The organism is Vogesella sp. LIG4 (genome assembly GCF_900090205.1).
Taxonomy (GTDB): Bacteria; Pseudomonadota; Gammaproteobacteria; order Burkholderiales; family Chromobacteriaceae; genus Vogesella.
Window position 1 is genome coordinate 3,467,341 of sequence record NZ_LT607802.1, and the last position, 55,382, is coordinate 3,522,722.

The 55,382-nt window shown below is 63.3% G+C and carries 56 protein-coding genes and 1 other RNA gene (2 of these 57 only partly in view); 29 read left to right on the plus strand and 28 right to left on the minus strand.

Annotation, left to right across the window (positions count from 1 at the left end; translation table 11 throughout):
* Positions 1-1,080, minus strand: partial view of a patatin-like phospholipase family protein gene (locus PSELUDRAFT_RS16070; protein WP_088967791.1) — the 5' portion only. The gene continues 54 nt to the left of window position 1, outside the view; the window shows 1,080 of its 1,134 coding nt (coding positions 1-1,080); its start codon is at positions 1,078-1,080; its stop codon lies beyond the left edge, outside the window.
* Positions 1,081-1,159: 79 nt separating this feature from the next.
* Positions 1,160-2,512, minus strand: a complete 1,353-nt coding sequence (gene pmbA / locus PSELUDRAFT_RS16075) for a metalloprotease PmbA (protein WP_088967792.1) — start codon at positions 2,510-2,512, stop codon at positions 1,160-1,162.
* Between the two features lie 102 nt (positions 2,513-2,614).
* Between pmbA and yjgA the strand changes: the two genes are divergently transcribed.
* From yjgA to PSELUDRAFT_RS16100, 5 genes are all read left to right on the plus strand, one after another.
* Entirely contained in the window at positions 2,615-3,181 is a 567-nt protein-coding gene (yjgA, locus tag PSELUDRAFT_RS16080; RefSeq protein WP_088967793.1) for a ribosome biogenesis factor YjgA, read from the plus strand.
* The gene (gene mog / locus PSELUDRAFT_RS16085; RefSeq protein ID WP_088967794.1) at positions 3,178-3,756 is read left to right on the plus strand and encodes a molybdopterin adenylyltransferase; all 579 of its coding nucleotides are present in this window, start codon (positions 3,178-3,180) and stop codon (positions 3,754-3,756) included. The genes yjgA and mog overlap by 4 nt, the downstream gene beginning before the upstream one ends.
* The gene (locus PSELUDRAFT_RS16090; RefSeq protein ID WP_088967795.1) at positions 3,756-4,733 is read left to right on the plus strand and encodes a YheT family hydrolase; all 978 of its coding nucleotides are present in this window, start codon (positions 3,756-3,758) and stop codon (positions 4,731-4,733) included. Before mog ends, PSELUDRAFT_RS16090 begins: the two co-directional genes overlap by 1 nt.
* Before the next feature lie 10 nt (positions 4,734-4,743).
* Positions 4,744-5,535 carry an indole-3-glycerol phosphate synthase TrpC gene (trpC, locus tag PSELUDRAFT_RS16095; RefSeq protein ID WP_088967796.1) on the plus strand — a complete coding sequence of 264 codons (792 nt, stop codon included), beginning with the start codon at positions 4,744-4,746 and terminating at the stop codon, positions 5,533-5,535.
* Positions 5,536-5,624: 89 nt separating this feature from the next.
* Positions 5,625-7,145, plus strand: coding sequence for a PilZ domain-containing protein (locus PSELUDRAFT_RS16100; protein WP_088967797.1), 1,521 nt, complete (start codon positions 5,625-5,627; stop codon positions 7,143-7,145).
* 84 nt (positions 7,146-7,229) lie between these two features.
* Here PSELUDRAFT_RS16100 and PSELUDRAFT_RS16105 read toward each other — a convergent pair whose 3' ends face one another.
* From PSELUDRAFT_RS16105 to PSELUDRAFT_RS16165, 13 genes are all read right to left on the minus strand, one after another.
* Positions 7,230-8,432, minus strand: a complete 1,203-nt coding sequence (locus PSELUDRAFT_RS16105) for an acetyl-CoA C-acyltransferase (RefSeq protein WP_088967798.1) — start codon at positions 8,430-8,432, stop codon at positions 7,230-7,232.
* A 188-nt stretch (positions 8,433-8,620) separates the two neighbouring features.
* Complete coding sequence (locus PSELUDRAFT_RS16110; RefSeq protein ID WP_088968538.1) at positions 8,621-10,996, minus strand: 3-hydroxyacyl-CoA dehydrogenase/enoyl-CoA hydratase family protein; 2,376 nt, start codon at positions 10,994-10,996, stop codon at positions 8,621-8,623.
* 206 nt (positions 10,997-11,202) lie between these two features.
* Positions 11,203-12,606, minus strand: coding sequence for an OmpP1/FadL family transporter (locus tag PSELUDRAFT_RS16115; protein WP_088967799.1), 1,404 nt, complete (start codon positions 12,604-12,606; stop codon positions 11,203-11,205).
* A gap of 179 nt (positions 12,607-12,785) precedes the next feature.
* The gene (locus PSELUDRAFT_RS16120) at positions 12,786-13,166 is read right to left on the minus strand and encodes an acyl-CoA thioesterase (RefSeq protein ID WP_088967800.1); all 381 of its coding nucleotides are present in this window, start codon (positions 13,164-13,166) and stop codon (positions 12,786-12,788) included.
* A gap of 118 nt (positions 13,167-13,284) precedes the next feature.
* On the minus strand, positions 13,285-15,738 hold the full coding sequence (locus PSELUDRAFT_RS16125; protein ID WP_088967801.1) for an acyl-CoA dehydrogenase: 2,454 nt from the start codon (positions 15,736-15,738) through the stop codon (positions 13,285-13,287).
* A 34-nt stretch (positions 15,739-15,772) separates the two neighbouring features.
* A complete protein-coding gene (locus tag PSELUDRAFT_RS16130) occupies positions 15,773-16,408 on the minus strand; it encodes a TetR/AcrR family transcriptional regulator (RefSeq protein WP_088968539.1) in 636 nt (211 codons plus the stop codon).
* Positions 16,409-16,602: 194 nt separating this feature from the next.
* On the minus strand, positions 16,603-17,784 hold the full coding sequence (locus tag PSELUDRAFT_RS16135; protein WP_088967802.1) for an O-succinylhomoserine sulfhydrylase: 1,182 nt from the start codon (positions 17,782-17,784) through the stop codon (positions 16,603-16,605).
* An 89-nt stretch (positions 17,785-17,873) separates the two neighbouring features.
* Positions 17,874-19,415: an amidophosphoribosyltransferase gene (gene purF, locus PSELUDRAFT_RS16140; protein ID WP_088967803.1), complete on the minus strand. Its 1,542-nt coding sequence runs from the start codon at positions 19,413-19,415 to the stop codon at positions 17,874-17,876.
* Between the two features lie 74 nt (positions 19,416-19,489).
* Positions 19,490-19,975, minus strand: coding sequence for a CvpA family protein (locus tag PSELUDRAFT_RS16145; RefSeq protein WP_088967804.1), 486 nt, complete (start codon positions 19,973-19,975; stop codon positions 19,490-19,492).
* Between the two features lie 9 nt (positions 19,976-19,984).
* Positions 19,985-20,851: an SPOR domain-containing protein gene (locus PSELUDRAFT_RS16150; RefSeq protein WP_088967805.1), complete on the minus strand. Its 867-nt coding sequence runs from the start codon at positions 20,849-20,851 to the stop codon at positions 19,985-19,987.
* Between the two features lie 8 nt (positions 20,852-20,859).
* Positions 20,860-22,113, minus strand: a complete 1,254-nt coding sequence (gene folC / locus PSELUDRAFT_RS16155) for a bifunctional tetrahydrofolate synthase/dihydrofolate synthase (protein ID WP_231895383.1) — start codon at positions 22,111-22,113, stop codon at positions 20,860-20,862.
* A 73-nt stretch (positions 22,114-22,186) separates the two neighbouring features.
* A complete protein-coding gene (locus PSELUDRAFT_RS16160; protein ID WP_088967807.1) occupies positions 22,187-22,636 on the minus strand; it encodes a protein YgfX in 450 nt (149 codons plus the stop codon).
* The gene (locus tag PSELUDRAFT_RS16165) at positions 22,637-22,993 is read right to left on the minus strand and encodes a hypothetical protein (protein ID WP_088967808.1); all 357 of its coding nucleotides are present in this window, start codon (positions 22,991-22,993) and stop codon (positions 22,637-22,639) included. It lies immediately after the preceding gene.
* Between the two features lie 147 nt (positions 22,994-23,140).
* Here PSELUDRAFT_RS16165 and PSELUDRAFT_RS16170 point away from each other — a divergent pair, with 147 nt between their 5' ends.
* The 4 genes from PSELUDRAFT_RS16170 (at position 23,141) to PSELUDRAFT_RS16185 (ending at position 26,724) form a co-directional block, all read left to right on the plus strand.
* Complete coding sequence (locus PSELUDRAFT_RS16170) at positions 23,141-25,057, plus strand: ATP-binding cassette domain-containing protein (protein WP_088967809.1); 1,917 nt, start codon at positions 23,141-23,143, stop codon at positions 25,055-25,057.
* On the plus strand, positions 25,054-25,557 hold the full coding sequence (locus PSELUDRAFT_RS16175) for a C40 family peptidase (protein ID WP_088967810.1): 504 nt from the start codon (positions 25,054-25,056) through the stop codon (positions 25,555-25,557). Before PSELUDRAFT_RS16170 ends, PSELUDRAFT_RS16175 begins: the two co-directional genes overlap by 4 nt.
* A gap of 158 nt (positions 25,558-25,715) precedes the next feature.
* Complete coding sequence (locus PSELUDRAFT_RS16180) at positions 25,716-26,321, plus strand: hypothetical protein (RefSeq protein WP_088967811.1); 606 nt, start codon at positions 25,716-25,718, stop codon at positions 26,319-26,321.
* 118 nt (positions 26,322-26,439) lie between these two features.
* Entirely contained in the window at positions 26,440-26,724 is a 285-nt protein-coding gene (locus PSELUDRAFT_RS16185) for a hypothetical protein (RefSeq protein WP_231895243.1), read from the plus strand.
* A 61-nt stretch (positions 26,725-26,785) separates the two neighbouring features.
* Here PSELUDRAFT_RS16185 and PSELUDRAFT_RS16190 read toward each other — a convergent pair whose 3' ends face one another.
* From PSELUDRAFT_RS16190 to argE, 3 genes are all read right to left on the minus strand, one after another.
* Positions 26,786-27,148, minus strand: coding sequence for a cupin domain-containing protein (locus tag PSELUDRAFT_RS16190; RefSeq protein ID WP_179947554.1), 363 nt, complete (start codon positions 27,146-27,148; stop codon positions 26,786-26,788).
* A gap of 161 nt (positions 27,149-27,309) precedes the next feature.
* Positions 27,310-28,698 (minus strand): sodium-dependent transporter, encoded by a 1,389-nt coding sequence (locus tag PSELUDRAFT_RS16195; protein WP_088967813.1) that lies wholly within the window; start codon positions 28,696-28,698, stop codon positions 27,310-27,312.
* A gap of 136 nt (positions 28,699-28,834) precedes the next feature.
* Positions 28,835-30,007 (minus strand): acetylornithine deacetylase, encoded by a 1,173-nt coding sequence (gene argE / locus PSELUDRAFT_RS16200; protein WP_088968541.1) that lies wholly within the window; start codon positions 30,005-30,007, stop codon positions 28,835-28,837.
* A gap of 148 nt (positions 30,008-30,155) precedes the next feature.
* Here argE and ffs point away from each other — a divergent pair.
* An RNA gene (ffs, locus tag PSELUDRAFT_RS16205) (signal recognition particle sRNA small type) lies at positions 30,156-30,254 on the plus strand.
* A gap of 241 nt (positions 30,255-30,495) precedes the next feature.
* On the plus strand, positions 30,496-30,822 hold the full coding sequence (locus PSELUDRAFT_RS16210; protein ID WP_088967814.1) for a DNA-binding transcriptional regulator: 327 nt from the start codon (positions 30,496-30,498) through the stop codon (positions 30,820-30,822).
* 70 nt (positions 30,823-30,892) lie between these two features.
* On the opposite strand, the gene PSELUDRAFT_RS16215 is transcribed toward PSELUDRAFT_RS16210, so the two are convergent.
* Positions 30,893-31,345 carry a universal stress protein gene (locus PSELUDRAFT_RS16215; protein ID WP_088967815.1) on the minus strand — a complete coding sequence of 151 codons (453 nt, stop codon included), beginning with the start codon at positions 31,343-31,345 and terminating at the stop codon, positions 30,893-30,895.
* A 126-nt stretch (positions 31,346-31,471) separates the two neighbouring features.
* Here PSELUDRAFT_RS16215 and PSELUDRAFT_RS16220 point away from each other — a divergent pair, with 126 nt between their 5' ends.
* The 4 genes from PSELUDRAFT_RS16220 (at position 31,472) to xerC (ending at position 34,265) form a co-directional block, all read left to right on the plus strand.
* Positions 31,472-31,918, plus strand: coding sequence for a thioesterase family protein (locus PSELUDRAFT_RS16220; RefSeq protein WP_088967816.1), 447 nt, complete (start codon positions 31,472-31,474; stop codon positions 31,916-31,918).
* Positions 31,915-32,331, plus strand: coding sequence for a hypothetical protein (locus PSELUDRAFT_RS16225; protein ID WP_088967817.1), 417 nt, complete (start codon positions 31,915-31,917; stop codon positions 32,329-32,331). Before PSELUDRAFT_RS16220 ends, PSELUDRAFT_RS16225 begins: the two co-directional genes overlap by 4 nt.
* 186 nt (positions 32,332-32,517) lie before the next feature.
* Positions 32,518-33,369: a MoxR family ATPase gene (locus PSELUDRAFT_RS16230; protein ID WP_088967818.1), complete on the plus strand. Its 852-nt coding sequence runs from the start codon at positions 32,518-32,520 to the stop codon at positions 33,367-33,369.
* On the plus strand, positions 33,369-34,265 hold the full coding sequence (gene xerC, locus PSELUDRAFT_RS16235; RefSeq protein WP_088967819.1) for a tyrosine recombinase XerC: 897 nt from the start codon (positions 33,369-33,371) through the stop codon (positions 34,263-34,265). Before PSELUDRAFT_RS16230 ends, xerC begins: the two co-directional genes overlap by 1 nt.
* A 58-nt stretch (positions 34,266-34,323) precedes the next feature.
* Here the strand turns inward: xerC and PSELUDRAFT_RS16240 are convergent, their stop codons facing one another.
* From PSELUDRAFT_RS16240 to orn, 7 genes are all read right to left on the minus strand, one after another.
* Positions 34,324-35,271, minus strand: a complete 948-nt coding sequence (locus PSELUDRAFT_RS16240; RefSeq protein ID WP_088967820.1) for an ABC transporter permease — start codon at positions 35,269-35,271, stop codon at positions 34,324-34,326.
* 1 nt (position 35,272) lies between these two features.
* Entirely contained in the window at positions 35,273-36,376 is a 1,104-nt protein-coding gene (locus PSELUDRAFT_RS16245) for an ABC transporter permease (RefSeq protein WP_164497434.1), read from the minus strand.
* Positions 36,373-37,896, minus strand: coding sequence for an ABC transporter ATP-binding protein (locus PSELUDRAFT_RS16250; protein WP_088967821.1), 1,524 nt, complete (start codon positions 37,894-37,896; stop codon positions 36,373-36,375). The genes PSELUDRAFT_RS16245 and PSELUDRAFT_RS16250 overlap by 4 nt, the downstream gene beginning before the upstream one ends.
* A gap of 129 nt (positions 37,897-38,025) precedes the next feature.
* Positions 38,026-39,030: a BMP family protein gene (locus PSELUDRAFT_RS16255; protein WP_088967822.1), complete on the minus strand. Its 1,005-nt coding sequence runs from the start codon at positions 39,028-39,030 to the stop codon at positions 38,026-38,028.
* Between the two features lie 246 nt (positions 39,031-39,276).
* Positions 39,277-39,765: a CinA family protein gene (locus PSELUDRAFT_RS16260; RefSeq protein ID WP_088967823.1), complete on the minus strand. Its 489-nt coding sequence runs from the start codon at positions 39,763-39,765 to the stop codon at positions 39,277-39,279.
* A gap of 13 nt (positions 39,766-39,778) precedes the next feature.
* Positions 39,779-41,428 carry a glucose-6-phosphate isomerase gene (pgi, locus tag PSELUDRAFT_RS16265; RefSeq protein WP_088967824.1) on the minus strand — a complete coding sequence of 550 codons (1,650 nt, stop codon included), beginning with the start codon at positions 41,426-41,428 and terminating at the stop codon, positions 39,779-39,781.
* A 217-nt stretch (positions 41,429-41,645) separates the two neighbouring features.
* Positions 41,646-42,191: an oligoribonuclease gene (gene orn, locus PSELUDRAFT_RS16270; protein WP_088967825.1), complete on the minus strand. Its 546-nt coding sequence runs from the start codon at positions 42,189-42,191 to the stop codon at positions 41,646-41,648.
* A gap of 64 nt (positions 42,192-42,255) precedes the next feature.
* On the opposite strand from orn, the gene PSELUDRAFT_RS16275 reads away from it, so the two are divergent.
* The 5 genes from PSELUDRAFT_RS16275 (at position 42,256) to PSELUDRAFT_RS16295 (ending at position 46,122) form a co-directional block, all read left to right on the plus strand.
* Complete coding sequence (locus PSELUDRAFT_RS16275; RefSeq protein WP_179947555.1) at positions 42,256-43,500, plus strand: M48 family metallopeptidase; 1,245 nt, start codon at positions 42,256-42,258, stop codon at positions 43,498-43,500.
* Positions 43,497-43,823, plus strand: coding sequence for a 4a-hydroxytetrahydrobiopterin dehydratase (locus PSELUDRAFT_RS16280; RefSeq protein ID WP_088967827.1), 327 nt, complete (start codon positions 43,497-43,499; stop codon positions 43,821-43,823). Before PSELUDRAFT_RS16275 ends, PSELUDRAFT_RS16280 begins: the two co-directional genes overlap by 4 nt.
* Positions 43,820-44,689, plus strand: coding sequence for a ribosome small subunit-dependent GTPase A (gene rsgA, locus PSELUDRAFT_RS16285; protein WP_088967828.1), 870 nt, complete (start codon positions 43,820-43,822; stop codon positions 44,687-44,689). Before PSELUDRAFT_RS16280 ends, rsgA begins: the two co-directional genes overlap by 4 nt.
* Positions 44,690-44,811: 122 nt before the next feature.
* The gene (locus tag PSELUDRAFT_RS16290) at positions 44,812-45,549 is read left to right on the plus strand and encodes a beta-ketoacyl-ACP reductase (RefSeq protein ID WP_088967829.1); all 738 of its coding nucleotides are present in this window, start codon (positions 44,812-44,814) and stop codon (positions 45,547-45,549) included.
* An 87-nt stretch (positions 45,550-45,636) separates the two neighbouring features.
* Entirely contained in the window at positions 45,637-46,122 is a 486-nt protein-coding gene (locus PSELUDRAFT_RS16295) for a GAF domain-containing protein (protein WP_088967830.1), read from the plus strand.
* On the opposite strand, the gene PSELUDRAFT_RS16300 is transcribed toward PSELUDRAFT_RS16295, so the two are convergent.
* Positions 46,102-47,166: a DNA-binding protein gene (locus tag PSELUDRAFT_RS16300; protein ID WP_088967831.1), complete on the minus strand. Its 1,065-nt coding sequence runs from the start codon at positions 47,164-47,166 to the stop codon at positions 46,102-46,104. The two genes, PSELUDRAFT_RS16295 and PSELUDRAFT_RS16300, sit on opposite strands and share 21 nt — an antisense overlap.
* 139 nt (positions 47,167-47,305) lie before the next feature.
* Between PSELUDRAFT_RS16300 and PSELUDRAFT_RS16305 the strand changes: the two genes are divergently transcribed.
* Positions 47,306-48,385, plus strand: a complete 1,080-nt coding sequence (locus PSELUDRAFT_RS16305) for a site-specific integrase (RefSeq protein WP_088967832.1) — start codon at positions 47,306-47,308, stop codon at positions 48,383-48,385.
* A gap of 11 nt (positions 48,386-48,396) precedes the next feature.
* Here PSELUDRAFT_RS16305 and PSELUDRAFT_RS19515 read toward each other — a convergent pair whose 3' ends face one another.
* Entirely contained in the window at positions 48,397-48,534 is a 138-nt protein-coding gene (locus PSELUDRAFT_RS19515; RefSeq protein WP_157725162.1) for a hypothetical protein, read from the minus strand.
* Positions 48,535-48,825: 291 nt separating this feature from the next.
* Between PSELUDRAFT_RS19515 and PSELUDRAFT_RS16310 the strand changes: the two genes are divergently transcribed.
* The 8 genes from PSELUDRAFT_RS16310 to PSELUDRAFT_RS16345 all read left to right on the plus strand — a co-directional run.
* On the plus strand, positions 48,826-49,485 hold the full coding sequence (locus PSELUDRAFT_RS16310; protein ID WP_088967833.1) for a hypothetical protein: 660 nt from the start codon (positions 48,826-48,828) through the stop codon (positions 49,483-49,485).
* A 19-nt stretch (positions 49,486-49,504) separates the two neighbouring features.
* Positions 49,505-49,999, plus strand: a complete 495-nt coding sequence (locus PSELUDRAFT_RS16315) for an Lrp/AsnC family transcriptional regulator (protein WP_088967834.1) — start codon at positions 49,505-49,507, stop codon at positions 49,997-49,999.
* Positions 50,000-50,104: 105 nt separating this feature from the next.
* On the plus strand, positions 50,105-51,178 hold the full coding sequence (locus PSELUDRAFT_RS16320; RefSeq protein ID WP_088967835.1) for a homoserine dehydrogenase: 1,074 nt from the start codon (positions 50,105-50,107) through the stop codon (positions 51,176-51,178).
* Entirely contained in the window at positions 51,169-52,590 is a 1,422-nt protein-coding gene (locus tag PSELUDRAFT_RS16325) for an aldehyde dehydrogenase family protein (RefSeq protein WP_197693892.1), read from the plus strand. The genes PSELUDRAFT_RS16320 and PSELUDRAFT_RS16325 overlap by 10 nt, the downstream gene beginning before the upstream one ends.
* Before the next feature lie 88 nt (positions 52,591-52,678).
* Positions 52,679-53,473 carry an ABC transporter ATP-binding protein gene (locus tag PSELUDRAFT_RS16330; RefSeq protein ID WP_088967836.1) on the plus strand — a complete coding sequence of 265 codons (795 nt, stop codon included), beginning with the start codon at positions 52,679-52,681 and terminating at the stop codon, positions 53,471-53,473.
* 25 nt (positions 53,474-53,498) lie between these two features.
* A complete protein-coding gene (locus tag PSELUDRAFT_RS16335; RefSeq protein ID WP_088967837.1) occupies positions 53,499-54,278 on the plus strand; it encodes a transporter substrate-binding domain-containing protein in 780 nt (259 codons plus the stop codon).
* A gap of 51 nt (positions 54,279-54,329) precedes the next feature.
* A complete protein-coding gene (locus PSELUDRAFT_RS16340) occupies positions 54,330-55,007 on the plus strand; it encodes an ABC transporter permease (protein ID WP_088967838.1) in 678 nt (225 codons plus the stop codon).
* A 10-nt stretch (positions 55,008-55,017) separates the two neighbouring features.
* Positions 55,018-55,382, plus strand: partial view of an ABC transporter permease gene (locus tag PSELUDRAFT_RS16345; protein WP_088967839.1) — the 5' portion only. It continues 319 nt past the right edge of the window; only the first 365 of its 684 coding nucleotides appear in the window; it begins with the start codon at positions 55,018-55,020; its stop codon lies beyond the right edge, outside the window.

The following is a 55,382-nucleotide window of genomic DNA, read 5'->3' on the forward strand; positions in this document are numbered from 1 at the left end:
GCCCAGCTCGATCAGCTCCTTGCAGTAACCCGGCTCGAACAACAAATAACTTGCCAGCACCGAACCCCGCTGCCGCATGGCGCCGGCACCGCGCAGCAGGAAGCGCATGGCAGGCGGGAAGCTGCGCACATGCTTGTAGGCAATGGCCTCCAGCGACATGCTGGGGGAGATATTCAATACCTCCACCCGCTTCAGCGGCGTGCGGCCACTGCTGCGCACATGCTCGTCGATCAGCGAGATGGTGTGATTCACCCGCGTCAGCCGCTCCATGTCGGCCGCCATGCTGTCAAAGAAGATGCTGTTGAGCAAGTGGCCAAAGATCATCGCCAGCGTCGGCCGGTCGGCGCGCAGGCGTCGCTCGCCGCTTGGCCGCGCCGAATTCAGCCCCACAACGAACAGCTTTTCCGCCCCCAGGTGCAAGGCCGGCGACAGCGGCGCCATCTGGCGGATGGCGCCATCGCAATAGAAACGCCCGGCAATGGTAGCGGCCGGGAAGATCAGTGGAATCGCCGACGTGGCCATCAGGTGATCCAGCCCGATGCGCTCGCGCATGCCGTGACGCTGGTGGCGATCCCACTCGTCAATGCTATCGGCCCCTTCAAAAAAGCTGACCGACTGCCCGGTGGTATAGCAGGAGGCAGTCAACGCCAGTGCGTGCAGGTCGCCACGGGAAATGGATTGCGCTATGCCTTCGAACTGCACCGAGCGCGACAGCAGCCCGCGCAGCGGCGCATTGTCGAGAAAGCTTGGCGGGTTGTGCACCAGCTTGCCGCCGGTGAATACCGAGCCGCCCCACTGCAGGAAAGCGTTGACAAAGAACGGCCAGTCCGCGCGGTAGACATCCTCCACGTGCAGGCCCTTCCACATCTTGGCCAGAAACGCGGTGGCACGGCGAAAATGCATTGCCCCGGCCGCCAGCCCCACCGCATTGATGGCACCGGCGGACGTGCCGCTGATGATGGGAAACGGATTGCCACTGCTGCGCGGCAGCATGTGTGCCACCGCCATCAGCACCCCCACTTGATAGGCGGCACGCGCGCCGCCACCGGCCAGCACCAGGCCCACTGCAGGCTTGTCCATGACCCCTCCCTGTTTTTCTTCATTATGGGACAGCATCACGATAGAAAACGGCCCGCTGCAAGCGGGCCGTCGGGGCGGATCAGGCTTCGCCCGCCACCATCATTCTTTCCAGCAGCACCGAACCCATGTAGCGGCTGCCGCGGCGGTCGATGTCATCGCCGATGGCCGTGATGTGCTGCAGCATCTCGCGCAGGTTGCCGGCAATGGTGAACTCCTCCACCGGGTAGGCGATCACGCCGTTTTCCACCCAGAAACCGCTGGCGCCGCGCGAGTAGTCGCCGGTCACCATATTGATGCCATGACCCATCAGTTCGGTTACCAGCAAGCCGCTGCCCATCTGCCGCAGCAGTGCCTGCAGGCCACCGCTCAAGGTTGGCCGCACCAGCAGGTTATGCGCGCCACCGGCATGGCCGGTGCTCTGCATGCCGAGCTTGCGTGCCGAGTAACTGCCCAGGAAGTAGCCCTGCAGCACGCCGTCCTTCACCAGCTCGCGCTCGCGGGTGGCCACACCCTCCTCGTCGTAGCAGCCGCTGGCCAGGCCGCGCACCAGGAACGGGTCCTCATGCACGTTCAGCAGCGGCGCAGCCACCTGGGTGCCCAGCGAATCCAGCAGAAAGCTCGATTTGCGGTACAGGCTGCCGCCGCTCACCGCCTGCACCAGGTGCGACAGCAGGCTGCCGGCCACCGGCGCCTCGAACAGCACCGGGTACTGGCCGGTCTTGACGCGGCGGCCATCCAGGCGGCGCACGGTGCGCTCGCCGGCAATGCGGCCAACCTCGGCAGCCGCCAGCAAATCCTGCGGATGTCGCGCGCTGCTGTACCAGTAGTCGCGCTGCATGCTGTCGCCGCCACTGGCCACCACCGCAGCAGACAAGCTGTGGCGCGAGGTGGTCTGGCTGGCGACGAAGCCGCTGCTGTTGCCGTAGCTGTGGCGGGTAACATGGCTGGAGACGCTGCCGCCTTCGGAATTGCTGATGCGCGCATCCACTGCGCGCGCGGCATCCTCGCACTCGCGGGCAATGTCGATGGCGCGCTCCACCGGCAGCTCCCACGGCTGGTACAGGTCGAGCTCACGGCCGTTGGCGCGATCGAACAGCAGCGCCGGGTCGGCCAGCCCTGCACAATCGTCCTCGGCGGTATAGCGCGCGATATTCAGCGCCGCCGCCACGGTATCCGCCAGCGCCTTGTCGGAGAAGTCCGAGGTGCTGGCATGACCTTTCTTCTGGCCGATGTACACCGTCAGCGACACACCCTTGTCGCGGTTGTACTCGATGGTTTCCACTTCGCCCAGGCGCACCGACACGTTCTGCCCGCAGCTTTCCGACACATCGGTCTCGGCCGCAGTCGCGCCGCCATCGCGCGCCAGGTCCAGCATGCGGCCAACTATGCCTTCCAGGGCCGCTTCGCTATAAGAAAAAATGTGTTCCGACATATCCGCTTTCCGCTAGATGCACATTGCGCGCCCTGTGCGGGCGGCCGTGCGGGGGTGATTTCCGGTATCATACCAGCTTGACACTTTAAGCAAGCTTTACCAATGGCTACTGATTACCTTAACGATAGCGACAACGGCCTGCCGCCCAGCAGATCCCAGCTTAAACGCGATAGCGAGGCCTTGCAGGAACTGGGCCGCGAACTCACCGAACTGCCCGCCGGCAAGCTCAAGAAAATGGAGCTGGACGAGCAGCTGCTGGTTGCCGTGCTCGACTACCAGCGCTTTACCGCCAACGGCGCCAAGCGTCGCCAGATGCAGTACATCGGCAAGCTGATGCGCAGCATCGACCCGGAGCCGATCGAGGAGAAACTGGCCGCCCTGCGTGGCGATGCCAGCGCCCACACCAACTGGCTGCACCTGCTGGAACGCTGGCGCGAGCGCATGCTGGAAGACGACAAGCACGTACAACAGTTCATCGCCGAATTCCCCGAGGTGGACGTGCAGCAGCTGCGCACCACCGTGCGCAACGCGCGCAAGGAGCGCGCCGAGGACAAGGCACCCAAGGCCGCACGCCAGCTGTTCCAGATGATCAAAGACCTGATTCCGCAGCAAGGCAAGCAGAAGAACGCACCGGACGAAGACTTCGACGACGAGGAAGATCAGGCATGACACTGAGAATCGGCTTGGTTTCCATTTCCGACCGCGCCAGCCAGGGCGTGTACGAAGACAAGGGCATTCCGGCACTGGTGGACTGGCTGGCCCTGGCCATCAGTTCGCCCTTCGTCACCGTCGCCCGCCTGATTCCGGACGAACAGCCCGAGATCGAAGCCACGCTGCAGCAGCTGGTGGACGTGGAAGGCTGCCAGCTGGTGCTCACCACCGGCGGCACCGGCCCGTCGCCGCGCGACGTCACCCCGGAAGCCACCCTGGCGGTGGCCGATCGCGTGATGCCCGGCTTTGGCGAACAGATGCGCCAGATCAGCCTCAAGTTCGTACCCACCGCCATCCTGTCGCGCCAGGTGGGCGTGATCCGCAAGCAGAGCCTGATCCTCAACCTGCCCGGCCAGCCCAAGGCGATCCGTGAAACGCTGGAAGGCCTGCGTGAAGAAGGCGAAGTAACCGTGCCCGGCATCTTCGCCGCAGTCCCCTACTGCCTGGACCTGATCGGCGGCCCCTACGTCGAAACCCGACCGGAAGTCGTCAAGGCATTCCGCCCCAAATCCGCCATCAAACCGCAAGCCTGATGACCTACCAGCCGCCGCGCTGGCTGCACGGCAGCCATGCCGACACCATCTGGCCGGCCGTGTTCATCCGTCAGCGCCCGCCGGTCTACCGCCGCGAACTGTGGCTGACGCCGGACGGCGGCCAGATTGCCGTCGACCGCGTGGACGGGCAGCCCGGCACGCCACTGGTGGTCCTGTTCCACGGGCTGGAAGGCAGCAGCCACAGCCACTACGCCATCGCGCTGATGCAGGCCGTGGCGGCACGCGGCTGGCACGGCGCCGTATCGCATCTTCGCGGCTGCGGCGGGGTGGAAAACCGCCAGCCGCGCGCCTACCACGCCGGCGACTCGGCAGAAGTGGAGTGGATTCTGCGCCGCCTGGTCGGCGAGCAGCCGCTGCTGTTCGCTGTCGGGGTGTCGCTGGGCGGCAATATGCTGTTGCGTTACCTGGGCGAACAGGGCGCGGCGGCGCTGCCGCTGGCCGCCGCCGCGGTATCGGTGCCGGTTGACCTGACCGCCGCCAGCAGCCGGCTGGATCGCGGCCTGGGAAAATGGCTGTACACCCGCCTGTTTCTTTCCACGCTGAAGCCCAAGCTGCTGCGCCAGCTGCAACACCACCCGCAGCTGTTCGATGCCGCCGCCATGCTCCGCGCACGCACCTTTGCCCAGTTCGACGACCTGGTCACCGCCCCGCTGCACGGCTACCGCGACGTAGGCGACTACTGGGCCCGCGCCAGCAGCAAGCCGCTGCTGCGCCAGATCATGCGGCCAACCTTGCTGCTGAACGCGCGCAACGACCCGTTCCTGCCGCCCAGCGCCCTGCCGCTGCCCGCCGAAATCAGCCCGGCCGTTACGCTGGAGCTGCCGGAGCGCGGCGGCCACGTCGGCTTTGCCACCGGCCCGTTCCCCGGCCGGCTCGACTGGCTACCGCAACGTCTGCTAGCATTTTTCGACACTCACCTTACCGCCATCGGCCAGCGCGCCCAGGGCAGCAATTGAAGGCTTGGACATGTCCGACATCCTCACCAAAATTTTTGCCACCAAGATTCAGGAAGTCGCCCAGCGTCGCCCGCTGCGTTCGCTGGCCAGCCTGCGCAGCGAGGCCGAAGCCCGCCGTGGCGACAGCCGCGACTTCGTGGGCGCCATCCGCGCCAAGCATGCCCAGGGCCTGCCGGCGGTGATTGCCGAAGTCAAGAAAGCCAGCCCCAGCAAGGGCGTGATCCGCGCCGACTTCGACCCGGCAGCCATTGCACAGAGCTACGCCGCTGCCGGTGCCGCCTGCCTGTCGGTACTGACCGATGCGCCCTACTTCCAGGGGCACGAAGACTACCTGGTCGCCGCCCGCGCCGCCTGCCAGCTGCCGGTGCTGCGCAAGGACTTCATGGTGGACGAGTACCAGATCGTGGAAGCCCGCGCCATTGGCGCCGACTGCATCCTGCTGATCGCCGCCGGGCTGTCGCTGTCGCAGATGCAGGATTTTGAAGCACTGGCGCACGAGCTGGGCATGGCCGTACTGGTGGAAGTGCACGACGAACACGAGCTGGAAGCCGCACTGCAGCTGAAAACCCCGCTGGTGGGCGTGAACAACCGCAACCTGCGCACCTTCGAAGTGGACCTGGGCACCACCCTGCGCCTGCTGCCGAACATCGACCGGGAGCGCATCGCGGTAACCGAAAGCGGCATCCTCACCCCGCAGGATGTGGCCATGATGCGCGAACAGCAGGTAAACACCTTCCTGGTGGGCGAAGCCTTCATGCGCGAGAGCGATCCGGGCGCCGGACTGGCGCGCCTGTTCTTCTGAATTGACAGTATTCGCTTAATTCACTTGCAGCACCTGTATTCAGCGGCCATATTTGCATAGGCACGCCAGCAACGACGGTTCAACACACGATGATCGATCTCAAAGCCATACTCCGCGCCGTCACCAATGGCAGGCGCAACAGTGCAGACACCACGGAGTCCGCCACCCGGCTGGTCAATACCCTGCCGACGATGGACAGTCGGCCGGCACTGGTGGAGATCATCAAGGCCGTCGCCCGCATCAACAAGGATGTCAGCGTCACCTTCAAGGACCGCATCCATACCTTGCTGTATGTGGACACCCACACTGCACCGATCCACCATCACCTGTGCCTGGACTACCTGTCCGGCACGCCGCGTGCGCGCGCCTACCTGCCCACCATCCTGGCGTACTGGACCGAGCTGGCCAACGGCTACCTGCTGTGCCTGCGCCAGAGCCAGAACAGCAAGACCCCGCTGCTGACCAGCTCGCTGGAACTGGCGGCCATGCGCGCACTGCACCACCAGCTGAGCCTGATCCGCTGGAGCGCGCTGCGTTACATCTACGCCGACGGCAGCACCTGGCTGCAGGCATACCGGCTGTACTCGCTGATCGAGCAGGCCGGCTTCCAGCAAAAGCCGCTTACCCTGTACGACAACGCCACGGAAAGCGTGACCGCGGAACAGATGCTGATCCAGGCCGCCATGCTGCACCTGGCGCAAACCGACAACCTGGTACCGATCGAGATCGAAGCCATTCACCTGATGCTGTCGCGGCTCTCCGATGACGTGCACCTGGGCGACGGCGCCACCGACAGCGACTTCCAGTACGTGATCAACCTCGACCTGCCGGCCCCGCCGCAACTGCTGCGCCGCGGCACCCTGGGCAAGGGTTGCCGCTTCTGGTCCGGCGAAGCGGTGGTCAACCGCCTGGCCGACCTGATCCTGGACTTCGACCAGCAGATTCCGGATTCCTTCAAGCAGGCGCTGCCGTCGATGAGCGCCGACACCTGGCGCGGCCTGCTGCAGAAGCTGTCCACGCGCTGGTCGCAGGACGGCGGCAAGTCGATGCGCCGCCACGAGCGGCTGGTCACCAACAGCATGGCCAAGGTGGAAGTGGGCTTCGAGCGCATTGCCCACTTCCTGCGCCTGAGCCGCAACGTGCCACTGGGCGACGAGCAGTTCACCGACGAATGGCGCATCACCGACTCCAGCGATGCCGGCATCGGCCTTACCTACCTGGGGCGCGATGTCGACAGCCTGCTGATCGGCCGTACCATCTGGATCACCACCCGCGGCCAGCCGGCGCAGTTGGGGCTGATCCGCCGCGTGCAGCGCCTGAGCGAAGGCGGCACCAAGGTGGGCATCGAGGTGCTGGGCAATATGCCGCTGCCGGTGCAGTTGAGCGAAAACATCAACAGCACGCCGTTCAACGGCATCTACATCACCCAGAACAATACCCGCTGCGGCCAGCGCATTTTCCTGGTGCCCAGCAAACTGGGGGCCAGCAACCGCGTGCTTACCCTGTCCGCCAACGGCAAGACCTACCAGATCCGCCTCAACAACCTGGTGGCCAGCCACGAGGATTGCCAGCATGTCGAGTTCGAGGCGCTGGAGCGGCTGAATACCTGATGCCGACCCGAGCTGCCAAAAGAAAAGCCCGGCAATAGCCGGGCTTTTTCCATGCGGCCAACCCAAGGGTTGGCCGCATACCGCTTACAGCACCTCGATGATGCCAGCGGCACCCATGCCGGTGCCGATACACATGGTCACCATGCCGTAGCCCTGCATGCCGGCATCACGCATGCCGTGCACCAGGGTAGCGGTACGGATGGCACCGGTAGCACCCAGCGGGTGGCCCAGCGCGATGGCGCCGCCATGCGGGTTCACCTTGCTGCCGTCCAGTTCCAGGTCGCGCATCACTGCCAGCGCCTGGGCAGCGAATGCCTCATTCAGTTCGATCCACTTCAGATCGTCCTGGGCGAGACCCGCCTGCTTCAGCGCGGCCGGAATGGCTTCCTTCGGGCCGATACCCATGATTTCCGGCGGCACGCCCTTCACCGAGAAGGTGACGTAGCGGCCCAGCGGGGTGAGGTTGAATTCCTTCAGCACGCGCTCGGAAACCAGGATCACTGCACCGGCGCCATCGGACATCTGCGAGGAGTTGCCGGCAGTTACCGAACCCTTGGCATCAAACACGGTCTTCAGCTTGCCCAGGCCATCCAGCGAGGTGTCGCGGCGCGGGCCTTCGTCGGTATCCAGCAGGCGGCTGGTGCTGATCACTTCGCCGCTTTCCAGGTTCGGCGTGCGGTAGATCGCTTCCAGCGGGGTGATCTCGTTCTTGAACTTGCCGCCGTCGATGGCCGCGATGGCGCGACGGTGCGACTCCACCGCAAACGCATCCTGGTCTTCGCGCGACACGTTCCACTGCTGCGCCACCTTCTCGGCGGTCAGACCCATGCCGTAGGCAATGGCGTAGTTCTCGTCCTTGGCGAAGATGGCCGGGTTCAGCGACACCTTGTTGCCCATCATCGGCACCATGGACATCGACTCGGCGCCGGCGGCGATCACCACGTCGGCCTCACCCATGCGGATGCGGTCGGCAGCCATCTGCACGGCGTTGATGCCGGACGAGCAGTAACGGTTGATGGTGATGCCGCCCACGGTGTTGGGCAGGCCGGCCAGCAGCACGCCGATACGCGCCATGTTCAGGCCCTGCTCCGCTTCCGGGAAGGCACAACCCACCACGCAGTCGGAAATCAGCTTCGGGTCCAGCGTCGGCACCTGGGCCAGCGCGCCGGTGATCACATGCGCCAGCATGTCGTCCGGGCGCACGTGGCGCATCATGCCGCGCGGCGCCTTGCCCACCGGGGTGCGGGTAGCCGCAACGATGTAAGCTTCCTGTACTTGTTTACTCATTTTTCGATTCTCCTGGCGGCAGCTTGACCTGCCCTCAGCATGTCAACCCGCCTATGTTTCTGGCCTTACAGGGCTTGCGGGAGGATTCGTCGCGAGCGGACCGGGTTTGAAGCAGGAAGCACAGCCGTACAAATGGTACGGCGGGCATCACGGTTTCAAGACCGGCTCACGGAATCACCCCCAAGCGATCAGTTACGCAGCGGCTTGCCGGTAGTCAGCATGTTGGCGATGCGATCCTGGGTCTTGCTGGTCTTCAGCAGGGTCATGAATGCCTTGCGCTCCAGATCCAGAATCCACTGCTCGTTCACCAGCGTGCCCTGCTCCACGTCGCCGCCGGTCATCACGTCGGCGATCAGGCCGGAGATGAAGAAATCGTGCTGGCTGATGAAGTGGCCTTCCAGCATGTTCACCAGCTGGCCCTTGATGGACGCTGCGCCGGCGCGGCCGGCCACCGGGAAGGTGGCGCCACGCAGCGGCGGGCGGTAGCCGGCCTCGGCCATGGCAATCGCCTGTTGCTTGGCAACGTGCAGCAACTCGTAGCTGTTGAACACCACCGGGTCACCCTTGCGCAGGAAGCCAATTTCCTGTGCTTCCTGGCCGCTGGTGGCTACCTTGGCGGTAGCGATGGCCATGAAGTAATCCTTCAGCGCTGCCAGCACATCGCCACGGGCTTCCTGTGCGGCACGGAAGGCAAACTCCTTGCAGCCGCCGCCGCCCGGCAGCAGGCCCACGCCCACTTCCACTAGGCCAACATAGGATTCCAGCGCCGCCACGGTCTTGTCGCAGTGCATGGCGAACTCGCAGCCACCACCGAATACATAGCCCTGGGTGGCCGCCACGGTCGGTACCTGACTGTAGCGCAGACGCATGGAGGTGTCCTGGAAGCGGCGCACGGTGGCGTCGATAGCATCCCAGTCGCCCATCATGAAGGCCGGCATCATCGAGGTCAGATCGGCGCCGACGGAGAACGGCTCCTCGGTCTGCCAGATCACCAGGCCCTTGAAGCGGGCTTCGGCGATATCCAGCGCGGTGTGCAGGCCGTCGATCACGTCCGGGCCGATGGCATGCGCCTTGGACTTGAACGACACTACCAGCACGCCGTCACCAGTGGTGAAGGCGCGCACGCCGTCGTTCTCGAACACGGTTTCGCCCAGCGGCGCATTCGCTTCGCCCAGCACCTTGGCCGGCGCCAGCTGGCGCTGGTACACGTCCAGGGTGCTGCGGCCAACCAGCTTGCTGCCGGCAGCGTCGAAGGAGCCATCGGCAAAGTGTACGCCGGCACGATCCGCCTGCAGCACCCATGCCGGCAGCGCGGCGGAGGTCAGCGCCTTACCGGCCTGAATGTCTTCGGCGATCCACTTGGCTACCTGCTGCCAGCCGGCTGCCTGCCAGGTCTCGAACGGGCCAACGCTCCAGCCGAAGCCCCAGCGAATGGCAAAATCCACGTCGCGGGCGCAGTTGGCGATGTCGCCCAGGTGGAAGGCGATGTAATGGAACACGTCGCGGAAGCAGGCCCACAGGAACTGCGCCTGCGGGTGCTCGCTGTCGCGCAGTTTCTGGAATTTTTCCGCCGGGTTGGCGATCTTCAGGATGTCCTTGACCGCGTCGTCGCCCTTCTGGCCGCTACCCACGTACTCGCCCTTGGCCGGGTCGAGCACGAACATCTGCTTGCCATCCTTCTTGTAGATGCCGGCACGGGTCTTGGCACCCAGTGCGCCGGCGGCGATCAGCTTCTGCAGCCATTCCGGCGACTTGAACAGACCGTGCCACGGATCGTTCGGCAGCGTGTCGTCCATGGTCTTCACCACGTGGGCGAAGGTATCCAGGCCCACCACGTCGGCAGTGCGGAAGGTGGCGGATTTCGGGCGACCCAGGCGCGGGCCGGTCAGGTCGTCCACCACGTCAAAGCGGATGCCGAATTTCTCGGCATTGGCGATAGTGGCCAGCATGGAGAACACGCCGATACGGTTGGCCACGAAGTTCGGCGTGTCCTTGGCACGTACCACACCCTTGCCCAGGGTGGTCACCAGGAAGCGTTCCAGGTTGTCCAGCATCGCCGCGTCGGAGCCCACGCACGGGATGATCTCGACCAGGTGCATGTAACGCGGCGGGTTGAAGAAGTGCACGCCGCAGAAACGCGGCTTCAGTGCGGCCGGCAGGCCATCGGCCAGCTGGTTGATCGACAGGCCGGAGGTATTGGTGGCGAAGATGGTGTGTTCGCCCAGGTGCGGCGCCACCTTGGTGTACAGGTCGGTTTTCCAGTCCATGCGCTCGGCAATCGCTTCGATCACCAGGTCGCATTCCTGCAGCAGGTGCAGGTGCTCTTCATAGTTGGCCGGCTGGATGAAATTCACCGCATCCTTGTTGGACAGCGGCGACGGCTTGAGCTTTTTCAGACCCTCGATGGCCTTCAGCGCAATCGCGCTCTTCGGGCCTTCCTTGGCAGGCAGGTCGAACAGCACGGTCGGCACCTTGGCATTAACCAGATGAGCGGCGATCTGCGCCCCCATCACGCCGGCGCCGAGCACGGCCACCTTGCGCACGATGAATTTGGTTTGAGACATGGTTTCCTCGGTTGTCTTGTCGAACAAACATGGTGAAGGCCTCTCGGATTATAGATTCCGGGTAGACCCTGACGGGGACTTCCACTGCACCGGCGGCGCCTGGATAGTAACTGAACAGAAGTTCAGCATTTCCCTTAAAAAAACACGGCAGCCCGCTACCGTGTCCTGCGGCCAACCCCCAGGTTGGCCGCATACTGCATTACGACTTAAAAGCGATAGTTGTACTGCACACCCAGGAACTGCAGATTGGTCTTGTAGGTGCCCTTGGTGGTTTCGCCGTTACCGGTACAAGTAGTGGCATCCGGGTTGCAGCTATCCTTGTAGTTCATCTTGGCGTCTTTGAACATCACGTAGCTGTAGGCGAAATCCAGCGAGGATGCCTTGTTCAGCTTGTAATTGGCACCAACCGACAGCCAGTAACGGTCGCTGTCCGGCAGGGCCGCGTGACGCAGCGTCTCATCCTTCACCGGCGACTGGTCGTAGGCCACACCGGAGCGCAGGGTCAGCGCATCGTTGTAGTGATAATTCATGCCCAGCGACAGCTTGTAGGTATCGCGCCAGTTCTGGCGAATGACCAGATCGCCCTCGCCCGGCTGATCGAATTTGATATCGATGCTCTTCATGCGCGAGTGGCGGGTCCAGGTAAGGTCGGCCATCAGGTCAACCTTGTCATTCAGCTTGTGGAAGGCGTTGGCGGATACCGATTCCGGCGTATCCACCGACACAGAGCCGCCCGAGGACACATGACCCAGTTGCTTGGCCAGACCCTGGATGGTGGCCACGATTACCGGGTCGGCGTTGACCATGGAGTAATCCCAGGTAGCGGAGCCGGTAAGCTTGTGATGGATATTGGAACGGTAGGCCAGGCCGAAGCGGGTGTTGTCATCCAGTTTGAACATGTAGCCCACGTTGGCGCCGAAGCCCCAGCCGTCGGCATCCAGCGATGCCTGACCGTCGGTGGTGGAGCCCAGGTTGGCCGCATGCGCACCCAGCCCGGCGATGATTGCTGCCTGGGTCGGCCCCGGCAGGATGGCGAAGCCGCCAGCCACATCCACTGCCTTGCTCAGCTTGGCCTTCATGTATTGCGCGGAAACACCCACACCCACCGACTGGCGATCATCCAGCTTGAAGGAAAACGACGGGTTGAAGTTGAGGGTTTCCAGCTTGATGCTTTCCAGCGCATAGCGGCCGGCCCAGGAGTGGCCGTAGTCCAGCTGCGCGCCATACGGCACGAAGATCCCCAGACCCACGTGCATTTTGCTGTTCAGCTGGTGGGTGAAATAGAAAGACGGTGCGGCAACCAGCGACGGGGCAAAACTATCACCGTTACCGCCAGTGGTTGCGGCGCCGGTTACTTTGGTCGAACCCTGATTGGTGAATTCGGAATGCGGCACGACGAAAGTCAGGCCGCCGGAGAAATTGGTGCCATCCAGCAGCGACATGCCGGCCGGGTTGTAGAACAGCACGGAGGCATCGGCAGCTTCAGCACCGTTGGCGTGCGCAGTGCCCTGGGCCGAAACACTCTGAGAGCCGAAATGATAACCGGATGCCGAAGCAACGGCGGAAACCCCCATCATCAACAAGGAAAGGCTGATGCGTTTTAATTGCATGGTGTTAATCCCTCTGTGCGTTTTTTTGCAGTGCTGTCTCGATCGTTTTGTTTTGTCGATCTGTTGCCGATGGTATCAGTTTCGATACCCAATTCAAGAATTTTCGAGCGAACGTTCCAAACAATCGTTTCATTGTTGCCACACCAAGGCCGTGCGGCCAACATGACAGCGGCAAGGGATCAAATCAGGCGCGAACGGCCCTCGTCGTCAATGGCGACATAGGTGGAAATCAGCTCGGTAACCGGCAGCACTTCACCACTCATGCGCTCGGTTTCCACGGTGATTTTCAGGGTCACCGACTTCTGCCCCAGGCGCAGTTTGTCGGCGTAGATGGAGACGAAGTCTCCCAGGTGAATGGGGTTGGCAAACTGGAAGGTATTGATCGCCACCGTAGTGACCTGGCCATGCGCCAGGCGCTCGGCCACGGCGGAGCCCGCCAGGTCGATCTGCCCCATCAGCCAGCCCATGTGCACGCGGCCATGCACATTGGTGCCGTGCACTTCGGCGCGTACGCGCAATACCGGCTGGCGGTTGCCGGCCTGCAGCAAATTGTCTTGCATCGTTCTGTCTCCTCCTGATGTCGCTCTGCCATTGCAAAGCGACATCGGCAGAAGAGCGGCCACCGGCCGCTCAAACTACTGGCAAAGCTTCATTTCCAAACGCGGGCAGGCAAAGCGATCAGAAAATCAGGCGCTGCAGCAGACCTTCGTCATGCTGCTCCAGTTTCATATCGAAATCATCGACCATGATCACGTCACGCTTGAGCTTGCGCGCACGCGTAACCGCATCGAACTCGGCCTGGGTGATGATGCCGCCCTGAAGCGCCTCGGCCAGCCGTTCGCGCGCGGTTACCGCGGCAAACTTGCCATCGCGCGCCAGTTTACGCAGTTTCTGCTCCACCGGCTCGGTTTCCAGCATGGCCTTGAGGGCAGGCACCAGCACGCCAACCGGGTCAGTTTCGTCCTGCGACACAAACATGCCGCGGGTCAGGCGCCCCCGGGTCGGGCCCAGCTCCATCAGGCTGCGTGCCACCTGGGTGCCGATGCGGTCGCTGGCCGGCTTCAGCGTGAGGCCCCACGGGAAGATCACCTTGCGCAGCACTGCGGCCAACATGCGGCCCGGCAGGTTGGCGAGGAAGCCATCCATGGCCTGCTGCAGGTCGTACAGCGCCTGCTCCACCGCCCACTTCAGTACCGGCAGGTCTTCCTTCGGCGCGCCATCACGCTCGAAGCGCTTCAGGCAGGCGGAGGCGATGTAGAGGTTGGACAGCATGTCGCCCAGACGGGCGGACAGCTTTTCGCGGAACTTCAGCGTGCCACCCAGGCTGAACATCGCCATGTCGGACAACAGTGCGAAGGCACTGGAGAAGCGCGTCAGCTGCTTGTAATAGGCAGCCACTTCGCCACCTTTCGGGCTGCCCACGAAGCGGGCGCAAGTCAGGCCCATCCACAGCGAGCGGAACACATTGCTGATCACGAAATTAATGTGACCGGTAATTGCCTGGTCGAATTCCGCACCATCGTTGGCCATGGCCGCCTTGATCTCACGTAGCACGAACGGGTGACAACGAATCGCCCCCTGGCCGTAGATGATCATCGAGCGGGTCAGGATGTTGGCGCCTTCCACGGTAATGGCGATGGGAATCGCCTGGTAGGCGCGCGCCAGGTAGTTGCGCGGCCCCAGCACCACCGCGCGGCCACCATGGATATCCATGGCGTCATTCAGCGTTTTACGCATGCGCTCGGTGTTGTGATACTTCAGCACCGCGGACAGTACCGACGGTTTTTCGCCAATATCGAGACCGGTCAAAGCCAGATCCTGCGAAGCCTCCATCTGGTAGGTGAAGCCGCCGATGCGCGCCATCGCCTCGTCCACGCCCTCGAACTTGCCGATGGACAGGCCGAACTGGTCGCGGATGCGGGCATAGGCGCCAGTGGTGTAGGACGCCACCTTGCCGGAGGCCACCGACATGGCCGGCAGCGAGATGCAGCGACCTACCGACAGACACTCCACCAGCATGCGCCAACCCTGACCGGCGTACTCGCGACCACCGATGACCCACTCCAGCGGAATGAATACGTCCTTGCCCCAGGTCGGGCCGTTCATGAAGGCGGCACCACCGGGGAAGTGGCGACGGCCGATGCACACGCCTTCGTGCTCGGTCGGCACCAGCGCGCAGGTGATGCCAATATCTTCCTTGTCGCCCAGCAGGTGATCCGGGTCATACATCTTGAATGCCAGACCGAGAATGGTGGCCACCGGCGCCAGCGTGATCCAGCGCTTTTCCCAGCTCACGCGAATGCCCAGCACATTATCGTGACGCTGGCCGCTGCGCGGGTCGGTATAGGAGCCGTGGCATACGATGCCGTAGTCGGGAATGGCACCGGCGTCGGAGCCGGCATACGGGCTGGTCAGCGCAAAGCACGGTACTTCCACACCCTTGGCCAGGCGCGGCAGGTAGTAGTCTTTCTGCGCCTCGGTGCCGTAGTGCTGCAGCAGCTCACCCGGGCCCAGCGAGTTGGGCACCATCACCGATACCGCGGCACTGCCGCCACGGGTGGCGATCTTGGTTACCACCTTGGCGTGGGCGTAGTTGGAGAACTCCAGACCGCCGTACTTCTTCTTGACGATCATCCCCAGGAAGCCCTGCTCCTTGATGAACTGCCACACTTCCGGCGGCAGATCCTTCAGCTCGTGGGTGATCTTCCAGTCGTCCACCATGCGGCACAGCTGCTCGGTGGGGCCGTCGATGAAAGCCTGCTCTTCCGCAGTCAGCTTCGGGTCCGGGAACGACAGCAGGCGCTGCCAGTCCGGCTTGCCGGAAAACAGGTCGCGATCCCACCAGACCGTGCCGGCATTGATGGCCTCCTGCTCGGTCTGCGACATCGCAGGGGTGATTTTCTTGAAAACGGTGAATACCGGGCCGGTGAACACGGCTCGGCGCAGGATGGGCAGATTGAGCACGGCGGCGATGATGCCGGCCACCACCCAGATGGCAACCGGAACGTGGCAGCCCCAGATGGGCTGCAGGCTGGCCAGCCAGCCTGCAAGTACAACGGTCCAGAACAAAACCGGTGCGCGGAAATATGCCAGCGCACCGATCAGCAGGACAAGAATTACGGCAGATGTCATTGTGGTTTACCCTCGTGTTGACCTTGCAAGTCAATCAGATGGGCGCCGACAACCCCGCCACGACAAAAGGTACCAGGTGCTTGACGATCAGTTCCGGGTCACGGGCATTCACCACCTGACTGCGACCGAAGATCTTCAGCACATCATTACCGGCAAAGGCATTGAACATCACGGTAAACGCGAAGTGCATGCGCCATGCAATATCATCGGCTGCGAACTGCGGCAGTGCGCGCTGGAAGGCAGCGGTATAACGCTGCACAAACACGCTGTACTGCTGGGACAGCGCCTCGCGCAGCAGGCGGTGGTTTTCCACCAGCGTGCGCGACATCAGCCTGACAAACAGAGCCCCGCCCCTCGCAGGGTCTCTTGACAGTGCCAGACACGGGCGGACAAAGGACATCACCAGTGTTTCCGCCGTCAGCGTTGCGCCCGACTGCTCGGCGGCATCCAGCTCCGACAGGCAGCCCGCGACAAACGGGCCGATGCGGCGCATGAATACCGATTCGAACAGCGCATCTTTCGAACCGAAGTGGTAATTCACCGCAGCCAGGTTGACTTCCGCCTGCTGGGTGATCATGCGAAGCGAGGTGGCTTCAAAACCATGCTCCACAAACAGGCGCTCCGCTACATCCAGAATGCGCGTTGCGGTATCCGGTTTGTTCGCTTCCATGTTGTCTTGTACCTTGATCGGGGTAATAAGTTGCGTCGCCTTGTCCATCATGACTTTCGAACAAGTGTTTGAAACTTACGTTCAAATTTGATGCCTGTCAAGAAATGCATCGCCGTGCTCCTGCAAATCGCCTTCAAATTGAAAGCGGCAGTCCATATTCTAGACTGCCGCTTGCTTGAAACAATTGTTTCTTTTTACAGACCGCGCAATAAATCGGCCTTGATGTCCTCGATATGCTCCAGGCCCACGGCCACGCGCAGCAGGCCTTCGGTAATACCGGCCTTGGCACGCGCCTCCGGGGTGATGCGGGCATGGGTGGTGGACGCCGGATGGGTGATGGTGCTCTTCACGTCGCCCAGGTTGGCGGTGCGCGAAATCATCTGCACCGCATCCACTACCCGCCAGGCCGCCTCGCGGCCACCGGCCACCTCGAACGACACCACCGCGCCGCCGCCCCGCTGCTGACGCCGCGCCAGTTCGTACTGCGGGTGGCTGGGCAGCCCCGGGAAGAATACGCGGGTAACGCCGGGTTGCTGCTGCAGCCATTCGGCCAGCGCCTGGGCACTGGCCACGTGTTTTTCCATGCGCAGATGCAGCGTTTCCAGGCCGGAGAGCAGCACCCAGGCGTTGAACGGCGCCAGCGTCGGGCCGGCAGTGCGCACATGCAGGTACACCTGTTCCACCAGCTTGTCGCTACCCACCACCGCGCCACCCATCACGCGGCCGTGGCCGTCCAGGTATTTGGTGGCGGAATGCACCACCAGGTCAGCACCCAGTTTCAGCGGCTGTTGCAGCGCCGGCGAGCAGAAGCAGTTGTCCACCACCAGCAGCGCGCCGGCGGCATGGGCTATGTCGGCCACCGCGGCAATATCGGCCAGGTCGGTCAGCGGGTTGGACGGCGTTTCCAGGAAGAACACCTTGGTATTCGGCTTCACCGCCGCCTGCCAGGCGTCAAGGTTGGCCGCATCCACATAGGTGACTTCCACGCCGAACTTGCCGAGGATGCCGTTGAACAGGTTGATGGTGGAACCGAACAGGCTCTGCGACGACACGATATGGTCGCCGGCCTTGAGCAGCGTCAGCATAGTCGCCTGGATCGCCGCCATGCCGCTGGCAGTGGCGATGGCACGCTCCGCCCCTTCCATCATCGCCAGCCGCTGCTGGAAGGCGCTGACGGTGGGGTTGGTGAAGCGGGAATAGGTATAACCGTCGATTTCACCCAGGAACATGGCCGCGGCCTGCGCGGCGGAGTCGAAGGTGAAACTGGAGGTCAGGTGCAGGCTCTGGCTATGCTCACGATACTCGCTGGTTTCGCGACCGCCGCGAATGGCCAGGGTTTCCGGGTGAAAATTCAGACAGGCGTCATCATTGGACATGATTTGCTCGCAATGCGGATGATGGATTAATAGCCATCGAAGATAACAAGGGTTGGCCATTGCGGCCAACCCTTGTCGTTATAAGAACATTACATCAGGTTTTGTTCGGCAACATTCAGGTTCAGGTCCACCAGCTTGCTGCTGGGGTCATCCCCTTCCGGCTGCGCCTTGCCCTTGCCGCGCGCGGCTTCGATGGCATCCAGGTAGGCTTCGTTGATGTCGCCGGTGATGTAGCAACCGCTGAAGCAGGATGCCTCGAATACATCCAGATCGCGGTTGATGCTCTGCACCGCCTGCTCCAGCGCATCCAGTTCCTGGTAGATCACCGCATCGGCGCCGATCTCGCGGGCGATCTGCTCATCGTTGCGACCGGTGGCCAGCAGTTCGGCGCGGGTCGGCATGTCGATACCGTACACGTTGGGGAAACGCACGGCCGGCGCGGCGGAGGCAAAATACACCTTCTTGGCGCCGGAGTCTCGCGCCATCTGCACGATTTCCTTGGAGGTGGTGCCGCGCACGATGGAATCGTCCACCAGCAGCACATTGCGGCCGGCAAACTCCAGCGCTACCGGGTTCAGCTTCTGGCGCACCGACTTCTTGCGCACCGCCTGACCCGGCATGATGAAGGTACGGCCGATGTAGCGGTTCTTGATGAAGCCTTCGCGGTACGGCAGGCCCAGCGCATTGGCCAGCTGCAGCGCGCTCTGGCGGCTGGAGTCCGGAATCGGGATCACCACGTCGATTTCCATGCTGGGGAACTGCTTGCGGATCTTCTCGGCCAGCATCTCGCCCATGTTCAGGCGCGACTGGTATACCGACACACCGTCGATGACCGAATCCGGGCGCGCAAAGTACACGTACTCGAACAGGCACGGCGCCAGCTTGGTGTTGGCGGCGCAGATCTTGCTGTGCATGTCACCACCGTCGAAGGTCACGTACACGCACTCGCCCGGCGCCACGTCACGCAGCAGCTTGAAGCCGGAGCAATCCAGCGCCACCGATTCAGAGGCAAACATGTACTCGGTGGAGCCATCCGCCTCGTTGCTGCCCATCACCAGCGGGCGGATGCCGTTGGGGTCGCGGAACGCCACCAGGCCGAAGCCGGCAATCATCGCCACCACGGCATAGGCGCCCTTGATGCGGCGATGCACCGCCTCCACCGCGCCGAACACCGCGTCCGGGGTCAGCGAGGCGTTTTCCACGCGCGCGGCGATCTCGTGCGCAAACACGTTCAGCAGCACTTCCGAGTCGGAGTTGGTGTTGATGTGACGCAGGTCGTTGCGGTACATGTCCGACTTCAGCTCGTCGGTGTTGGTCAGGTTGCCGTTGTGCGCCAGCACGATGCCGAACGGCGAGTTGACGTAGAACGGCTGCGCTTCGGCCAGGCTGGAAGCCGAGCCGGCGGTGGGGTAGCGCACATGGCCGATGCCGGCGTTGCCCAGCAGCGAGCGCATATTGCGGGTACGGAACACATCACGCACCAAGCCGCTGCCCTTGTGCATGTGAAAGGTCTTGCCGTTGGCCGTAACGATACCGGCTGCATCCTGACCGCGGTGCTGCAACAACTGCAGGCCGTCATACAACAGCTGGTTTACGGGCGTCCGACCTACCACCCCAAGAATTCCACACATAGTTAATCCCCAGACTACACGACTAAAAACAAGGGGTGAGAACGCACCGGCATCATCACCCCTCTTTGCTAAAACTATGAAAACTTCATCTTGTGCGCCAGCGCATCCGGCAGCCACGGCCGGCTGGCCAGGGCCAATGCCTCGAACGGCTGGGCAAACAGCGCATTCTGCCAGTCACGGGTCTTGGGCAGATCGCTCAGCCCGCCCACCATGACCACCACGGTTGCCAGCAGCAGCCCGCGCAGCAAACCGAACACGCCGCCAAAAAAGCGGTTTACGCCACCCAGGCCCACCGACTCCATCAGCACGGTCAGCGACGCCCCCAGCAGCGAGGAGCAGAACCAGGTCAGCAGCAGCAGTACCAGGAAGGCCACCACCAGCTTGATGCCCTCGCCCGGCAACGGCACGAATTCGGACAACATCGGCGCAAAGGTGCGCGCCGACCACAAGGCCAGCAGCCATGAGCCCAGCGACAGCAGTTCCACCGCCAGGCCGCGGAACAGCGAAATGGCAATCGAGCCGATGATCAGCGCCAGGATCAGGTAATCAAGCCAGGTCATCTTGCGGCATCAACCATTGATTGGCACGGCAAAGCCATTGATACCGATCTTGGCCAGGCGGCGCAGGGTGGCATCGGCTTCGGCGCGCGAGGCAAACGGCCCCATGCGCACCCGGGTTACCTCGCCCTTGCTGGTCTGCACCTTGCTGAAGCGGGCATTGATGCCGGCGGCGGCCAGCTTGCCCTTCAGGGCATCCACCTTGGCCGGGTCGGACAAGGCAGCCAGCTGCACGTTGTAATGTTTGCCGTCAGACTCGGCCTTGGCAGGTTTGTCGGTGTTCTTGCCCGAATCGCGCCCTTCCAGGATCGCCATCGGGTCGGACGACTTGCTGTCGGCCTTGGCAACATCCTGCTTCGCCGGCTCATGCTTGGGCTTGGCAGCCTGTTCGTGTTTGGCCGGCTGCTCATGCTTGGCAGGCGGCACATCGGCCTTGGCCTGCTCCTGCTTCGGCGCTTCATGTTTGGCCGGCTTGGTCGGTTTGACCGGCTCCGTCGGCAGCAGCTGCTCCACCACCGGTTTGACCGGCGCCACCTTGGCAGCGGTCGGCGCCGAAGTGGCCGGCACGGCAGCAACGGCAGCCGCCGGCGGCGGCTTGGCCACGGCGTCGGCCGGTGGCAGGCTGGCCAGCAATTCGGTTACCGGCTGCGATGCCTGCGGCGCGGTGGCCACCGGCTTCGGCGCCACGGCCTTCACCGCGGAGGCAGTCTGCAGCCCGGTGATATCCACCGATTCCGGCTTCATCGCCTGCTCCGGCATGCGGCCAACCACGTTCCACAGCACGGCTGTCGATACCGACACCAGCACGATGGCGCCAACCAGACGGCGGCGTGCGCGCTTGCGCAGCATCAGCAGTTCATCATGAGTGGAAAGGGCCATCGATATCCTCAAGCGCGATGATGGAGACGGTGTTGCATTACTTCGGCCACGGTGTGGAAAGAGCCGAAGACCACGATTCTATCATTTTCGCCCGCCCGCGATAAGGCGGCATCCCAGGCTGACGGCACGTCGGCAAAACGGCTCACTCCCTTGATGCCCATGCCCTCCAGCTCGCTGGCGATGTCATCCGCGCTGCGACCGCGCGGCATATCGAGGCCAGCCACCAGCCATTCGTCGAATTCGTCGCGCAGCAGGCTCACCACCGACGGCAGATCCTTGTCCGACAGCATGGAGAACACCGCGATGCGCTTGCTGGCAAACGCCAGGCGCTTGAGGCTGTCGGCCAGCGCACGTGCCGCATGCGGGTTGTGCCCCACGTCCAGCACCGTCAGCGGGCGGCCCGGCAGCACCTGAAAACGCCCCGGCCAGTCCACTTCCAGCAGGCCGCGCTTGATAGCGCCGATGCCCACCGGCAGCAGCGGCCGCAAGGCCTCCAGCGCCGCCAGCGCGGTAGCGGCGTTCACCAGTTGGTATTCGCCGCGCAGCGCCGGAATCGGCAGCGCGTGGCGGTGGCTGTCGCCCATGTGGAACGACCACTGGTTGTCCAGCCGGCTGATGCCGAAATCGCGACCCAGCAGCTTGAGGTCGGCGCCGATGTTGGCCGCATGCTCCAGCAGCGACTGCGGCGGGTTCGGGTCGGCACAGATCGCCACCTTGCCGGCACGGTAGATGCCGGCCTTCTCGAAGCCCACCTTCTCGCGGGTGTCGCCGAGAAAGGCCTGGTGATCCAGGTCCACGCTCACCACTACCGACACGGTGGGTTCGAACGCGTTGATCGCATCCAGGCGCCCGCCCAGCCCTACTTCCAGCACCGCCACATCCACCTGCTGCTGCATGAAGGCATACATGGCACCCAGGGTGCCGTACTCGAAATAGGTCAGCGAAGTGTCGCCGCGTGCCGCTTCCACCGCGGCAAAGCCGGCCACAATGTCTTCGTCCGCCAGCGGCTGCATGTCGATGGCGACGCGCTCGTTGTAGCGCAGGATGTGCGGCGAGGTGTAGGTACCCACCTTGAAACCGGCGCGGTTCAGCACGGTGGACAGCATGGCGCACACCGAGCCCTTGCCATTGGTGCCGCCGACAATCACCAGCGGAAAGTCAGGCGCCAGCCCCATGGCGTCGCGCACGCGGGCGACGCGGGTCAGCCCCATGTCGATGCCCACCGGGTGGGCGGCTTCCAGATAGGCCAGCCAGTCGGCCAGCGGCGCTCCGCTTGCGGGAGCCTGTACGGTAGTTGTCACGGGCAAGTCTTCAAATACGGTTTCACGTTACGGCTTACGGGGCATCCTGTTGTGGCGCCGCGTCGCGGTTCCACTGCACATAGACACGCAGCGCGCGATGCACATCCTCCGGCACCGCGCCGCGCCACACCAGCAACTGCTGGCGCCGGCCGGCGGCGTCGCGCAACTGCAGCACTACCAGCCAGATGAAGGCGGCACTGCCAGACATCAAGTGCACCGGCTGCCAGTTGCCGTCACGCTGCTGCACGCTCAATGCACCGCGGGCATCCACCCGCAATGCGCGCAACGGCGCACCCAGCAGGCCGCTCTGGCGCAGCACCATGCCCAGCGCGCCCAGCCATGCGGCCAACAGCAGCAGCGCCGGCAGCCAGTCCAGCACTGTCAGCGCCAGCAGGAACTGCAGGCTGGCCAACAGCAGCACCGCCAGCAGCAGCTTGCCGGCGCGCAACTCGGCGCCGAACGGGCTGATGCGCTGCGGGTGCATTTAAACCGGCGAGGCCGGGCTGTTCATGATGTCCGCGTCCACGGTATCCAGCAGCGTGGAATGGATCTCCACATCGAACCATTCCCAGAAGGTTTTCAGCGACATGTCCTTCGGCCACAGGTCTTCGTCCTCGTACCAGGACGCCAGTTCCATGCGGAAGATCTGTTCGTACAGTTCGTCGATGTGGGAGATGGCGTCTTCCGGCTCGTCGAACTCCGGCAGCAGCAGCACGGTGCAGTCGGCGCGCAGCGCATCCAGCGACAGGTCGATCATGTCGTTGTCCGGCACGGCGTTCAGCCAGTTCAGGAACGGGGCTTTCGGTTTGATCACGGCAACCGAGCGGTCGACAAAGTACATGGCAATCCTTTCAGAAACACCGGCACGGCGGGCGGCCGGTCAGGTTGGCGCGCATTGTAGCAGCCGGGGCCGATCAAGGCGAAGGCCGGCTAGCTGCATGCTACAATCCGCGCCTTACCGATTCACTACCAGCATTTTGCCCGCACCATGGCCCTGATTACCGTAGAAAAAGCCTGCCTTGCCTTTGGTCACCACGCCCTGCTCGACCACGTGGATTTCGCGCTGGAAGGCGGCGAAGTGGTCGCCCTCATCGGGCGCAACGGCGCCGGCAAGTCCTCGCTGCTCAAGGCCATTGCCGGCGCGGTGAAACTGGACGACGGCCGCATCAACCAGCAGAACGATCTGCGCGTGGCCTATGTGCCACAGGAGCCGGTGTTCAGCGAAGGCCACAGCGTGTTCGACGCCGTGGCCGAAGGCCTGGGCGACCTCAAGACCCTGATCGTCGACTACCACCACCTGACGCAGCAGCTGGCCGACCCTGCGGCCAACCATGAGGCGATGATGGCGCGCATGACCGAGATCCAGCACCAGCTGGAAGCGCGCGACGGCTGGCAGTTCGATGCGCTGATCCGCTCCACCCTCAGCCACCTGGGGCTGGATGCCGACACCCAGGTCAGCGACCTGTCCGGCGGCTGGAAGAAACGCGTGGCACTGGCACGCGCGCTGGCCTCGCGCCCGGACGTGCTGCTGCTGGACGAACCCACCAACCACCTGGACATGAGCGCCATCGAGTGGCTGGAGGAACTGATCCGCAACTTTGCCGGCAGCGTGCTGCTGATCACCCACGACCGCCGCTTCCTCGACAATGTCTGCACCCGCATCGTGGAGCTGGACCGCGGCCTGCTGCGCAGCTACCCCGGCAACTTCAGCGCCTACCAGGTGCGCAAGGCGGAGGAACTGGCAATCGAAGAGGAACAGAACCGCATCTTCGACAAGTTCCACGCCCAGGAAGAGGTGTGGATCCGCAAGGGCATCGAGGCACGCCGTACCCGTAATGAAGGCCGCGTGCGCCGGCTGGAGGCGATCCGCCGCGAACGCAACGCGCGCCGCGAGCGCGTGGGCCAGGTGAACTTCCAGCTCGACGCCGGCGAGCGCTCCGGCAAGCTGATCGCCGAGCTGGAGCACGTCAGCAAGGCGTATGGCGACAAGGTGTTGATCCGCGACTTCACCACCCGCATCCTGCGCGGCGACAAGATCGGCCTGATCGGCCCCAACGGCGCCGGCAAGACCACGCTGCTGAAGCTGATCCTGGCCGAGCTGCAGCCGGACAGCGGCACGGTAAAACAGGGCACCAAGCTGGAAGTGGCCTACTTCGACCAGTTCCGCACCCAGCTGGATGAAGAGGCCAGCGTGGCCGACATCATCAGCCAGGGCAACGATTACGTGGAAATCGCCGGCCAGAAGAAGCACGTGATGAGCTATCTGGAGGACTTCCTGTTCTCGCCGCAGCGCGCGCGCAGCCCGGTGCGCTCGCTGTCCGGCGGCGAGCGCAACCGCCTGCTGCTGGCCCGGCTGTTCACCCGCCCGGCCAACGTACTGGTGCTGGACGAACCCACCAACGACCTGGATATCGACACCCTGGAGCTGCTGGAAGACGTCATCACCAATTACGCCGGCACCGTGTTCCTGGTGAGCCACGACCGCGCCTTCCTCGACAACGTGGTGACGCAGGTGATTGCCTTCGAAGGCAACGGCCAGCTGGAGGAATACCCGGGCGGCTACCAGGACTGGGTGGACACCCGCGCGCGCATGGCGGCCATGCGGCAGGAAACCCAGCGCAAGGCCGCTGCGGCCAACCCTGAGCCGAGCAAGCAGGAGCGCGACCGCAGCAACCGCACACAAAAGCTGAGCTTTAATGAAAAGCGCGAGCTGGAGCGGCTGCCGGAGGAAATCGCCGCGCTGGAGACCGAGCAGGCCGAGTTGCAAACCCGGCTGCAAGACCCGAACATCTACCGCGATGCGCCGCAGGACGCGCGCAGCATGCAAGGCCGCATCGAGGAAATCGAACTGGCCCTGCTGGAGAAACTGGAGCGCTGGGAACTGCTGGAGGCCAAACAGGGATGAGAAACGCCGTCACCGTGCTGCTGCTCGCCATCGTGGTAACGGCGTGCAGCACCAGCCAGCCACCGGTCAAAAAGGCCAGGGCGCCGGTGCCAACGGTGACGCTTTCCAGCCTGCAGGCCGACGGCATCAGCCGCGAGATCCTGCTGTACACCATGAGCATGCTGGACATCGACTACCAGTTCGGCGGCAATAACCCGGAGGCAGGCCTCGATTGCAGCGGCCTGGTGGCCTACATCTACAAGAATGCGGCCGGCGTCAGCCTGCCGCACAACGCCGCGCAAATCGCCAACCTGGCGCGGCCGATCAGCAATAGCCAGCTGCGTGTCGGCGACCTGGTGTTCTTCAACACCCTGGGCCGCCCGTTCTCGCACATGGGCATCTATATCGGCGACGGCAAGTTCGTGCACGCACCGCGCAGCCACAGCACCATCCGCGTCGAGCGGCTGGACAACAACTACTTCGCCGCCCGCTACCAGGGCGCGCGCACCCTGTTCGACTGATGGACTCCTCGGGAAACCTTCGTCGCAATACTGCGTTACTCTCGATGGTTCCTCCTTGCATATAAACCATATGCGGCGCCGGAATTTTCCGTTCGCGCCTTGTCTTGCCTAGTCTTGCCTAGTCTTGTCTACCAACCAGGCGTTTTCGAGGTGCCCATATGAACCCCACCCCCGGCTGGCGCGAACGCTGGCAGAACTTCAGCACCCGCCTGCCGGCGCTGCACCGCGACGGCATCAGCCTGCCCGCTTCCCTGCTGCTGTCGCAGCTGCAGAAAGCGCTGGACGGCGACGAGCTGGCGGTGGAGGGGCTGCAATTCGACGATACCGGCGGCGAGCTACGCCTGCTGCTGAAAAAGCCCGGCCAGCGCCTGCTGATCATCCAGTTCCGCTTTGCACCGGTGGACTGGCCGGCGCGGCGCATCGATGTCGAATTCAGCCTGCAGGGCGAGAATCGTGACCGCAGCCTGGCCGGCCGTGCGCTGGGCAAGCTGGTGCAGCTGGGGCTGGAAAGCGGCCTGGGCCTGCGCGCACTGCAAAGGTTGGCCGCACCGCTGGGCTGGCTGGAACTGCAGGACGGCCGCGCCAGCGTGCACCTGCAGCAGGTGCCGTCCGTCGCCCGCTGGCTGCAGCAGCCACTGCTGGGCAAGCCGCTGGCCGAGCGGCTGCAGCTGGCTGCCATCGACACCCGCGACAATGCACTGCGCCTGCGGCTGGCGCGCATCTCTAACCCAGCGGCGCAAAATCCGGACAGTACAGCCGCATAAAAACAGACAACAAACCGGCCGCCGGTTTACCAGGCCACTAAAGGCCGCACCACGGTGCGGCTTTTTGCTTTCATGCCGTCTCTGGCTACAGTGATAGAAACCGCACGCGGAGGCTTACATGCTGCACAAACGCATCCTGACACTATGGCCGGCCTTCATTACCGCCGCCCTGGCCACCACCTGCTTCTTCTCGGTGTTCGACCCGTACGAGCTGACGCTGCACGGCGCGCGGCTGTTCGAGGACAAGCTCACCGCCTACTCGGTATTCTTCCTGTGCGCCTGGGGCTTTGGCACCCTCAACGCGGCGCTGATCCTGTTCCTGGCACGCGAGCAGCGCGACATCAACGGCTTCGAGCTGCCACCGGTGGACCCGGACGCCAAGTACGACCCGGAACCGGACTAGCCGACACAAAACAATGCGGCCAACCTTGTGCAAGGTTGGCCGCATGCTCGAGACGCTACGCTCAGCCCTGGCGCTCGACGATCACGTAGTACTTGCGCACTGGTTGCAGCACGCGGAACTCGCCGCGAAAGCCGGCCGGAATCACCGCCGCCTCGCCCGGGCCGAACTCCCACGCCTCCCCAGCCTCGTTGCTCAGCCGCACCCGGCCGCTGATCACGCAGAAGAACTCGTCCTTGCCTGCCGCAAAGGCAATACGCCAGGCGCCGGTTTCGCAGCCCCAGATGCCGGCCGAACACACGCCGTCATGGCTATCGAAGGCATTCCAGGTTTCCCGCCGCGGGTTGCCCGCCACCAGCCGCGCCGGGTTCGGGTAGTCAATGGACGGCGCCTGTGCGCCGGTTTCGATCACGACAATCTGCTGCATTTCACTCTCCATACATGCAAAAAGCCTGTTTACGATCTCGCGAGCTAGAGCGAGACAAGGCGAAAACGGCTGAGGAAGCGGAGTTTACAAATGGTAAATGAGCATTCCGAAGCCGTTTTTAACGCCGTATCGCCGACGCACAGCAAATCGCAAGCAGGTTCTTACAGCCAGCCCAGCCCCTTGAGCATCACCAGCGCGATCAGCAGCGGTGTGATGCACTTGAGCAGCAGGTATACCACGCCTACCACCGCGCCGTTGGCCAGCGTGCCATCGTTGCTCAGCGCCGCCTGCAGCTTGCTCTTGCCCCACACCCAGCCCACGAACAGGCAGATGCAGATGCCGCCCAGCGGCAGCAGGATATTGGAGCTGAGGTAGTCGAACAGGTCGAAGAAAGTCATGCCGAACAGTTTGACACCGGCCAGCGTGCTATTGGACAGCGCACAGCTGGCACCCACCAGCGCCAGCAGCAGCAGGCTCAGCACCGTGGCCCGCAGACGGCTGATGCCCAAACGGCCCACCATCACCGACACCGGCACCTCCAGCAACGACAGCATGGCGCCGGTGGCGGCCACTGCCGACAGCACGAAGAACAGCACCATGAACAGGTGGCCCATCGGCATGCTGGCAAACACCGCCGGAATGGTGATGAACAGCAGCGACGGGCCGGCCTCCGGCTTGAAGCCGAAGCTGAACACCGCCGGGAAGATGGCGATGCCGGCCAGCATCGACACGAACAGGTCGGCCGCCATTACCCGCAGCGTGGTGGCAGGCACGTTCTGCTCATCGCGGAAGTAGCTGCCATAGGTGATCATGGTACCCATGCCGATGGACAGCTTGAAGAACGCCAGCCCCATGGCCACCAGCACCACGCCGGCGTTGAGCTTGCTCCAGTCCGGCGTGAACAGGAAGGACAAGCCGGCGGCGGCACCCGGCAGCATCAGGCTGCGCACGCCAATCACCAGCAGCAGGATGAACAGCAGCGGCATCAGCTTCTTGGTGACTGCCTCGATGCCCTTGGCCACGCCGCACATCAGGATGCCGCCGATCAGCAGCAGCACGCCCCACTGCCACAGCAGCGCCTGCAGCGGATCGCTGATCAGCGCGCCGAATGCCGCGGAAGTCAGCTTGGGGTCGCTGGACAGAATATCGCCGCGCAAGGCCTTGAATACGTAGGCGAACACCCAGCCGGCCACTTCGGAATAGAACGACATGATCAGGAACGCCGCCAGCACGCCGGCCACCCCGACCAGCCACCACGGCTGCCGCGCCGGCGCCAGCTTGCGCAGCGTACTCACCGCATCGGCCTTGGCACGGCGACCAAGGGTGATTTCGGCGATCATCACCGGCAGCCCTACCAGCAGGGTTGCCAGCAGGTAGACCACCAGAAAGCCGGCACCGCCGTTGGCGCCGGTAACGTAGGGAAACTTCCAGATATTGCCCAGCCCCACCGCCGAGCCCAGGGTAGCGGCCAGGACGCCGAAACTGGAGGTAAAACCGTCACGCGATTTGCCCGCTGCCTCATTGGGCGCGGGTCTGCCTTGTTTGCTCATTTCTAGTCCCACAGAAAACCGAACTCACGCCCACATTGCTTGTGGCAACGGGGCAACCTCCCTGCGTCTGGCAGGGAAGCGCGGATTCTGCAGTGCACAACAGGCTACGTAAAGCGCTTTGCAGACTTTATACAATTCACACGAGGCGTTGCTGCAAGGCGGACAGCCACCGCTCGCAGGCGGCCAGCTGCGCCAGCGTCACGAACTCGTCCGGCCGATGCGCCTGCACGATGGAACCCGGCCCGCACACCACGCAGGCAATGCCGGCTTCGGCAAAACGCCCGGCTTCGGTGGTGTAGGCCACCGCATCGCCCCCCTGGCAGGCGCACAGCGCCGCCACGTGCTGGCGGATTTCGCAACCGTCTTCCGACTGGAACGGCGGGCAGTTCACCAGCGGCTCGAAGCTGATGTCCGCCTCCGGCGCCACCTGGCGCATCTCTTGCAGCAGGTTGGCCGCATAGTCGCGCACCGAGCTGACGAAACGCTCGTGCTGGTCGCCCGGCAGCCAGCGTACCTCGAACACGAATTCACAACTTTTGGGCACGATGTTGGCCGCATTGCCGCCGCTGATCAGCCCGGTCTGCAAGGTGGTGAACGGCACGTCATACAAGGGGTGGCGATTGCCGAACGAGGCCTCGGTATCGGCCAGTTTGCGGATGTGGGTGATCAGCCGCGCCGCGTACTCGATGGCATTCACCCCCTGCGGCGTCAGCGAGGAATGTGCCGCCCGCCCCTGCACGCTGCAGCGGTAGTGGGCAATGCCCTTGTGTGCCACCACCGGGCGCATGCCGGTGGGCTCGCCGATGATGCAGCCGGCCACCGGCACCTGCCGCGCCTGCAGGTCGGCAATCAGCCGCCCCACGCCCAGACAGCCGACTTCCTCGTCGTAGGACAGCGCAATGCCCAGGCTGCGTTGCCAGGACTGCTCGCCCGCCAGCTTCACCCACGCCGGCACCTGCGCCAGCACGCAGGCGATGAAGCCCTTCATGTCGGCGCTGCCGCGGCCATAGATCTTGCCATCGTGCCGGCTCAGCGCGAACGGCGGGTAGCTCCACAGCTGGCCATCCACCGGCACCACGTCGGTGTGCCCGGACAGGATGATGGCCGGCAACGCAGCATCGCCGATCGCCGCATACAGATTGGCCTTGCTGCCGTCATCATTGTGCGTCAGCGTGGCACGGATGCCGTACTCGGCCAGATAGTCGACTACCCAGTCGATCAAGGCCAGATTGGATTCGCGGCTGGTGGTATCGAACGACAGCAGGCGTTCGAGAATGGCAAGCGTGGCGGCAGCAGGCTGAGCAGACATGATGGCGATCCGGCGGGCTCGAATTAAGATGCCCAGCATAACCAATTGCCCGCCCGCTGCAAACGCCGCCCGTGGCGGATGCGTGCAGAAATAATGCTGCCTGCTCTTGGCAAGCACAGGCACAGCGGGTATTATCCGGTCTCTCTATGGCGGGCCCCCCCGCATTGTACGGTAGTGAACCTGGTCAGGTCCGGAAGGAAGCAGCCACAGCTATTTAGTGCAAGTGCCGGGGTTCAGGCTCGCCACCCCTCCCCCTCCTCGCTACAGCCAGATTGCTTGCTTATTTCATAAAACTGAGCAAGCGCAAACTGTCGATCAAAATCTATCGATAATTCGACGAGCATTTTTTGCGTCTGCGCAAACAAAATCCTGCTATCATATGCATTACACAAGGACGTAAGGCAACGACCTCGCGTCCACTTGGTTTTATTCATTCGTCACTCGGACTTCACGTCCGAATCCCAAACATACATGTAGCGAGGAACGCCATGAAACTGTTTGAAAAAATCGCGAATCCGCGAGAAATCCGCCGTAAACTGGGCCTCAACCAGCAGGAATTCTGGAGCCGCATCGGCGTTACCCAATCCGGCGGCAGCCGCTACGAAAGTGGCCGCAACATGCCGAAGCCGGTTCGCGAACTGCTGCGCCTGGTACACGTTGAGCAGATCGACCTGTCCAAGGTACGCCGCGAAGACTTTGAAATCGTGGAATACCTGAAGGAAACCCATCCGGACCTGTACAAGAGCCTGCGCAAGGCCGTACGCGCCCGCATGGAAGCACAGGGCGACGTCAGCGCCGAAGCCAGCGAAGCCTGAGCGCTTTCGCATGAAAGCAAAAACACCCGCCGCGGCGGGTGTTTTTTTATTGTTCTGCATACGAAAGCCGTCAGTCCGACGTCGGGTTGCGCACCAGCAGCACCGGCACATCGGCCTGCTTGAGCACGCCTTCGGCCACGCTGCCCATCAGCAGGTGCATCAGGCCGCCCAGACCGTGCGTGCCCATCACCAGCAGATCCCCGCCCCAGCTGTTGGCATCCTCCACGATCACGCTGGCGATACGGTCGCCCCAGCTTTCCAGGATGGCGGTTTCCGGCTTGATGCCCAGTTCCTCCACCTTGTCGCGACAGGCTGCCAGCACCTGCTCGCCGGCCTTCTTGATCGAGCCCTGCAACTCGGCCGCATCAAGAAACTCGGCGCCACCCCAGCCAAACTGGGCCAGATCCACCACGTGCACCAGGCGCACCTTGGCCCCAACCTCTTTCGCAAGCTTGCAGGCCTCGGCCAGCGCCAGTGCGGATGTCGCACTATCGTCCACCGGCACAAAAATTCGCTGATACATATCCCCCCTCACTTCCTGCTGATTATGAGACAGTCCCAGTCTAGCGCAATCCCAGCCAAAGGCATTGATAAACGTTGACTGCATAGGCAGTATGGCCGGGCTTAGCTTTTTCGCATAGAGACCACCATGGCCCGCATCCGGCTGGAGCTGCCCTCCCGCTTCATTTTCGATACCCGCATCCAGGTGCACATCGGCGACATCAACTACGGTGGCCACCTGGGCAACGACGCCGTGCTGCGCCTGGCGCACGAGGCACGGTTGCGCCTCCTGAAACAGCATGGCTACAGCGAACTCGACATCGAAGGCCTGGGCCTGATCATGACCGACGCCGCCGTGGTTTACCGTGCCGAGGCCTTTCATGGCGACCTCCTGCGCTTTCAGCTTGCGCTGATTGACTTCAATCAATATGGTTGCGACATCGCCTATCTGGTCAGCGATGACAAGACCGGTAAAGAAGTGGCAAGATTGAAAACAGGCATCGTTTTCTTCGATTACCAAAGCCGCAAGATTGCCCCGATACCCGCAGCATTCCGCCTGCGCTTCGAAGAACAACAGACAGGAGCAGCGCCATGAAAAAATACGCGCCCAATAGCCCGGAAGCCATTGCCCGCATACTCGCCATGTTCATGATCACCGACGGCAACATGGACCCGCGCGAGATCGAAACCCTGGAAACCCTGCACGTCTACCAGCTGGTCGGCCTGACCCGCAAGGACTTCATCGGCGTACTGATGGAGTACTGCGACGACATCTCCGACGAAGCCGAAGCCGACGGCACCATCCACCTGCTGAGCCCGGAACGCATCAACGCCATCCTCGATGCGGTAACCGAGCGCAACAAGCGCATGCTGTGCTGCGCACTGGCGCTGGACACCTGCAAGGCCGACAAGGAAATCAGCGATTCCGAGATGCTGCTGCTGCGTCACATGATGGCGCACTGGAACATCACACTGGATGACCTGCAGACCGAACTGAGCAAGGGCTGAGCCCCGCCGCTACCCGACAGCCACCGACGGGCTTCGTCAACACCCAGCCGCCGATGGCGGCTGTTTGCATTAGCACGACACCATAGGACACCTCGAAAAATCCTGATTTCCAAGTGAGTAACGCAGTATCGCGACGGAAGCGGGAATTTTGCGAGGTGCCCCATAACAATACAGGGCCAATACCTCATGAACCCTCGTTTCACCGGCAGCGAGCAGTACGTTGCCACCGACGACCTGATGCTGGCCGTCAACGCCGCCATCACCCTGCAGCGCCCGCTGCTGGTCAAGGGCGAGCCCGGCACCGGCAAAACCATGCTGGCCGAGGAGCTGGCCGCTGCGCTGGGCAAGCAGCTGATCGTCTGGCCGATCAAGTCCACCACCAAGGCACAGCACGGGCTGTACGAATACGATGCCGTATCCAGGCTGCGCGATTCGCAGCTGGGCAGCGAGCGTGTGCACGACATCCGCAACTACATCATCAAGGGCAAGCTGTGGCAGGCATTCGAGGCCGACGAGGCACCGGTGCTGCTGATCGATGAAATCGACAAGGCCGACATCGAATTCCCCAACGACCTGCTGCGCGAACTGGACCAGATGGAGTTCTTCGTGCACGAAACCCAGGAATTCGTGCGTGCGCGCCAGCGCCCCATCATCATCATTACCTCCAACAACGAGAAGGAGCTGCCGGACGCCTTCCTGCGCCGCTGCTTCTTCCACTACATCCGCTTTCCGGATCGCGACACGCTGCAGAGCATCATTGACGTGCACTACCCGGACATCGAGCAGGAGCTGGTAGGCGCAGCACTGGAAGTGTTCACCGGCATCCGCGAGCTGCAGGGCCTGAAGAAGAAACCGTCCACCTCGGAGCTGCTGGACTGGCTGAAACTGCTGCGGCACGAAACCATCCAGGCGGCACAACTGCGCGAGCAACACGCGCAGCAGCAACTGCCGCCACTGGCCGGCGCGCTGCTGAAGAACGAGCAGGACGTGCAGCTGTTCGAGCGGCTGATGCAGATGGCCAGGATGCGGCGCGGCTGATGGACGCGCACTGGCAAGGCCTGATCGACGCCTTCGACGACCAGCTGAGGTTGGCCGCACGCAGCGAACACACCCGCCTGGCCTACCGGCGCGACCTCACCCGGCTGGCCGAACTGCTGGCCGACACGCCGCCGGCAGAAGTGGACGGCCCGCGCATCCAGCGCGCACTGGGGCAGTTGCGCCGCGAGGAGCTGTCGCCGCGCACCCTGGCGCGCATGCTGTCCACCTGGCGCAGCCTGTACGACTGGATGCTGCGCCGCGACTGGGTTGCGGCCAACCCTTGTGCCGGCCTGCGCGCACCGCGCGCCGGCAAACGCCTGCCCAAGGTGTTGAGCGTGGATGGCGCCATGCAGCTGCTGGACAGCACGCCGGAAGACGAACACGACGTCCGCGACCAGGCTATCTTCGAACTGATGTACTCCTCCGGCCTGCGGCTATCGGAAACCGTGGCGCTGAACCTGGCCGACCTGGATCTCGATACCGCGCTGGTGAAGGTGCACGGCAAGGGCAACCGCGAACGCATCCTGCCGGTGGGCAAGCAGGCACTGGCAGCACTGCGGCGCTGGTTGCCACTGCGCCAGCCGGCGGAAGGCGAAGAGGCGCTGTTCCTGTCGCGGCGCGGCACGCGTATCAGCAGCCGGCAACTGGCGCGCCGGCTGGAAAGCTGGGCACTGCGCAGCGGCAGCGAGCAGCACGTGCACCCGCACATGCTGCGCCACTCCTTTGCCAGCCACATGCTGCAATCCTCCGGCGACCTGCGCGCGGTGCAGGAGCTGCTCGGCCACGCCAACCTGGCCACCACGCAGATCTACACCAGCCTGGACTTCCAGCACCTGGCCAAGGTCTACGACGACGCCCACCCGCGAGCACGCAAAAAAACCGCTGGCGACGAGTAGATCACAAGAAAAAACGGCACCCGCAGGTGCCGTTTTTTCTTGTACGTTGGCCGCAAGCTCAGCGCGACTTCACGAACGGAATGCCGATCGCCTTCGGCGCCACCGCACGACCCATGAAGCCGGCCAGCAGCACCACGGTCAGCACGTAGGGAATCGCCTGGATGAAGGCATCCGGAATGCTGCCGATCAGCGGCAGCGGCACGCCCTGCAGGCGGATCTGGATGGCATCGGTAAAGGCGAACAGCAGGCAGCCGGATACCGCCGCCCACGGCCGCCACTTGCCGAAGATCAGCGCCGCCAGCGCCAGGTAGCCCTTGCCGGCAGTCATGTCCTGGATGAAGGCGCCGGTCTGCGCCAGCACCAGGTAGGCACCGGCCACGCCACACAGCGCGCCGCTGATCAGCTGGGCGATGTAACGCACCCCCTTGACGCTGATACCGGCGGCATCGGCGGCATGCGGGTTTTCGCCCACCGCGCGCAGGCGCAGGCCGAAGCGGCTCTGGTACACCACCCAGCTCACCACGATGATCAGGGCCATCGCCAGGTACACCAGCACATTGTGGCCGAGGAAGGTTTTCAGCGCCGTGCTCTGCGCGATGGTATCGGCAAACGGCAGCTGCACCGCGGTGAAGCGCGCGTCGTCGTCCAGCGTCGGCGTGCGACCGCCCTGCTGGAACCAGGCCAGCGCCAGCACCGGCGTCACGCCGGACACCATCATGTTGATGGCCACCGCGGAAATCAGCTGGTTGCCGTTGTAGCCGATCGACACCACGCCATGCAGCAGCGCCACCAGCATGCCCACCGCAATGCCGGCGCCCAGCCCGGCCCACGGCGAATGCGCCAGGTAGGCAACGCAGGCGGCGGCAAACGCTGCGGCCAACATCTTGCCCTCCAACGCCAGATCGACAATACCGGAACGCTCGGAGAACAGGCCGGCCAGCGCCGCCAGCACCAGCGGGGTGCTCACGCGCAGCGTGGCATCCAGCACGCTAAAGAAAATCTCCATCTCAGCCCTCCTTCTTCAGCATGCGTTTGAACGCCAGCGACAACGGGGTCTGGAACAGGTTTTCCAGCGCGCCGCAGAACAGGATGATCAGGCCCTGGGTAAAGATGATCATCTCGCGGGTGATGGCAGGCTTCTCGAACGACAGGTCCAGGCCGCCCTGGGTCAGCGCGCCGAACAGCAGCGCCGACAGCAGGATGCCCACCGGATGGTTGCGCCCCATCAGCGCCACGGCAATGCCGACAAAGCCGATGCCGTTGGTGAAGCCCAGGTTCATGCGGTGGGTGGAGCCCAGCAGCTCGTTGATGGATGCCATGCCGGCCAGCGCGCCGGATACACACATCACCAGGATGATGATCTTGTCCACCGGCATGCCGGCGTAACGCGCCGCCTTCTCGTTGAGGCCCACCGTGCGGGTAACGAAGCCCTGCGGGCTATGCCACACCACCACGTAGAACAGCACCAGTGCCAGGATGGCCAGGAAGAAGCTAGCGTTCAGCGGCGTATTCGGCAGCACGAAGCCCAGCGGTGCAAACACATCCTTCAGCAACGGCACCCAGGCCGTCTGGGCGAAAGTCACCGTGGCCGGCACCTGCGAGCCGGGCATGCGCAGCTTGTCCACCAGCAGCCAGTTCATCAGCGAGCTGGCAATGAAGTTGAACATGATGGTGGTCACCACGATGTGGCTGCCGCGCTTGGCCTGCAGCCAGGCCGGCACGAAGGCCCAGGCAGCGCCGAACAGGATGGCGCCCAGCAGCGCCAGCGGAATCAGCAGCCAGCCGGGCAGACCGCCGAACTGCAGGCACACCAGGGTCACCCCCAGGCCGGACAGATACATCTGGCCCTCGCCGCCGATATTGAACAGGCCGGCATGGAATGCCGCCGCCACCGCCAGACCGGTAAAGATGAAGCTGGTGGTGTAGAACAACGTGTAGCCGATGCCTTCCGGGTAACCGAAGGCGCCATTGATCAGCAGTTTCAGGCACTCGATCGGGTCTTCGCCGATCAGTGCGATCACCAGGCCGGATACGAACAGTGCCGCCACCAGGTTCAGCACCGGCATCAGCCACAGTGCTGCCCAGCGCGGCAGATTGGCAGGCTGACTCATTTATGCCCCCCCATCAACAGACCCAGCGAGGTAGTGGTGGCCTCTGCCGCCGACAGCTCGCCGGAAATCGCGCCGGCATTCATTACGATGATGCGGTCGCTCAAAGCCAGAATTTCGTCCAGTTCCACCGACACCAGCAGCAGCGCCTTGCCTTCGTCGCGCAGCTGCAGCAGGCGTTTGTGGATGAACTCGATGGCACCAATGTCCACGCCGCGCGTGGGCTGGCCGATCAGCATCAGCTCCGGGTTGGCGTGGATTTCGCGCGCCAGGATCACCTTTTGCTGGTTGCCGCCGGAAAACAGGCCGATGCGGCGATGCGTCAGCGCCGGGCGCACGTCGAACTCGCGGATGAAGCGGCGGCAGCGCTCGACGATGGCCTTGCGGCTGAACAGCCCGCCACGGCGAATGGACGGATCGTTGTGATAACCCAGGATGGCGTTCTCGAAGGTGGAGAAGTCCTTCACCAGCCCTTCGCGCGAACGGTCTTCCGGCACGTGGGCAATGCCCAGCCTGCGGTAGGCGGCCGCCTTGGGTTCACGGGTCTTCAGCGTGCTCAGTTCGGTGCCATTGAAGTTCACCGAGCCCGAGGTGGCCTCGCGCATGCCGGACAGCACCTCCAGCAGTTCGGACTGGCCGTTGCCGGACACGCCGGCGATGCCGACGATCTCGCCGGCGCGCAGCTCGAAACCGATGTCTTTGAGCAGCGCCACGCCGCGCTCGTCCACCAGGTTCAGGCCGGACACCGCCAGCACCGTCTTGCCCGGTCTGGCCGGCGCCTTGTCCAGCTGCAGGTTCACCTTGCGGCCAACCATCAGGTCGGCCAGGTCTTCCTTGCCCACCTCGGCGGTCACCACCTGGCCCACCACCTCGCCGGCACGCATCACGGTGACGGTATCGGTGATGTCCAGCACTTCGCGCAGCTTGTGGGTGATCAGGATCACCGTCTTGCCCTGCTGCTTCAGCAGCCGCAGGATGCGGAACAGGTCATCGGCTTCCTGCGGCGTCAGCACCGCGGTCGGCTCGTCCAGGATCAGCACGTCGGCGCCGCGGTACAGCGCCTTGAGGATTTCCACCCGCTGCTGGCTGCCCACGCCCAGCTCGCCCACGATGGCGTCCGGGTCGACCTGCAGGCCGTAGTCGCGGTTGAGGTCCGCCAGGTGGCGGCGCGCGGCGGCCAGGCTGGCATCCAGGCGCACACCCTCTTCCGCGCCCAGCACGATGTTTTCCAGCACGGTGAACGGGTCCACCAGCATGAAGTGCTGATGCACCATGCCGATGCCCTTGGCGATCGCATCCTGGCTGGAGCGGATGCGCTCCTCCTTGCCGTTGATGCGAATGGTTCCGGAATCCGCGTGATAGTAGCCGTAGAGGATACTCATCAGGGTGGATTTGCCCGCTCCGTTTTCACCGATGACGCCGTGAATGGAGCCCTTGCGGATGCCGAAGCTGATGTTCTTGTTGGCGTGCACTTCGCCGAAGTGCTTGTTGACGCCTATGAGCTCGATGGCTAATTCGGCCATATGTGTGTGCTTTCGCTCGGAATGCGGCCCGGATATTGCTGCGCCGCAAAAACGCCGCATCATGAAAGCGCGGCAAGCAGGCCCAGCCTGCTTGCCGCGTTGCTTATCCGGATATCGGACTTTTTTGGCTTATTTCACCGGGCAGCTGTTGGCCGCACGGTAATCGACAACCTTCACCTTGCCGGAAATGATGTCTTTCTTGGCCTGGTTGATCTTGCCTTCCATCGCCTTGCTGATCAGCTTGCGGTTGTTGTCGTCCAGCGCCCAGTCCACGCCGCCTTCCTTCAGGCCCATGGTCACCACACCCGACTTCCAGGTGCCGTTCTTGCCGGCCATGAACAGGTTGTACACGGCGTTATCCACGCGCTTGAGCATGGAGGTCAGCACGAAGCCCGGGAACAGGTGGTTCTGGTTGGAATCCACGCCGATGCCCAGCTTGTTCTTGTCCTTGGCGGCCTGCAGCACGCCCATGCCGGTGCCGCCGGCGGCGTGGAATACCACGTCAACGCCACGGTCGAACTGGCTGCGCGCCAGCTCGCCGCCGCGGGCCGGGTCATTGAAGGCCTGCGGGGTGGTGCCGGTCATGTTGGAGATTACTTCCACCTTGCTGTCGGCAGCCTTGGCACCCTGCGCGTAGCCGCAATCGAAGGCGCGGATCAGCGGCACGTCCATGCCACCCACGAAGCCCACCTTGTGCGACTTGGAGGCCATGGCGGCAGCCATGCCCACCAGGTAGGAGCCTTCCTGCTCCTTGAACAGCACGGACTGCACGTTGTCGCCCTTGGCCACATCGTCAACGATGGCGAATTTCACCTTCGGGAACTCGGTGGCAACGGTCTGCACAGCCTGGGTGAAGGAGAAGCCGACGGCCACGATCAGGTCAACGTTCTTGCGCGCCAGGTTGCGCAGCACCTGTTCCTTCTGAGCCTCGTTGGCGATCTGGGCTTCGCGGTAGGCCACGCCGGTGGCTTTCTTGAAGCGCTCGGCGCCGGTGTAGGCGGCTTCGTTGAAGCTCTTGTCGAACTTGCCGGCCTGGTCGTACACCACGGCCGGGGTGAAGGCGAAGCTGGAGGAGGCCGCCACCATCATGGCAGCAGCGGCAATGGCGAAGCCCCGTTTCTTGGCATTCAGCATGAGATTGTTTCTCCCAATGTGCGTATCGTTTGGATTGGCTCAAGCATGGTAGCGGCAATGCCGCGCAGTCGCATGTCTTGCAGCACTTTAGTATTCGCAGCAGTGCAGGCCGTACGGCGCAAAATCACTGCTCAAATTTCAGGCAGGGGCGTGATTATACGCATAGCGCCAAAAGTTATCAGGGGATTTTTGCTGCCGGCGGCCAGTCCCTTGGAACAGGTTGCCGCCAGTGGCCCCGCCATTGGCTTATTGTGCCGGCAGCTGTTGCAACAGCGTCGACAACAGCGCGCACACCGACTGCTCGCGCACCGCGTGGCGGTCGCCGGCAAAGTGTTGCGTCCATGTCAAAGGACTGGCCAGTGCCGCGCCGGCAATCGCAAAGCACACCATGCCCACCGGCTTGGCCGCCGTACCGCCGCCGGGGCCGGCCACGCCGGATACCGCCAGCGCCCAGTCGGCGCCGGCCAGTCGCAGTGCCCCCTCGGCCATGGCAGCCGCCACCGGCTCACTGACGGCACCATGCTGTTGCAGCAGCGCCGCCGGCACGCCCAGCACACGCTGCTTGATCTCGTCGCTATAGCTCACCACCGCCATGTCGAACCAGCCGGAGCTGCCGGCGATCTCGGTGATGGCCGCGGCCACGCCGCCGCCGGTGCAGGATTCCGCCGTGGTGACACGTTGGCCGCATGCGGCCAACCTTGTACCCAGCTGCGCTGCCAGCTGCCATTTATCCATGCCAGCGCACCCGTTATCCATGCTTGCGCTCCAGGTAATGCCGCACCAGGCCGGCGGTGGAAGCATCGTGCCGCCCGCCGCCACCGGCATCCATTTCCGTCAGCAGCCGCTTGGCCAGCTGCTTGCCGTATTCCACGCCCCACTGGTCGAAAGAGTTCACCCCCCAGATTGCGCCCTGCACGAACACCTTGTGCTCGTACAGCGCCAGCAGCATGCCCAGGCTGTACGGCGTTACCTGGTCCAGCGCAATGGTGTTGGACGGCTGGTTACCGGGAAACAGTTTCTGCGGCAGCAGCATGTCCAGCTCGTCGCCACTGACGCCGCCCAGCTCCTGCAACACCTCGGCCTCGCTCTTGCCGCGCATCAGCGCCTCGGCCTGGGCGAAGCAATTGGCCACCAGCACCTGGTGCTGGCCATCCAGCGGGTAGTGGCTGTTCATCGGCACGATGAAATCGCAGGGCACCAGCCGCGTACCCTGGTGCAGCAGCTGGAAGAAGGCATGCTGACTGTTGACGCCCTCCTCGCCCCAGATCACCGGGCCGGTATCGAAGTCCAGCCGCTCGCCGCAGCGCCCCACCCGCTTGCCGTTGGACTCCATGTCCAGCTGCTGGATGTGCGCCGGCAGCCGGCGCAGGCCGTGGTCGTACGGCATGATGGCGTGGGTGTGCGCACCATAGAAGGTGTTGTACCAGATGCCGATCAGCCCCAGCAGCACCGGCATGTTGCGGGCGAACGGGGTTTCGAAGAAGTGGCGGTCCATGCGCGCGCCGCCAGCCAGGAACTGGCGGAAGTTGTCGGCGCCGATGGCCAGCACCACCGGCAGGCCGATGGCCGACCACACCGAATAGCGGCCGCCCACCCAGTCCCAGAAACCGAACATGTGCGCGGTATCGATGCCGAAGGCCTGCACCGCGGCGGCATTGGTGGACACTGCCACGAAATGCCGCGGCACCGCCGCCTCGCCGGCGGCCGCCACCAGCCAGCGCCGCGCGGCCTGCGCATTGAGCAGCGTCTCCGGCGTGGTAAACGATTTGGAGGCGACGATGAACAGCGTGCTGGCCGGGTCGCACTGCGCCAGCACCTGCGCCAGATGCTGGCCATCGACGTTGGAGACGAAATCCACCGCCAGCCCCGGCTGGGCGTACGGCTTCAATGCTTCGGCCACCATCAGCGGCCCCAGGTCGGAGCCGCCGATGCCGATATTCACCACCCGACGGATGCGCTGGCCGTCATGCCCCAGCCAGGCACCGCTGCGCACCCGCTCGGCAAAGTCGCATACGCGCTGCAGCTCGGCATGCACCTGCGGCACCACGTCCACGCCATCCAGCGGCAGCGTGGCGTCCGGCGGCAGCCGCAACGCGGTGTGCAGCACCGCGCGGCCTTCGCTGACATTGATGCGCTCGCCGCTGCGCATCCATTGCAGCCACTGCCCAAGGTTGGCCGCATCGGCCAGCTCCAGCAGCAATTCCAGCGTGCGGTCAGTGATGCGGTTCTTGGAGTAGTCCAGCAGCAGGCCGTCCAGCTCCAGCGAGTAGCGGTCAAAACGCAGCGCATCCTGCGCGAACAGCTCGCGCATATGCACATGACGGGTAGCGCGCTGGTGCTGGTGCAGCCGCGCCCACACCGGCGATTCGTTGATGGGGTGGAGTCGTTCGCTGATCATGCGGAGGGCTTAGCGCCTATTCATGGTTTTTCCGACTGCGGCCGGATTCTGCCGGATGTAGCGCCAGGAGAGCGCCCCGCTGCAGTGTTATTCACTGCCAGGGGCGATCGACAACGCGATGCGCCGGCAGAACCCGGCCCCGGAGGGCTGGCCCGTTACACGGCCTCCGCAACACGCAGCCTTGCCAGCGCAGTCGCAAAAGGCCATGAACAGGCGCTTACACCTTGAGGAAGTGCTCGCGGTAGTAGCGCAGCTCGTCGATGGATTCCTGAATGTCGGCCAGCGCCTCGTGCTTACCCTTCTTCACCACGCCCTTGGCGATTTCCGGCTTCCAGCGGCGGCACAGTTCCTTCAGCGTGGACACGTCCAGGTTGCGATAATGGAAGTACGCTTCCAGCTGCGGCATCCAGCGCGCCATGAAACGGCGGTCCTGGCAGATGGAGTTGCCGCACATCGGCGACTTGCCGGACGGCACGTGTTCCTGCAGGAAGGCCACCAGCAGCTCGGTCGCTTTGGCCTCGTCCACGGTGGACGCCTTGACGCGGTCGATGAGGCCGGATTTGCCGTGGGTGTTCTTGTTCCAGTCGTCCATGGCATCCAGCACCGCATCCGGCTGGTGCACGGCGATTACCGGCGATTCGGCCACGGTGTTGAGCTGGGAATCAGTGACGATGATGGCGATTTCGATGATGCGATCGCTGTCCGGATTCAGGCCCGTCATTTCCATATCGAGCCAGATGAGGTTGTTTTGATCTTGCGGCATAAGTCGGTGTCTTTCAAAATGCGCCCATTTTCCGCGATTTGACCGCCACAGGGCAAACGACTTGATGAATGCATTTACCTGGAGCCTGCTGCTGGCGCTGCTGCTGAACAGCTGGCTGCGCTGGTGGTTGGCCGCACGCCACATCAGCCATATCCGCCGCCACCGCGGCGCCGTACCCACCGCCTTTGCCGACAGCATCACGCTGGAGCAACACCAGAAGGCCGCCGACTACACCTGCGCCCGCGTACGCGTAGCCATGGTGTCCAGCCTGCTGGACGCCGTGCTGCTGCTGGCCTTCACCCTGGGCGGCGGCATCGAATTCGCCAGCCGCCTGGCCAGCAGCCTGCTGGGCGCCGGCATGCCGGCACAGCTGGCCACCGTTGGCCTGTGCACGCTGGTGATGAGCGCCATCAGCCTGCCCCTGTCGCTGTATAGCACCTTCGTGGTGGAACGCCGCTTCGGCTTCAGCAAGGTGGATGCGCGGCTGTTCATCAGCGACCTTGCCAAGGGCACCGTGCTATCGCTATTGATCGGCACGCCGATACTGGCGGCGGTGCTGTGGCTGATCCAGCATGGCGGCCAGTATTTCTGGCTGTGGACCTGGCTGACCTGGTGCAGCTTCAGCCTGCTGATGGTGTGGGCCTACCCCACGCTGATCGCGCCGCGCTTCAACCGCTTCAGCCCGCTGGCCGACAGCGAGCTGCTGCAACGCATCAACCAGCTGCTGGCGCGTTGCGGCTTTGCCAGCAACGGCGTGTTCGTGATGGATGGCTCGCGCCGCTCCAGCCACGGCAACGCCTACTTCACCGGCCTCGGCAAATCCAAGCGCATCGTGTTCTTCGACACCCTGCTGGAGCAGCTGAGCCCGGAGGAAATCGAGGCGGTATTGGCGCATGAACTTGGCCACTTCCACCACGGCCATATCCGCAGCCGCATCCTGCTGACCTTCGCCAGCTCGCTGCTGCTACTGTGGCTGTTCGCGCAATGCCTGTACCTGCCGGCGTTCTACCTGGGCCTGGGCAGCAGCGCCATGACGCCGGCCACCGGCCTGCTGCTGTTCATGCTGTGCATGCCGGTGTTCACCTTCATCCTGCACCCGCTGTCCAGCATGCTGTCGCGCCGCCACGAATACCAGGCCGACGACTTTGCAGCCAGCCACAGCAACGCCGCCGCACTGGTGAGCGCGCTGACCAAACTCTATCGTGACAATGCCAGCACCCTGACCCCGGACCCGCTGCATTCCACCTTCTACGACTCACACCCACCGGCGAGCCTGCGCATCGCCCACCTGCAAGGAAGCACACCATGAACCTGCTCGACATGCACTGCGAGCCGCAACACGGCAAACATTCGCTGAGCGCGGACACTGTCAGCGAGCTGCTGACCCACCTGCCGGGCTGGCAGCTGGAAGGCATCGAACTGGTAAAGACCTTCCGCTTTGCCGATTACTACAAGACCATGGCCTTCGTGAACGCCCTGGCGTGGATCGCCCACGCCGAGGACCACCACCCGGACATGTCGGTGCACTACAACCGTGCCGTGGTGCACTTCTCCACCCATGACGCTGGCGGCATCACCCTCAACGACTTCATCTGCGCCGCCAAGACCGAAGCGCTGGTTGGCCGCGCATGAAGCAGGCCGGTCAGATCATCCGTTCCTATGGTCGCCGCTTCATCGTGGAAAGCGGCGAGCGCACCTACGACTGCACCAGCCGCGGCAAGCGCGTGGACTACGCCTGCGGCGACCGCGTGGACATCACCGTGCTGAACAACGAGCAAGCGGTAATCGAGGGCCTGCAGCCGCGACACAGCCTGCTCTATCGCCAGGACGACTGGCGCACCAAGCTGATTGCGGCCAACGTGACGCGCATTTTCTTCGTCACCGCCGCGGTGCCCAGCCCCAGCGAAGAGCTGCTCAACCGCTGCCTGCTGGCCGCCGAGGCCGCCGATATCGACCCGGTGATCGTGGTGAACAAAAGCGATCTGCCGGAAACCACGGCCTGGCTGAACAAGCTGCAGCCCTACCAGCAGCTGGGTTACAAACTGGTCACCCTCAGCGCCAAACAGGGTGCCGACGCGCTGCGCCCGTTGCTGCAGGGGGAGACCAGCGTTCTTGTCGGACAATCCGGCATGGGCAAATCCACCATCACCAACGCGCTACTGCCGGAAGCTGCCGCCCGAGTCGGCGAAATTTCCACCGCGCTGGACGCCGGTCGCCATACCACCACCCATGCCGCGCTGTACCACCTGGATGCCGACAGCCAGCTGATCGACTCCCCCGGCCTGCAGGAATTCGGCCTGTCCCATATTGGTGCAACCGAGCTGGCCGGGCTGTTTCCGGAAATGCGCGATTACCTCGGCCATTGCCGCTTTCACAACTGCACCCACCGCCAGGAACCGGACTGCGCCATCAAGCAGGCCAGCAAGGCCGGCCACATCCGGCCGATGCGGCTGGAGCTGCTGCAAAAGCTCACCACGCGTGCCATCGATGCCCAATGAATAAAAATTAATTGTTACAGCCGATTTACATTTGTTGGTAGCGCTCTTAATCTGTCATTAAAACAAAATATACGAGCCGTAGTCTGCAAACGCAGATTACATACAGACAAGGAGCCAGCACTATGAGCAAACGCATCGCATTGGTATCAGGGGGCATGGGCGGCATCGGTACCGCCATCTGCAAGGCACTGGCCGAAGCAGGCCACACTGTGGTGACCACCTACAGTCGCCCGGGCAAGGAAGGCGCCTGGCTGTCCGACATGAAGGGCCTGGGTTTCGACGTACACGCCGTACAGTGCGACGTAACCGACTTTGACGCCTGCCAGGCTGCCGTCGCCAAGATCCAGGCCGAGATCGGCCCGATCGACGTTCTGGTCAACAACGCCGGCATCACCCGTGACGCGTCCTTCCGCAAGCTGGGCAAGGCCGACTGGGATGCCGTGATCAGCACCAACCTGGATTCGCTGTTCAACCTGTGCAAGCCGGTAGTGGACGGCATGACCGAGCGTGGCTTTGGCCGCGTCATCAACATCTCGTCGATCAACGGCCAGAAAGGCCAGTTCGGCCAGACCAACTACTCCGCCGCCAAGGCCGGCATGCACGGCTTCACCATGGCGCTGGCGCAGGAAGTGGCGCGCAAGGGCGTAACCGTGAACACCATCAGCCCGGGCTATATCGGCACCGACATGGTGATGGCGGTACCGGAAGACGTACGCAACAAGATCGTGGCCAACATCCCGGTTGGCCGCCTGGGCAAGCCGGAAGAAGTTGCCGGCCTGGTGAACTACCTGGCGTCCGACGTGGCCGGCTTCGTGACCGGTGCCGACTTCGCCATCAACGGCGGCCAGCACATGATGTAACGCCGGTTCAGCCGCAAAAAAGCCGACGCAGACGCGTCGGCTTTTTTGTTATGCTCTCGCCCCCACACCATCAGCAAAGGATTTCACGTGGCCGAGAATCTCATCATTGCCGGCGAGAGCAAGGAAGAGCGCTACCAGCAGCTGCTGCCGCAGGCGCTGGCGCTGATCGACAGCGAAAGCGACCTGATCGCCGCCATGGCCAACAGCTGCGCCGCCATCCAGCAAACCTTCAACTGGCTGTGGACTGGCTTCTACCTGGTGAAAAACGAGGAACTGGTACTGGGGCCGTTCCAGGGCCCGATCGCCTGCACCCGCATCCGCAAGGGCAAGGGCGTGTGCGGCAGCGCCTGGGCACAGGCGCAGACGCTGGTGGTGCCGGACGTGGACGCCTTCCCCGGCCACATCGCCTGCTCCTCGCTGTCGCGCTCGGAGATCGTGGTGCCGGTATGCGATCAGCACGGCAGCGTGTGCGCCGTGCTGGACGTGGATTCCATAGAGCTCGGCAGCTTCGACGACACCGACCGCCGCTACCTGGAACAGATCTGCGCCGCGCTAGGACGCCTGTTCCAGTAAAGCAGCAAAACGCTGTTGCAGCTGGTCGGCATACTCCTGAGCCGGCAGCTGCTGCAGCGCATCGCGGTCCTGCTGCAGCCACTGCTGCAACAAGGGCAACTGCTGCTGGCGCCACTGCTGCCGTGCGGCCAACGTTGCCAGTTCCGCAGTCATCTGCAGCAGCTGCGCCTGTTGCTGCACTCCCTGCTCCCGCGCCTGCTGCAAATCGGCCTCCAGCGCCGCCTGCCGCTGCTGCGCCAGCTCGCCCTGTGCCTGCAGCCGGCCCTGTTCACGTGCAGCATCGGCCGCCTGCTCGCGCTGCAGCTGACGCGTGGCATCCAGCTCCTGCTGCAGCTGCTGCAACTGCGCCTGCCACTGCGTCGCCTGCTGCTTGAACGCCGTACGCTCCTCTTCCACCTGCTCATATAAGCGCACGCGCATGCCTTCGAAGCGCTCGTAGGCCAGCGCCTCGCGCTTTTCCGCCTCCTGCGCCGCCTGCTGCAAACGCTCGTCGTGGCGCTGCTCCAGCGCCGCCACCCGGGCATCGACATCCTTCTGCACCGCCAGCAGCTGCTGGCGTGCTTCGTCCAGCGAGGCAGTCAGGCCGGTCAGGCTTTCCTCCAGCACCTGGCGGCGGCGGTTTTCCTCGGCATGCTGTTGCTGCAGTTGCTGATGCTGCTGCTTCAGTGCCTCGTGCTCCTGCGCCAGTGTGGCCAACTGAGCACCGCGTGCATCCAGCTGGCGGTGCTGCTCGGCCAGCTCGCCCACCAGCCGCGCCACCTCGGCCTTCGCCTCTTCGCGCAGCGTTTCCAGATGCGCCTCGGCCTGGTCGCAGGCACGTTGCCATAGCTGGTCTACCGCCTCCGCCAGCCCCGCCGGCCAGTCCGGCCGCCGCACATTGCTGGCCATGCGCGCCAGAAACTCCTGCCGCCACTGCTTCAGCGTGTTGTTGATGGTGGTATTGGAACCGGTGCCCAGCCGTGCGCGCACCTCCACTACGGTAGGCCACTCGCCTTCAGCCACCAGTTCGAACGCCGCCTGGCGGATGCGTGCATAGATATCCATAAACCCTCCTGATGTGGCGATTATACCAGCCAGCTGTTCAGTAATTTATTACGTAATACATTATATTTTACACGACTTGCCAATTATTTTTCCGATAACTATTCTTATCGGAAGTTTTATCGGGAAAACCACACCACAAATGCTGCCCACCACCCCACCCCGCCAGCAGCTGATCCGCGCCGACAGCGAGCAGGACGCCGTACTCGGCTGGTTGGCGGAATTCAGCAACCGCCCCGCCACCCTGCGCAGCTACCGCAAGGAGGCCGAGCGTTTCATGCTCTGGCTGGCCAGCCGCGATCAGCAGCTGGGCAACGTCAAACGTCAGGATGTGCTGGATTACGAGCGCTTTCTGGCCCACCCGCACCCGGCAGAGCAATGGATAGGCCCGGCAGTTGGCCGCAAGCACCCGGCGTGGAAACCGTTCAGCGGCCCGCTGTCCGCCAGCAGCATCCGCCATGCCATGACAGTGCTGGGCAGCCTGTTCAGCTACCTGAACCACGCCGGCGTGCTGACCGGCAACCCGTTCCGCCTGCTGCGCAAACCGGCAGCCAGCCAGCAACTGGCACTGGAGCGCTTTTTCGATCAGGACTGCTGGCGGCTGATCGTGCAGGCGGTGCATGCCCTGCCTGCCGGCAGCGCACGGGAAATCGCGCAGCGCGAACGCGCCCTGTGGGTGATCAGCCTGCTGTACTACAGCGGTGCACGGCGCGGCGAAGCTGCGGCGGCGGTGATGGGGGATTTTTTCCAGCTGCGTCAGCGCTGGTGGTGGCGGGTAAACGGCAAGACCGGGGTGGCGGATATCCCGGTAAACGACGCGCTACTGGCGGCCCTGCAACGCTACCGCCGGCAGCTTGGCCTGGCGCCGCTACCGGTGCACCAGGAACAGACGCCGCTGATCTGCGCCATGAGCAAGGCGGGCGAAGTGCCGCGCCCACTGGGCGACAAGGCGTTGTACCTGATTACGCGGGAAATCTTCCAGCGCGCCGCAACGCTGGCGGAAGATGCCGCCAGCCGCGACAAACTCACCCGCGCCAGCACCCACTGGCTGCGTCACACCTCGGCCAGCCACCAGCTGCAAGCCGGCATCGACCTGCTGCTGGTGAGCCAGAACCTGCGCCATCGCAGCATCCAGACCACCCGCCGCTACCTGCACAGCGAGCTGGATCAGCGCCACGATGCGCTACAGAAGCTGAACGGACTGGGCGAGCCGGAAAACTAGCCCGCTGCCGCTCAGATGCGGAACAGGTTTACCTCGTCGCGCAGCGCATTGGCGAGGCAGCTCATCTGCTGTGCGGTTTCGGTGGAAAGGTTGGCCGCATCATGACTGACGCTGGCCAGGCTGGCCACCTGCGCCACGTTCTGCACCACTGCCGATGCTCAGCCGCACTCCACCCCCGCGACCTGCGACCCTACCTTCACCCCGACACAGAAAACAGCCACCCCCAGGGAGTCGCCTGACCAGGAAGCACGGCAACATGCACAAGCAAGCGCGATCCTCACCACATGCAAGCGTCAACTTCTCCGCAATACAGCACGCGCAAGGCAAAAAACGCGGCTTTACGGATCAAAACCGCAGGTTTTAGAACTTTTTCTGCGAACAGCCTCTGCATAATAAGTTCATGCCTCCGGGGCCATCCCGCAGCAAGACATGAGGTGCACATGCAAAAAACTCCCCCACTCCTGCTGTCAGCGACACACCAGCGCCTGGTAGAGCTAAACAATGCCGATACCGCACTACCGATGCAGGCCGGCCCCAAGTGGGCCTGCCTGCTGCTACCCGATACCGGCAAGACATTGCCCACAGCCCAGCTTCACGCTGCGCAAGCACTACTGACTCTCCTCAAGCCGCTCAACATCACACTCGGCCAACCGAGCCTGCAGAAAGATGGGCAACTTGCTTGTACCGCGCAAGACGAGAATGGCCGGAGCCGCGCCTATGCCCTACTGCAGGCCGACGGCATGCTTGAGATCGTAGCCGCACTACCCACCGGCTCCTGGCCACCCGAAGAGCGGGTCTGGTGGCCAGGGAGCTATGAGCAAGCCTTGCTCACACAATTGCAAACGGTTTACCTGCCGCTGGCCCGCGCACTCTACCAAACAGGCGCGAGCTATCTGTGCATGGGTTTAATAGGGATCGGCGGTACCGCCCTGATAGCCAACGAACGTCCCCACCCGCTGCCAAGCGGCATCGACCTGCTGCAACTGCCGCCGGTTCGTCTCGACATGCCCGCCAGGCAAATCGAGCAAAAGCTGATCCAGGCCTTCGATCAAGTACGTGCCAGTGCCTGCGTGGCCAGCCCGCACGCTTTCTATCTATGAACCATGAAATGACCTCGCCATGACCACTTCAATCGATTCCTTCGACCAGAAAATACTCACGCTGATGCAGCGCGATTGCTCGGTCAAGGCCGAAACCATCGCCGAACTGGTCGGACTCTCCACCTCGGCAGTACAGAAACGGCTAAAACGCCTGCGCAGCGAAAAAATAATCGTTGCAGAAGTGGCAATCGTCGACCGTGCCGCGGTAGGCAAACCAATGACATTCGTCGCTGCCATGGAAATCGAGCGTGACAACTACGAAACCGTCGCGCGCTTTCGCGAATGGGCGCGCCAGGTGGACGAAATCCAGCAGATCTACTACGTCACCGGCGCCGCTGACCTGATCGCCATCGTCACAGCCAAGGACGTCGAGGCCTATGACCGGCTTACAGCGCGGGTAATGGAGCACAACCCGATGATCCGCCGCATCACCACCAACGTGGTGCTGAACACCCTGAAGACCAACCTGTTCGTGCCGATCGAAAGCGACGAACAAAATGCAGCCGGAAGCTAACAGATAGCAATGTTTTAGCTACAAACAACGCCGTTTTTTCTATTTTTACCGGCAATTTGCCGCAGCAGAATGAAGCCTCAACTCCAAACATGAAAGGGTGTAGCGATGGCTTTTCGATTGGCACTGATAGGCTTCGGCGGCGTTAACCAAGGCCTGGTAGAACTGTTGAAGGCAAAGCAGGACATGCTGCAGAAGGCTGGCCTGCCGGTGAGCATCACCGCGGTAGCCGATCTGCGTCTCGGCCTGATCAGCAACCCGCAAGGAATAGGGCTGGACGCACTACTGGACTGCGCAGCCAACGGCTTCTCCACCGATGCCCTGCAACATGAGCCCGGCACCACCGTGCAGCACGAGATCGACCTGCAGCACACACTGGCGCTGATCTCGGCCGACTACGTGGACGTGGTGGTCGAGGCCACCTTCACCGACCCCAATAGCGGCGAACCGGCACTTTCGCATTGCCGTGCCGCACTGACCCACGGCAAGCACGTCATCACCACCAATAAGGGGCCGATTGCACTGGCGCAACGTTCGCTCGCCCAGCTGGCAACCGAACACGGCGTGCAACTCAAATACGAAGGCGCAGTGATGAGTGGCACCCCCGTGCTGCGTCAGATTTCCACCACCTTGCGCGGCTGCGACATCACCGGCTTTGCCGGCATCCTCAATGGCACGTCCAACTATGTACTGGAGCGTCTGGCGCAAGGTCACGAATTTGATGCGGCCGTCAAAGAAGCACAGGCACTCGGTTATGCCGAAGCCAACCCTGCGGCCGACCTGGAAGGCGCTGACGTACAACTCAAAGTGGTAATCCTGGCCAATACACTCTGGGATGCCGGGCTCACCCGTGCCGACGTGCCCTGCCGCGGCATCAGCGGGCTGACAGGTTCCGATATCCGCGCGGCCCGGACCGCCGGTGACAACTGGAAGCTTGTGGGCTCGGCCAGTCGCCATGCCGACGGCACGGTCAGCGCCAGCGTAGAACCGCGCCAATTGCCGGCCGGCCACTCACTGCATTCGGTTGCCGGCGTCAGCAATGCCATCAGTTTCGAGACCGACGTGCTCGGCAACATCACCATCAGCGGCCCGGGTGCCGGCCGGGTGGAAACGGCTTTTGCCATCCTGTCCGACCTGATCGAACTGGCCGAGCAAGCACAGCAGCAGGAGGCATGCGCATGAATGCCCCCCTCATGCTCAAGCCGCATCTGCATGAAGTCCGCTCCCCGTTCGATGGCCGCCTGGTGGGCACCGTATCACTCACGCAAGCGGAAGCGCTGCCGCTAATCGTACAGCATGCTCAGCACGGCGCCACCCTGGCTGCAGCCCTGCCGCGGTACAAGCGTGCCGAACTGCTGCAGCAAGCGGCAGCACTGGTGGAACAACAAGCAGACGAATTTGCGAGCACCATTGCCAGCGAAGCCGGCAAGGCAATCCGCCAGGCACGCAAGGAAGTGGCGCGCTGCATCAACACGCTGCGCTTGTCCGCCGAAGAAGCCAAGCGCCACGCAGGCGAGACCATTCCATTCGACGCCTACCCGGGCGCAGCCGACCGCACCGGCTATTACACCCACGAGCCGCTCGGGATAATCCTGGCGATCACGCCTTTCAACGACCCGCTCAATCTGGTGGCCCACAAGCTTGGCCCGGCGTTGGCGGCGGGGAATGCGGTCATCCTCAAGCCTTCCCTGCTCGCCCCGCTGTCCGCCCAACGTCTGGTCGAATGTCTGTGGCAGGCAGGCGTGCCGCGTGAAGCGCTACAGATCGTGCACGGCGGCACCGAAGTGGCCGAGCCGCTAGTACGCGAACGCGCCATCCGCATGGTCAGCTTCACCGGCGGCCCGCTCAGCGGCGAAGCAATCACCCGTGCTGCCGGGCTCAAGAAGATCGCCATGGACCTGGGCGGCAATGCACCGGTTCTGGTGATGGCCGACTGCGACCTGAAGGAAGCGGCCGAAGCCTGCGTGTCCGGCGCATTCTGGGCCGCAGGGCAAAACTGCATCGGCACCCAGCGCATTCTGATCGCACGCCCGGTATACGCAGCATTCACACGCTACCTGGTCGAATTGACTGAAGCCATGAAGGTGGGGGATCCGCTGGAAGACAGCACCGATATGGGTCCGATGATCAACACCGACCAGGCGCACCGCATCGAAGGCTGGGTAGAGGAGGCGATCTCTCAAGGATCAACACTGCTCACAGGACATCGTCGCGACGGCGCGCTGTACGCCCCCACCGTACTTGCCGACGTACCCACCCATGCCAAGGTCTGGCGTGACGAGGTATTCGCTCCCGTGGTCTGCGTGGCGCCGTTCGACGAACTCGGTCAGGCGATCACCGCCGCCAACGACAGTGAAAGCAGCCTGCAGGCCGGCATCTTCACCAGTCACATGGAGACCGCGCTGAGTGTTGCGGACCGCCTGCAGGCTGGCGGCGTGATGATCAACGATTCGTCCGACTTCCGCTTCGATGGCATGCCGTTCGGCGGCTTCAAATACGGCTCACTCGGGCGCGAAGGGGTGCGCTTCTCCATCGCAGAGATGTCGCAACCCAAAGTGGTGTGCTTCAAGCGCAAACCGCTGGCTACACCATGAGCGCCAGCCGGCGTTAAGCCACAAACACGCTGACGCCGGCTCGCCCACAACAAGAAAACGTCAATAAAGAGAGAAAGAGAGGATACAGATGTCAACCTTCTCCCCCACCAACACCGAGTCATGCCCGGTGCTGACTATCGAGGATATCTACAAGTCGTTTGGCGGCGTGGAAATCCTCAAGGGCATCTCACTCAGTGCCAACAAGCATGACGTAGTGTCCATCCTCGGCAGCAGTGGCTCGGGCAAAAGTACCTTGCTGCGCTGCATCAACCTGCTGGAAACACCGGATGCAGGCCGGCTCACGCTGCATGGCGAGCAACTGGAACTGAAACCGGCCCGCAATGGCACGCTGACACCGGCCGACCCGAGCCAGATCACCCGCATCCGCCGCAAGCTTGCCATGGTGTTCCAGCAGTTCAATCTGTGGGCGCACATGACGGTGCTGCAGAACGTGATGTTCGTGCCGGTACGTGTACTCGGCATGAACAGGAAAGATGCCGAACTCAAGGCACTTGCCATGCTGGAAAAGGTCGGCCTGGCCGAGAAGCGCCACCACTACCCGAACCAGTTATCCGGCGGCCAACAGCAGCGCGTGGCAATCGCCCGCGCGCTGGCAACCGACCCGGAAGTACTGCTGTTCGACGAGCCTACCAGTGCGCTCGACCCGGAGCTGGTAGGCGAGGTGCTCAAGGTGATGCGCTCGCTGGCCGAGGACGGCCGCACCATGCTGGTGGTAACCCATGAAATGGGCTTTGCGCGCGAAGTGGCCAGCCGCGTGGTGTTCGTTCACCAGGGCAAGATCGAGGAAGACGGCAAGCCAAACGAAGTGTTCACCCACCAGCAGTCCCCCCGGTTCCAGAAGTTCCTGTCCAGCATCCTGTGACCCCACCAAGCCAAAGGAAAACACCATGAAAAAGCTCATGTTCTCCCTCTCTGTTGCCGCTGCCCTGATTGCTTCCACCGCCCATGCCCAGCCAGTGGTACGCATTGGCACACTGGCTGACTACGCACCGTTCGAATACAAGGATGCGACTGGCAAGTTGCAAGGGATGGAAATCGAAATCGGCCAGAAAATGTGCGCATCGCTGAAAGTCACCTGCCAGTGGGTGACCATGGATTTCGACGCATTGATCCCGGCGCTCAAGGCACACCAGATCGATGCCGTACTGGCACAAATGTCGAAGACACCGGAACGTGAGAAATCAGTCGATTTCACCCGCATCTTCACCACCGCGCCAGTACAGCTGGTTGCCAGGAAAGGCAGCAACATCAATCAGATGCCGGCCACACTGCGCGGCAAGACCATCGGCGTGCAGACGGCCTCCACGCATGAAAGCTACCTGCGCACCCGCTTGCCCAGCAGCAGCTCGGGCATCAACGTCAAGGTCTACCAGACGCTGGACGAAGCCTGGCTGGATCTGGAATCCGGCCGAGTCGACGCGGTGTTTGCCGACAGCACCGTGGCGTATGACTGGCTGAGCAAGACTGGCCAGAAGGAAGGCTTCGACTTTGCCGGCCGCCCGATCAACGATGCTGAAATTTTCGGCGCAGGCACCGCCATCGCCGTCCGCAAGGGCGACAGCAAGCTGCGCGGACAGTTTGACCTGGCCATCGACCAGGTGCACGGCAACGGCACCTTCAGCACCGTCAACAAGCGCTACTTCCCGTTCAGCATCCTGCCCAAGTAACCGTATCCAAGGGCGGCGCCCTGCCCGCCGCCCGTCTGGGAGAAACCCCATATGGCTGCATTATTCGACTACAGCACGCAGTTGCTGGAAGGCGCCTGGGTGACGCTGGAACTGGCATTCACCTCGCTGTTCTTCGGCTTGCTGCTCGGGCTCGCCACTGCCTCGGCCAAGCTGGCCAATATCGTCTGGCTGCGCAAGGCTGCATTCCTGGCCAGCGATTTCCTGCGCGGCATCCCTGAATTTCTCATCCTGCTGATCTGCTATTTCGGGCTGTCCAGACTGGTCAACACCTACTTTGCCGACACCTTCACACTCAGTCCGTTCGCCGGCGGTGTGGTGGCACTGGCCCTGGTATTTGGCGCGTATTCATCCGAAGTGTTTCGCGGGGCCTTCCTGGCTGTACCCAAGGGCCAGCTGGAAGCGGCTCGCGCTTATGGTCTGTCGCGCTGGCAGACACTGTGGTACGTGCGCTTGCCGCAGGCCTGGCGCATCTGCCTGCCCAGCCTCAACAACATGTGGCAGAACCTGCTGAAGGACACCTCACTGGTGTCTATCGTCGGGCTGGAAGACATGCTGCGCAAAGCCAATATCGCTGCCCAGTTTACCAAGCAGCCCTTCCTGTTCTACGCAGTGGTCGGACTGATCTACCTGGCACTGCTGGCCGCCTCCAACCCCGCCTTCGCCTGGCTGGAACGGCAGGCCAACCGTGGCTACGGCAAGCCGGCCTGAAAGGACCATCATGGATGAATTGCTCTCTCTTCTGCATCAAAGCGGTTCGGAATTGCTGGCCGGCTTGTGGACCTCACTCGAACTACTGGTGTGCTCCTGCCTGCTTGGCTTCCTGCTGGCCGTGCCACTGGCGGTGGCCCGCTCCTCTCCCAGCAGCTGGATGGCCACGCCCAGCCGGATGTTCATGAACCTGTTCCGCGGCACCCCGCTGCTGGTGCAAATCTTCGTGCTGTACTACGGCCTGGCCCAGTTTGCCTGGCTGCGGGACTCGCCACTGTGGTTGCTGATAGGCGGCTCATTCTCCTGTGCGCTGCTGGCGCTCACGCTTAACCTGGCCGCCTATATGGCCGAGGATATCCGTGGCGGCATCAACGG

Bases quoted from the DNA above. Each gene is read 5' to 3' on its own strand.
- pmbA (WP_088967792.1), bottom strand. From the start codon at position 2,512: ATGTCGGAACACATTTTTTCTTATAGCGAAGCGGCCCTGGAAGGCATA.
- yjgA (WP_088967793.1), top strand. From the start codon at position 2,615: ATGGCTACTGATTACCTTAACGATAGCGACAACGGCCTGCCGCCCAGC.
- mog (WP_088967794.1), top strand. From the start codon at position 3,178: ATGACACTGAGAATCGGCTTGGTTTCCATTTCCGACCGCGCCAGCCAG.
- PSELUDRAFT_RS16090 (WP_088967795.1), top strand. From the start codon at position 3,756: ATGACCTACCAGCCGCCGCGCTGGCTGCACGGCAGCCATGCCGACACC.
- trpC (WP_088967796.1), top strand. From the start codon at position 4,744: ATGTCCGACATCCTCACCAAAATTTTTGCCACCAAGATTCAGGAAGTC.
- PSELUDRAFT_RS16100 (WP_088967797.1), top strand. From the start codon at position 5,625: ATGATCGATCTCAAAGCCATACTCCGCGCCGTCACCAATGGCAGGCGC.
- PSELUDRAFT_RS16105 (WP_088967798.1), bottom strand. From the start codon at position 8,432: ATGAGTAAACAAGTACAGGAAGCTTACATCGTTGCGGCTACCCGCACC.
- PSELUDRAFT_RS16110 (WP_088968538.1), bottom strand. From the start codon at position 10,996: ATGTCTCAAACCAAATTCATCGTGCGCAAGGTGGCCGTGCTCGGCGCC.
- PSELUDRAFT_RS16115 (WP_088967799.1), bottom strand. From the start codon at position 12,606: ATGCAATTAAAACGCATCAGCCTTTCCTTGTTGATGATGGGGGTTTCC.
- PSELUDRAFT_RS16120 (WP_088967800.1), bottom strand. From the start codon at position 13,166: ATGCAAGACAATTTGCTGCAGGCCGGCAACCGCCAGCCGGTATTGCGC.
- PSELUDRAFT_RS16125 (WP_088967801.1), bottom strand. From the start codon at position 15,738: ATGACATCTGCCGTAATTCTTGTCCTGCTGATCGGTGCGCTGGCATAT.
- PSELUDRAFT_RS16130 (WP_088968539.1), bottom strand. From the start codon at position 16,408: ATGGAAGCGAACAAACCGGATACCGCAACGCGCATTCTGGATGTAGCG.
- PSELUDRAFT_RS16135 (WP_088967802.1), bottom strand. From the start codon at position 17,784: ATGTCCAATGATGACGCCTGTCTGAATTTTCACCCGGAAACCCTGGCC.
- purF (WP_088967803.1), bottom strand. From the start codon at position 19,415: ATGTGTGGAATTCTTGGGGTGGTAGGTCGGACGCCCGTAAACCAGCTG.
- PSELUDRAFT_RS16145 (WP_088967804.1), bottom strand. From the start codon at position 19,975: ATGACCTGGCTTGATTACCTGATCCTGGCGCTGATCATCGGCTCGATT.
- PSELUDRAFT_RS16150 (WP_088967805.1), bottom strand. From the start codon at position 20,851: ATGGCCCTTTCCACTCATGATGAACTGCTGATGCTGCGCAAGCGCGCA.
- PSELUDRAFT_RS16160 (WP_088967807.1), bottom strand. From the start codon at position 22,636: ATGCACCCGCAGCGCATCAGCCCGTTCGGCGCCGAGTTGCGCGCCGGC.
- PSELUDRAFT_RS16165 (WP_088967808.1), bottom strand. From the start codon at position 22,993: ATGTACTTTGTCGACCGCTCGGTTGCCGTGATCAAACCGAAAGCCCCG.
- PSELUDRAFT_RS16170 (WP_088967809.1), top strand. From the start codon at position 23,141: ATGGCCCTGATTACCGTAGAAAAAGCCTGCCTTGCCTTTGGTCACCAC.
- PSELUDRAFT_RS16175 (WP_088967810.1), top strand. From the start codon at position 25,054: ATGAGAAACGCCGTCACCGTGCTGCTGCTCGCCATCGTGGTAACGGCG.
- PSELUDRAFT_RS16180 (WP_088967811.1), top strand. From the start codon at position 25,716: ATGAACCCCACCCCCGGCTGGCGCGAACGCTGGCAGAACTTCAGCACC.
- PSELUDRAFT_RS16185 (WP_231895243.1), top strand. From the start codon at position 26,440: ATGCTGCACAAACGCATCCTGACACTATGGCCGGCCTTCATTACCGCC.
- PSELUDRAFT_RS16190 (WP_179947554.1), bottom strand. From the start codon at position 27,148: ATGCAGCAGATTGTCGTGATCGAAACCGGCGCACAGGCGCCGTCCATT.
- PSELUDRAFT_RS16195 (WP_088967813.1), bottom strand. From the start codon at position 28,698: ATGAGCAAACAAGGCAGACCCGCGCCCAATGAGGCAGCGGGCAAATCG.
- argE (WP_088968541.1), bottom strand. From the start codon at position 30,007: ATGTCTGCTCAGCCTGCTGCCGCCACGCTTGCCATTCTCGAACGCCTG.
- PSELUDRAFT_RS16210 (WP_088967814.1), top strand. From the start codon at position 30,496: ATGAAACTGTTTGAAAAAATCGCGAATCCGCGAGAAATCCGCCGTAAA.
- PSELUDRAFT_RS16215 (WP_088967815.1), bottom strand. From the start codon at position 31,345: ATGTATCAGCGAATTTTTGTGCCGGTGGACGATAGTGCGACATCCGCA.
- PSELUDRAFT_RS16220 (WP_088967816.1), top strand. From the start codon at position 31,472: ATGGCCCGCATCCGGCTGGAGCTGCCCTCCCGCTTCATTTTCGATACC.
- PSELUDRAFT_RS16225 (WP_088967817.1), top strand. From the start codon at position 31,915: ATGAAAAAATACGCGCCCAATAGCCCGGAAGCCATTGCCCGCATACTC.
- PSELUDRAFT_RS16230 (WP_088967818.1), top strand. From the start codon at position 32,518: ATGAACCCTCGTTTCACCGGCAGCGAGCAGTACGTTGCCACCGACGAC.
- xerC (WP_088967819.1), top strand. From the start codon at position 33,369: ATGGACGCGCACTGGCAAGGCCTGATCGACGCCTTCGACGACCAGCTG.
- PSELUDRAFT_RS16240 (WP_088967820.1), bottom strand. From the start codon at position 35,271: ATGGAGATTTTCTTTAGCGTGCTGGATGCCACGCTGCGCGTGAGCACC.
- PSELUDRAFT_RS16245 (WP_164497434.1), bottom strand. From the start codon at position 36,376: ATGAGTCAGCCTGCCAATCTGCCGCGCTGGGCAGCACTGTGGCTGATG.
- PSELUDRAFT_RS16250 (WP_088967821.1), bottom strand. From the start codon at position 37,896: ATGGCCGAATTAGCCATCGAGCTCATAGGCGTCAACAAGCACTTCGGC.
- PSELUDRAFT_RS16255 (WP_088967822.1), bottom strand. From the start codon at position 39,030: ATGCTGAATGCCAAGAAACGGGGCTTCGCCATTGCCGCTGCTGCCATG.
- PSELUDRAFT_RS16260 (WP_088967823.1), bottom strand. From the start codon at position 39,765: ATGGATAAATGGCAGCTGGCAGCGCAGCTGGGTACAAGGTTGGCCGCA.
- pgi (WP_088967824.1), bottom strand. From the start codon at position 41,428: ATGATCAGCGAACGACTCCACCCCATCAACGAATCGCCGGTGTGGGCG.
- orn (WP_088967825.1), bottom strand. From the start codon at position 42,191: ATGCCGCAAGATCAAAACAACCTCATCTGGCTCGATATGGAAATGACG.
- PSELUDRAFT_RS16275 (WP_179947555.1), top strand. From the start codon at position 42,256: ATGAATGCATTTACCTGGAGCCTGCTGCTGGCGCTGCTGCTGAACAGC.
- PSELUDRAFT_RS16280 (WP_088967827.1), top strand. From the start codon at position 43,497: ATGAACCTGCTCGACATGCACTGCGAGCCGCAACACGGCAAACATTCG.
- rsgA (WP_088967828.1), top strand. From the start codon at position 43,820: ATGAAGCAGGCCGGTCAGATCATCCGTTCCTATGGTCGCCGCTTCATC.
- PSELUDRAFT_RS16290 (WP_088967829.1), top strand. From the start codon at position 44,812: ATGAGCAAACGCATCGCATTGGTATCAGGGGGCATGGGCGGCATCGGT.
- PSELUDRAFT_RS16300 (WP_088967831.1), bottom strand. From the start codon at position 47,166: ATGGATATCTATGCACGCATCCGCCAGGCGGCGTTCGAACTGGTGGCT.
- PSELUDRAFT_RS16305 (WP_088967832.1), top strand. From the start codon at position 47,306: ATGCTGCCCACCACCCCACCCCGCCAGCAGCTGATCCGCGCCGACAGC.
- PSELUDRAFT_RS16310 (WP_088967833.1), top strand. From the start codon at position 48,826: ATGCAAAAAACTCCCCCACTCCTGCTGTCAGCGACACACCAGCGCCTG.
- PSELUDRAFT_RS16315 (WP_088967834.1), top strand. From the start codon at position 49,505: ATGACCACTTCAATCGATTCCTTCGACCAGAAAATACTCACGCTGATG.
- PSELUDRAFT_RS16320 (WP_088967835.1), top strand. From the start codon at position 50,105: ATGGCTTTTCGATTGGCACTGATAGGCTTCGGCGGCGTTAACCAAGGC.
- PSELUDRAFT_RS16325 (WP_197693892.1), top strand. From the start codon at position 51,169: ATGCGCATGAATGCCCCCCTCATGCTCAAGCCGCATCTGCATGAAGTC.
- PSELUDRAFT_RS16330 (WP_088967836.1), top strand. From the start codon at position 52,679: ATGTCAACCTTCTCCCCCACCAACACCGAGTCATGCCCGGTGCTGACT.
- PSELUDRAFT_RS16335 (WP_088967837.1), top strand. From the start codon at position 53,499: ATGAAAAAGCTCATGTTCTCCCTCTCTGTTGCCGCTGCCCTGATTGCT.
- PSELUDRAFT_RS16340 (WP_088967838.1), top strand. From the start codon at position 54,330: ATGGCTGCATTATTCGACTACAGCACGCAGTTGCTGGAAGGCGCCTGG.